Consider the following 56,289-nt stretch of genomic DNA (forward strand, 5'->3'; position numbering starts at 1 on the left):
GGGCATGCAGGCCGAACTCCTGGCGCATCTCCTCCAGCTCGGCCGGCGTGGCGTCCGCCAGCGCCACCCAGACGAAGCAGCCGGGCCGCTCTATGTAGTTGCTGATGTCGGCGACAGGAATGTCCGCCAGCTTGGCCCCGTTTTCGTAGGCAACGCAGTTGATCAGCATGGGAGTTCCCTCGGTAATTCTGGTGCTGGTGATCCTGCCATAACGGGGGAGGGGGAAAAGCCAGTGCCCAAGCTGCCATCGAAACCGCCAGCAGCCCAGGTTTGCGCACCTGGTAACAATACGTGTATAACCTGTCACAACCTGCTGGGCGCCGCCCGGCGCTTGCGAGCCAAGGACTCAGATGATCTTTCGCCAGTGGGGTATTGCGTTGGGTGCGTTGGGCCTGTGGGCCTTGAGCGGTGTCTCTGCAGCCGGTGTGCTGGACAAGATCCAGGCCGGTGGCGCGCTGGTGATTGCGCACCGGGAATCGTCGGTTCCCTTCTCCTACATCGACACCCGCAGCGGCAAGCCCGTCGGTTATGCGCTGGATCTGTGCCTTCGCCTGGCCGAGGCGGTGCGCAAGCAGACAGGCAGGAAGGACATGAAGGTGGAGTTCCTGATGGTCACGCCCGCCAATCGCATGGCCGTGATCGAGCAGGGCAAGGCCGACATGGAGTGCGGCTCGACCACGAACAACGCGCAGCGGCGCCAGACCGTGGCGTTCACGGTTCCCCATTTCATCACCGGCGCCCGGATGCTAGTGAAGGCCGACAGCACCATCAACGCGATGGAGGATCTCAAGGGCAAAAAGCTGGTTTCCACCAAGGGCACCAGCCCGATGGCCCTGGTGACGCAGGCCAACAGGCAGCGCCTGATGGGCATCACCATTGTGGAGGCCCCCGATCACGCGAGGGCCCTGGAGATGGTGGAGAAGGGCGAAGCCGACGCGTTCGTGATGGATGACGTGCTTCTCAACGGGCTGGCCGCTGCACGGCCCGATCCACGCGCCCTGAAGGTGGTGGGCAAGTTCCTGTCCACCGAACCCCTGGCGATCATGCTGCCGAAGGCCGATACCGCGTTCAAGAAACTGGTCGATGAAGAGATGAAGCGCATCATCACCAGCCGCGAAATCCACCCGATCTACGAGAAGTGGTTCCTGCAGCCGATTCCACCCAGCTCCACGAATCTGAACCTGCCGATCAGCTACCTGCTGCGCGACTTCTGGAAGTACCCCACGGCGGACATTCTGCTGTAGGCCCGTTCAGACGCGGCGCCGGATTTGTCGAGCCGCCAGCGCTTGCCCGCTTGCCCGGTTCGACGGGCGGCTGCGGCGCCGGGCAGATTCAGCCGAACACGGGGCGCATGAAGCTGCGCTCGTAGCTGAGGATGCAGCGCGTGTCCTCCGCGTAGCGGAAGGCCGCCTGGCATTCGGGGTCCTGCATGGACTTGATGCGGTACTCCTCGTACAGCGCCATGCTGGGAAAGCTGAACATGGCCAGCGCCACATTGTTGGCACCTTCGGACGGCAGGAAGTAGCCGTGGTGCTTGCCGCCGAACTTCTCGACCAGCGGAATCCAGGTCTTGCCGTAGTGCTCGAATTCCTTGGCCTTGAACGGGTCGATGATGTAGCGCAGGTAGCAGGTGATCATGGGGATGGAAGAAGGGGAGGAAAGGAAAGGGGAGGCAGGGAGGGCAGAGCCGGCTCTAGAGTTTGAACGAAGCCGTCAGGCGCGACAGCTTCTCCGATTCTTCCTGCAGCACCTGCGTGGCAGCCGAGGACTGCTCGACCAGGGCGGCGTTTTGCTGGGTCACGCGGTCCATGTCGGTCACGGCATGGCCCACCTGCTCGATGCCGCTGCTTTGCTCGCGGCTGGCCGAGGCGATTTCGGTCACGATGCCCGTGATGTTGCGCACCGTGGTGACCACCTCGCGCATGGTCTGGCCGGCCTGGTCCACCAGGGTGGCGCCGGCGTCCACGCTTTCCACCGAGGTCTGGATCAGCGTCTTGATCTCGCGCGCGGCCGAGGCGCTGCGCTGTGCCAGCGTGCGCACCTCGCCCGCCACCACGGCAAAGCCGCGCCCGTGCTCGCCCGCGCGCGCCGCTTCCACGGCCGCATTCAGCGCGAGGATATTGGTCTGGAAGGCAATGCCGTCGATCACGCCGATGATGTCCACCACGCGGCGCGAGGAGCTGTTGATCTCGCCCATGGTGGCCACCACCTGGTCCACCACGGAGCCGCCGCGCTCGGCCACGGAACAGGCGCCCGAGGCGATCTGGCTGGCGTGCTGGGCGTTCTCGGCGTTCTGGTGCACGGTGGCCGTGAGCTGCTCCATGGAGGCGGCGGTTTCTTCCAGCGAACTGGCCTGGCGCTCCGTGCGCTGCGACAGGTCCACGCTGCCCGTGGCGATCTCGCCGGCCGAGCGGTGGATGACGCCGGCCGTTTCATGGATGCGCGTCACCAGCTGGCGCAGCTGCTCGCTCATGCGCTGCACGGCGGCGATCACGCTGCCTTCGGGGGCCTGGGCTGCGCCTGCCAGCCCCGACTGCGACAGGTCGCCCGAGGCGATGCGGTTGGCAATCTCGGCCGCCACCGCCGGCTCGCCGCCAATGGCATTGAGCACGCTGCGCGTGGCCAGCCACGCAATCAGGGACAGCAGTGCGCCCAGCACGGCCAGCGCCGCCACCGACTTGGTGATGGTGGCGACAAAGGCCTGCTGGATGTCGTCCACATAGTCGCCAGCGATCAGGTCCCAGTTCCAGGCCGTGGAGCGCCTGGCATAGGCCAGCTTCTCGCTGGGCTCCTTGGCGCCGGGGCGGGGCCACCAGTACGTGAGGTAGCCGCTGCCCTGGGCCGATGCGCCCACGGCGGCAATGTTGCGGTACAGGTAGTTGCCCTTGGCATCCTGGAAGCCGCCCATGTTCTTGCCGTTGATGCCCGGGCTTGCGGGATTGTTCAGCACCACGGAATCCGTGGTGATGCTGGTGATGTAGCCTGCGCCGCCTGCATAGCGCAACTGGCCCACGCGGGCAATGGCGGTGGCCTTGGCTTCTTCCTCTGTCAGCTTGCCGGCCTTGGCCTCGGCGGCAATCGCCGCAATCAGGCTGTCGCCCGCATCGACGAAGTCGCGCAGCGCCTGCTGCCGGGCCTCGTAGGCCTTGTCGCGTGCCTGGTAGGCGTTGAAGAGGGTGAGCGCAAGCAGCGCGAGAAGGCAGAAAACCAGCGGTGCCAGCAGTTTCTGGCGAAGGGACAGGGCGGGCATGGTCGGGGAGTGCAGCAGAAGGCCAGGAACGCCACAATGCTACAGAAACTTACGGCGTGGTTGCATGTAATTACAAATAAAGCTGCGGTCCGCAGCACTGCAAAGGCGGGCGAAAATCGCGCCATGCAAGAAACCCCGCCTCCCGCCGCCCAGCCCCGCAATCCGCTGCACGGCGTCACGCTCGAAGCCATCGTCCTTGCCCTGGAGGCCCGCTACGGCTGGGCCGGGCTTGCGCGGCAGGTTCCGGTGCGCTGCTTTGCGCTGGACCCCAGCGTCAGCTCCAGCCTGAAGTTCCTGCGCAAGACGCCCTGGGCGCGCGAGAAGGTGGAGGCGCTCTATCTGGAGATGCTGCGCAAGGACAGGCCCAGGCCTGCTTCCAAAGACTGAAGGCGAAGCCGGTGGCCACCGGGCAGCCTGTCCGGTGCGCTGGCGCAGGTTCTGCCGATCATCGGCTCCCGCTGCATGCCTGCATCCCTGCCGCCGTGATTGCCGCCGCCCTGGACAAGCTCGGCATCACGCAGGCTCCGCGCCCAGCGCCTGGGCCAGGAACTCGGCCGTGACGCGCACCCGGGCCGTGCGCTGCAGGTCGGGGTGCATGACCTGCCAGACCTCGTAGTCGTCCGAGCGCTGGCGCTGCGGCCAGATGCGCAGCAGGCCTTCGCGCTCGCCCATGCTCACGGGCATTTCGCCCAGGCCTATGCCGGCCGCCACGGCCTTGCGCACCAGCAGGCTGGAGTTGGCGGCCATGGCGATCCTGGCCTGGCGTGCGGGCACGTCCACCATGGTGGGAACGGGCCGCTGCTCCAGGAAGGGACCGTAGACCACGAGGTGGTGGCCGCGCAGTTCGTCCTCGGCCACGGGCTCGCCAAAGCGCGCCACATAGGCGGCACTCGCAAACAGTCCTACCGGCCATGCCGCCACGCGGCGCACCACCAGCTCTGGCGCCTCGGGGCGGACGTTGCGAAACGCGATGTCGGCCTGGCGGCGGCCCAGGTTGAGCATCTGGGTGGACACCTCCAGGTCCACGCGGATGCCGGGCCAGCGCTGCTGCAGGCGCTCGATGGCGGGCAGCAGGAATTCGGTGGCAATCGAGTCGGTGCTGGTCACGCGCACCAAGCCGGCCGGGCTGTCGTCCAGGCCTTCGATGCGCGTGCGCAGGTCCAGCGCCGCGCCCTCCATGCGTCGCGCCGCGCCCAGTGCGGCCTCGCCGGCGGCGGTCAGCAGGTAGCCGTCCCTGGCGCGCAGGAAGAGCTTGCTGCCCAGCTCGGCCTCCAGCGCATTCAGGCGCCGGCCCACGGTGGCCTGGTCCACGCCCAGGATGCGTGCGGCCGCGCGCAGGGAAGGGGCGCGTGTCAGGGCGAGAAAGATGCGGGTGTCATCCCAGTTCATGGCGGTTGGCGTGATGCAGATTTGCAGCACTGTAGAGCGAAATCGCTGCGTTCGAGCGGCTGGCGGCAGTCGTAAGCTCGGGGCATTCGTTTCTTCAACCTGTTTTTGGACACTCTTTCGCCATGAATGACGACGCCCGCATGCAAGCCATTGTTTTCGACGATTTCGGCGGCCCCGAAGTGCTCGTGGCCCGCGACGTGGCCCGGCCCGAAGTCCGGCCCCATGACCTTCTGGTGCGCAATGCCTCCATCGGCGTGAACCGTGCCGATGTCTCGCACCGCAAGGGCGCCTATGGCCGCGCCCACTTTGGCGAATCCGACCTCATGGGCCTGGAGATCGCCGGCACGGTGGTGCAAGTGGGCGCCGAGGTGCAGGGCTTCGCCGTGGGCGACCGTGTCATGGGCATCGTGGGCGGCGGCGCCTATGCCGAGCTGTCGCGCATCGACCACCGCATGGCCATGCATGTGCCCGAGGGCCTTTCGCTGACGGATGCCGGCGCGGTGGCCGAAGTCTTCGTGACTGCGCATGAGGCGCTGTTCCACCTGGCCCAACTGCAGCCTGGCGAAGCCGTGCTCATCCACGCGGCCGGCAGCGGCGTGGGCTCGGCGGCGGTGCAGCTGGCGCATGCGGCCGGGGCGCGCGTGTTCGCCACGGCCAGCGGCGACAAGCGGGCGGCTGTCATGGGCCTTGGCGCCGACGTGTTCATCGACTACCGCAGCGAAGACTTCCAGGCCGTGGTGGCCGAGCAGACCGGCGGCCAGGGTGTGGATGTGGTGGTGGACTTCATCGGCGCCCCGTATCTGGAGCGCAACCTGCGCTCGATGGCCATGGGCGGGCGCATGGTCTGCGTGGGCCTGCTGGGCGGCGCGCTGGCGGCGGCCGTGCCCATGGATGTGCTGCTGTACAGGCACCTGAGGATCTTCGGCACGGTGATGAAGTCGCGCCCGCCCGAAGTCAAGCAGGCCATGGTCCGGCGCTTTGCCCAGCGCTGGCTGCCCGCGCTGGCGGCCGGCACCATCCGCCCCGTGATCGACAGCACCTGGCCGCTGGCCGAGGCCGCGCAGGCGCACCGGCGCATGGAGTCGGGCCAGAGCGTGGGCAAGCTGCTGCTGATTCCCGGGCAGGGCGCTCAATAGGGCGTTCAATAGGGCGGCCAGGCCCCATCCCCCGCGTCCACGGTCGCGAACATGGTGCGCACGGTGTGCGTGAAATGCGGCCGCGTGATGTCGCTCCAGGCCGTGGCGCGCACCTGCAGCCAGGCCGGGCAGCCCAGCACCTCGGGGTTTTGCAGGTCATAGCAGGCCAGGGACAGCGGGCCGCCGTCGTGGTTCAGGTAGCGGCGTGAATGGATGTTGCCCTGCACGGCGGCCAGGCCCGGCATGTGTTCTTCGTCGTACCAGCGAAAGATCTCGGGCGCCCAGCCTTCGGCCGGGTCCATCTCCACCGTGTAGTGGGCATGGCGCTGCTGCCCGTGCGAGGCGCCGGGCCGGTCGAAGGCCAGCGTCAGCCTGGACGCCGCAAGGTTTGATGCGGCCGGCAGCATGGCCTGCGCCGCCGCCTGCACGGCAAGCACTGCAGGCCGCGAGACGCCCATGCGGCCCGGCAGCTCCACATAGACGTAGATGCGCCCCGTGCTGGCCGACCAGGCGAATCGCTGGACGGTCAGGCGCACGCCCAGGCCTGCCGCCTGGGTGAGGGCGTCGCCAAACGCAGGACCGTAGGCGCTTCTTGCGAATGCCTTGGCGCTTGCCAGGCAGGGCGCTGCCATCGTCCATTGCAGCAGCAGGCAGTCGGCAGGTATGCGGGAATCAGCCATGCCTTCAGTGCCCGATATGGAATGCGGTGAGAAAGCGCGAGACCATGTTGTAGGCCGCGATGGTGGCCACCAGGTCCACCTGTTCCTGCGCGCTGAAGCGGGCCTGCACCTGGGCGAACAGCGCGTCGGCGACGGTGATGTCGCGCGTCATGGCATCGGTCAGGCGGATGGCAAGGTGCTCTTGCTCGGTCCACGGCGCATCCGCGGCGCAGGGGATGCTGCGGGTCGCCTCGATGGCCGCATCGCTCTTGCCCGCCTTGTGGGCATGGGGTACATGGGCATTGAATTCATAGGGCGCGCCGTTGAGCACGGCCACGCGCAGGATGACCAGCTCGCGCAGCCCTGCATCCAGGCTGCTGCGATTGCGCACGGCCGACAGCATCTGCTCCCATCCGTGGGCGATGGGCGGGCTGTTGAGCAGCACCTGGTACAGCTCGGAAATGCGGCCGCGTTCGGCCAGGATGCGCGATTCCACAGCCGCCAGTTCGGGGCGGGTTCCGGGGAGTACGGGTTGGATTCTCATGGGGGCTCGCTTCAGTCGGGGGTGATGCCGTTGGCGCGTACCACGCGGCTCCATTTGAGGGTGTCGGCCTGCAGCGCCCTGGCCAGCTCGGCCGGCGTGCTGCCCACGACTTCAGTGCCAGAGGCTTCCAGGCGGCTTTTGACCGAGGGCGTGTTCAGCGCCCGCTGCACGGCCTGGCTCATTTTTTCGGTCTCGGCCGCTGGCGTGCCCTTGGGGGCGAACAGGGCGTACCAGTTGTCCGAATCCACGCCGGTGATGCCGATCTCGGCAAAGGTCCTGACCTCGGGAAAGCGCGGGTGGCGCCGGCTGGCGGCAATGGCAACGGGCTTGAGCTTGCCGGCGGAGATCTGTCCGATCAGCCCGGGAATGTCGCCAAAGAAACCATCGACATGGCCCGCCACCACATCCGTGATGGCGGGCGCGGCGCCCTTGTAGGGAATGTGGGCGAGCTGGATGCCCGCATGCTCTTTGAGCAATTCCATGGCCAGGTGCGGCACGCTGCCCGTGCCGGACGAGGCCATGGTCAGCGGTGTACGGGCCTGGCGTGCGGCTGCCACGAACTGCGCGCCGTTGCCGTAGGGCGCCTTGGCGTTGACCACCAGCATCTCCACGTTGCTGACTACCAGCGACACCGGTGCGAGGTCGGTGGCCGGCTTGTAGCCGAGCTTGGGGTACAGCGCCGGGTTGATGGCCACGGCGCCCACGCTGGTCAGCCACAGCGTGCGCGTGTCCGGCTGTGCGCGCGATACGTATTCGGCCGCAATGGCGCCGTTGGCACCGGCCTTGTTCTCGACCACGACGATGCTGCCCAGCTCCTTGCCCAATTGCTCGGCCAGCGTGCGCGCCACGAAGTCCACCGGGCCGCCCGGCGGAAAGGCCACGACGATGCGCGTCATCTGCGGCTGCGCGGGCGCAAGCGCGGGCCATGCGGCGCAAACCAGGGCAGCGAGGGGCGCCAGGGCCGCCAGCGCCATGGACAGGCAGCGCCTGCGGCGGGTGGAAGGGATGCTTGTCATGGATGTCTCCTTTTATGGGTATCTGTGGGCAGGGCGACGGGCGATGAGCCACAGGCGACGGGCGCCGTCTGCGGTCCTCAGAACCGGTACAGCCGCTGCGGGTTGTCCACCAGCAGGGCCTGCCGCAGCGCTGGCGTGGGCGCGATGTCGGCCAGCGCATCGACCAGCAGGCCGTCGTCGGGCACGTGCGTGTGGTTGGGGTGGGGCCAGTCCGTGCCCCACAGGCACTGCGTGGGAAAGCGCTCCACCAGCAGGCGCGCCAGCGGCTTGCCCTGGGCATAGGGCGGCTGGCTGTCGATGCGGTCCACGCCGCTGACCTTGACGTGGAACTGCGGCTGGTCGGCCAGCAGCTGCATCAGCGCCTGGAAATCTGCATGCCCTGCGCCCAGGCGCGCATCCACGCGCCCCATGTGGTCGATCACCACGGGCACGGCACTGGCCTGCAACTGCCGGCCCACCGTATGCACCAGGCTGCTTTCGAAATGCACCTGCAGATGCAGGCCTGCCGCGGCCAGGCGCGGGGTCAGCGCCAGAACGTCTTCAATGCGGGCGCCGGCCAGGTGCCGCATGAAGTTGAAGCGCACGCCCCGGAACCCCGCATCCGCCAGCCGCGCCAGCTCGCCATCGGACACATCGGCGGCCACCAGCGCCACGCCCAGGTAGTTGCCGCCACCGGCGGCAATCGCGTCCTGCACCGCACTGTTGTCCAGGCCGTGGCAGGCGGACTGCACGATCACGCAGCGCGACACGCCCAGGTGGCGGTGCAGTGCAAACAGCGTGTGCTTGCCCGCGTCCGCCGGGGTGAAGCTGCGCCCGGCCGCATAGGGAAACTGGGTGCCGGGACCGAACACATGCACATGGGTATCGCAGGCGCCCGCAGGCAGCTGCAGCGCGGGCTTGGAGGGGGACAGGGCGTAGGTGAGTTCAGGCATGGGGCTTTGCAACAAGGCAGCGACAGCGAAGGCTTGTGGCGATTGTGGGCGGGCTTGCCGCGAATGAGGCATAGACTTGGCTGATACCTGCTATCAGCCAAAAGCATGCTGAAAGCCCTTGCCAAGGAGAACCATGGACCTGACGCGCCTGAGCTATTTCGCTGCGGTGGCCGAGGCCGGCAGCTTCAGCCGCGCCGCCGCCGCCCTGCATTTGTCGCAACCGGCCCTCAGCCGACAGGTGCTGTTGCTGGAGGGGGAGCTGGGACAGCGGCTGCTGGAGCGCACCGGGCGCGGCGTGGTGCTGACCGAGCCGGGCCAGGCGCTGCTGCAGCATGCGGCCGGCATCTTTGCGCTGGCCGCGCAGGCCGAATCGGACATGCAGGACCGGCTGCGCAGCCCGCGCGGGCGCATCAGCATCGGCCTGCCGCCCTGGGTGGCGCGCTCCATCGCCGCAGACCTGGTGCAGGGCTTTTTGCAGCAGTACCCCGACGTCACCATCTCCATCGAGGAGAACCTGAGCATCAGCCTGCGCGAATGGCTGATCGCCGGGCGCGTGGACATGGCCCTGCTGTTCGATCCCCCGCACTCGCCGCAGATCACCACGGAGACCCTGCTGCGCGAGCCGCTGGTGCTGGTCAGCAGGCATGCGCTGCCCGCCAAGGTCCGCATGGCGGCGCTGTCCCAGCGCAAGCTCGTCATGGCGCGCGGCCCCAACGCGCTGCGCAAGCTGCTGGAGAGCTACACCGTGCCGCGCGGCGTGCCGCTGCACATGCTGGCCGAGGTCGATTCCGTGCACACCGTGCTCTCGCTGGTGGCCCGGGGCATGGGCGACTCCGTGCTGCCGCTGAGCGCCATCCAGGGCACGGCCTCGCCGTCGCAGCTGTCGATCGCGCAGATCATCTCGCCCGTCGTGCGCAACCGCCTGGTGCTGGCCATTCCGCGCGCACGCCCGTCCACCCGCGTCACGCGCTTTGCAGAGCAGCTGATCAAGCGGGTGGTGAGCGAGCGGCTGGGCTTGCCGGGTTGATCCGACAGCTGTTGAACGGCCAGTGCGAAGCCCTGGCCCGCACTCAGCCCAGCTTGTGCCGCGTCCTGAGCAATCCCAGGCCCAGCGCGATGAAGGTGCCGCCCACGATGCGGTTGAACAGCCTGGCGTGCGCCAGCACGTGGCCCTTGATCATGGAGATCAGCAGCACATAGCAGGCGTGCGAGATCAGGGCGCAGACCGCGAACGTGGTGGTCAGCACCAGGTACTGCGTGAGCAGCGGCTCGCCCGGGATGACGAATTGCGGGAACAGCGCGGAGAAGAACAGGATGGCCTTGGGATTGGTCAGCGACACGCCCAGGCCCTGCGCCACCAGCTGCCAGTTCCCGCGTTCACGCCGGTGGGCAGGCGCCAGGCCGGCGTCGCTGCCCAGCAGCGCGTCCTTGCTGCGCCAGCGCTTGACGCCCAGCCAGATCAGGTACATGGCGCCTGCCACCTTCATGACCAGAAATGCGTGGGCCGACATGCTGAGAATGGTGCCCATGCCGATCATGGCCAGCCCGGAGACCACGAAGATGCCCACCGAGCTGCCCAGCGAACTCAGGGCCGTTCGCCTGGCGCCCACGTCCACCGAGTTGGAGATGGCCAGCAGCACTGCCGGGCCGGGAGTGAAGCACATCAGCAGCGAGACGCCGCAGAAAACAAGCCAGTGGGCGATGGTCATGGTCGGTGCGAGGAGGCCGTGGGAAGACAGCCGGTATTCTCGTTCAATAACGCCCCCTGCGTGGCCCCGGGGTTGCCGGCCGCCCCGGCCCGTGCAAACAGATGCATGGCCCAGCCCGCGCAGGCCGCCGCGCAGGCCCAGACCAGCCCCCAGCCCTGGGCCGACAGCAAGTGCGGAATGGCCAGCGGCACCAGGAAGCACACCGCGAACACCGAGGTATTGGCCATGCCCAGCGCCGTGCCCGCGCGGGCCGCGCCGGCCAGCCCGGCCAGCTGCGTGTAGGCAACGCCGTGCCAGGCGGACACGCAGATACCGCACACGCCCAGCATCACCATCAGCACCAGGCCCATGGCGGGCGACACTGCCGATGCGCCCGGATGGCTGCTCCAGCTCAGGGCCGCCATGCTCGCGAACAACGCCAGGGTGAGCTGGCAGCAGGCGCGCAGAAAGGCCGGGCGGTTCTGGCGCCTGTCGGTCCAGCGGCCGCTGCAGATGCGCAGGGCCATGGAGGCGAGCTGCACGACCGACATGACGGCCGCCGCCACGCCCAGCCCCAGGTGGGCATGGTCATGCAGAAACACCGTTCCGAACGAGAGCACGGCGAACTGCGGGGCGCACAGGATGCCGATGCCGGCGGCCATGCGCCAGGCTTGCCGATCGCGCAGGGGCCCTGGCGCGGATGGCCCGGCCCGGCCTGGCGCAGCGGCCTTGCCTGAGGCCGGTGCATGCGGTGGCTCCTGAATCCACAGCGCTGCAAACACCGCCGCCGCCAGGCACAGCGCCGCCAGCACGCCATAGACGGCGGCAAAGCCTGCATGCGTGGCCAGGCCGGTCAGCAAGGGGGCGCCAATGGCGCCGCCCAAGGGCACGGCGGTCTGGCGGATGCTCATGGCCAGGCCGCGCTCGCCTTCGGCAAACCAGCCCATGACGGCCCGGCCACTGGCACCGTTGACGCTGCCGCCCAGCAGGCCCACCAGCACCAGCCCGCCGGCCAGCAGGCCGAACGAAGGGATATGGTCCGGCGATGGCGAGGCCCAGAGCGCCATCGCCGCCAGGGCCAAGGCCGTGCCGCACAGGCCCAGCAGCAGCACCGGCCGGTCGCCCCAGCGGTCCGTCAGCAGGCCCCAGGGCAGTTCGCTGAGCGCAATGCCCAGGCCCATCAGCCCCAGCGCCAGGCCCAGCGTCTGCGTGTCCAGCTGGTAGCCCGAACGCATGAGGATGGCCGTCATGGGGATGCCGCTGAAAGCCACGGAAAACGCGGCGTTGGCGATGACGCCAGCGGCCAGCACCTTCCATCGGTGGCGGGGCGGGTGGGGGGAAGCCAAGGGGCTGGGATTGGCGCTGCGGCCGGCAGGAGAAGAGGTCATGGCCGGCAGTATGGTCAGCCCCAACCATCCTGAAAATCACATAATTTCGTATCTACAATCCAGTTTTTCAGCACGATGAAGGCTTGGCAATGACACGTGTGCTCTATGACCTGGATGTGCTGCGCACGTTTTGCACCGGCGTCGAACTGGGCAGTTTCGCCCGCGCCGCGGACAAGCTCGGCCGCTCCTCCTCGGCCGTCAGCGCCCAGCTCAAGAAGCTGGAATCCCAATGCGGCACGCCCTTGCTGCGCAAGTCCGGCCGGGGGCTGGTGCTGACGGAGGCCGGAGAAACCCTGCGCGGCTACGCGCTGCGCCTGCTCGAACTCAACGACCGCGCCGTGGCGGCCGTGCGCGGCAGCGAACTGCGCGGCCTGGTGCGCCTGGGCCTGCAGGAGGACCTGGGCGAAAGCGTGCTGCCCCATGTGCTGGGGCAGTTCGCGCGCGCCCATCCCCATGTGCGCATCGAAGCCAGCGTGGCCCGCAGCGATGAACTGCGCGAGCGCATCGCCCTCGGGCAATTCGACCTGGCCCTGCTATGGGATGCGGGCGTGAACCACGCGTGCGTGCATGGGGAGCACATCATGCGGCTGCCGCTCCAGTGGATTGGCCCGGCATCCATGGACGCGGCCGACGCCGGCTGGGCACGCTGGCGCAGTGGTGCAGCGCAGGAAGACGACGTGCTGCCCCTGGCCATGCTCGATGCGCCTTGCCCCTTGCGGGACATCGTGACGGCTGCGCTGGACAAGAAGGGCATGGCCTGGCGCCATGCCTTCAACAGTGCCAGCCTGTCCGCCGTCTGGGCCGCCACGGCTGCAGGCCTGGGCCTGTCCGTGCGCACGCCGTTCGGCCTGCCCGCGCACGTCAAGCCGCTGGATGCGCAGGCCCTGGGCCTGCCGGCCCTGCCGTCCATGGATCTGATCCTGGGCCGTGCCACGCTCGATGCGCCAGCGCCCGTGGACCGGCTGGCCAGCATTCTGGTCGATGCGGTGCGCGAGCATATGCGCGCGCAGAAACTCGATATATAGGGCTACTTCTTCGCAACCAGGCCACTGAAGTATTCATTGAGGTCGCGGAAATCCTTCACGGTCCAGGCATGGGGCGGCACCTTCACCCCGTTTTCCCGCAAGGTCCTGGGAATCAGGTCGCCATTGGGGCGAAGAATGACGGACGAGACGATCACGCCCGGATAGTCATGGAGCCTTTTTCTGAACGCGGCGGTCGCCAGGTCGGGGGTGGGTGGATTGCTCTTGTTGGCCAGCGGGCCCGTACCCTTGGCGTCTGCCCCGTGGCACATGGCGCATCTGGACAGGTAGAGCTGCTTTCCATTGCTGTTGTCTGCAAGGCAGGGCAATGCCTGAATGCACAGCGATATTCCCAAGGATACGGCGACGATTGTTTTCATTGACTCGCGGATATTTTTTGGTATGAATTTGATCCGCCGCGATCATATGGTCCTGCACGGCCGCCCACGAAAAAGCCCTGCAACGCAGGGCTTGTCAAAGAAGCAGGGCGCGCGCCCGGCTTACTTCTTGGCGTACTCGAATTTGGGCAGCGCCTTCAGCGCGTCCTTGGTGGCGCCGGGCAGCGTGATCTTGTTGTTTTCCACGCGGAACTGGTTCACCGGAATGGCCACGTCATGCTTGCCCATGCCCAGGAAGCCGCCGGCGCCGACGATGGCGTAGGAGACCGCCTTGTCGGGTGCGACGATCACGTCGTCGATCTTGCCCACGGCCTTGCCTTCCTCGTTGTAGACGCTCTTGCCCAGCACGGACTTCTTCAGGCTCCAGCCCGTGGCCACGGCCTGGACTTCGGTGGCCGTCACGCCCAAGGTGGTGGTGCCCGCCACGGGCTGTGCCCAGCTGGTCGAGGCCGTGGCTGCGATCAGCGCGGTTGCGATCAAACCCATCTTCAGCGTCTTGAGACCTGTCATAGAGAACTCCTGGAAAACAAAATTTGAAGCCCTCATTAGGAGTGCAGCCCGGCAGCGGCGAGATCGGAAAACCAAGCAAAGCCATGTCAGCCGATCCAGCGCCACGGTGAGGAGACTGCCTACAGTCGTCCCGCCAATTGCCTGCGTCTGCGCCCGGTATGCCATGGCCAAGGCCCTTCATTTCCCCTGTGCGTATCGATTGCGCTCTTCGACGAATTTCCTGATTTCCGATGCCTCCATGGGCCTGCTGAAATAGTAGCCCTGTATCTCATCGAACCCCAGCGAAACCAGCAGATCGAAGACTTCGGCGCTGTCAACGCCTTCTGCCACAAGGCGGTAGCCAAGGTCCGAGGCCATGGTCATGATGGATTTGAGCACGGCCAGCGCCCGTTCATTGGTATCGACGTCGCAGACCATGGAGCGGTCTATCTTCAATATCTCGGCAGGCAGATTCTTGAGTGACGCAAGATTGGAGTAGGCGGCACCAAAATCATCCAGTGCGACCTGGATTCCGAGTTTTCTGATGTGCTGAAGCGCCTGGACCGTGCCATGGCCTGTCAGCACATCGCTTTCGGTGCACTCGATCACGATATTTTCCAGGGCAACGCCATATTGACTGCACATGGCGTTGAGGTAGTCCGGAAAATCGACCTCGTCCAGATTGCGCGGCGAGACATTGATGGAGACCTGGAGGTCGAGACTTTCCGCTTTCCAGGCCGCAACCTGCGCCAGCGCCGTTTTGATCACGAACCGCGTCAGGCCATGGATCAACGGCGTGGCTTCCACCAGGGGGATGAATTCGCTGGGCGGGATTTCCCCCATTTCCGGGTGCTTCCAGCGGATGAGCGCCTCCAGCCCCTTGCAGCTGAAACTGCGGTTGTCGAATTTGGGCTGGTACACCAGCCGCAGCTGCCCCTTGTCCAGCGCATGCCCAAAGTCCCGCAATAGCCGATAGGATCTTCGCTGGCGGCTGTCCTCGTTCTCCTCATAGCGGTGAAGTGACCGATGGTTGTGGCCAGCCTGCTGCACGGACACCATGGCCTTGCGAATGACATCATCGACCTCGGCCTGGGCCAGGCGGAACCGCACCACGCCTGCCCGGGGCTGAAGTTCGAACCGGAGATCGGCACTGGTGATGGGCTTTTGCAGGTGTTTCAGCAATTGCCTGACCAGGGCCTCTTCATCTTCTTGCCTGCCCGCGCTGATGATCCAGGCAAACCTGGCCAAGCCCACGTGGTACACGGTTGCGTGCGGCCCCGTCATGTCCGTGACGGCCTTCGCAATGTCACGCAGGAGCTGCTCGACATAATTCAAGCCCAGCGCATTGCTCATTTCCAGCAGGCTGCAATGGTTGATCGCTTCCATCAATACCAGGCTGCGTGCCTCCTGCGGGGCCACAATGCAAAGGCTGTTCAGGTCGCACTGGAGCTGCGAGCGATTTTGCAAGCCCGTGACCTCGTCTACTTTTCCAATGCTGTGATGGTATTGGATCTGAGCCTGCACTATCGCAGCCATGGCGGCCAGTTGCCGGCCTTGCTCTTCAGAGAAGGTTCTGGGTCGGGTATCGATGATGCACAGGCTGCCGATGGCATGGCCGGATTTCATGATCAGGGGAACGCCGGCATAGAACCTGATGTTCGGTTGGCCGGTTACCAGCGCATTGCCTGAGAACCTGCGGTCAAGGTGCGTGTCAGGAATCACCATGATTCCTTCGTTTCTGATGGTGTGGTCGCAGAAGGCGTCCGTGCGCAGGCTGCCGTCCATGTCCACACCTACGGGCGCCTTGAACCATTGCCTGTGCTCGTCCAGAACCGTGATGATGGCAATCGGCACCATGAACATCTGGCTGGTCAGCTGGGTGATGCGCTGAAATTCCCGTCTGGCGGTCATGTCCAGGATTTCAGCGGTCTGAAGTCCGAGCAGTTGCTCTTTCTCGGATTCGGTAGTCCAACGGGTGAGCATCGATTTCCTGCCTCAGTGAACCCACATCATGAAAATCCCGCTCCGCTTTGGCCTAAGGAATTACTGAACATCCAGCAGCGGCAACAGCTCCTGCAATTTGGCCAGCGCACCAGGGCCTTCCAGCTTGGAAATCGTGCCCAGATGTTCTGCATCTTCCACAATCACATAGGCCATGGACCACTTGGCGAAACGCCTTTGATCAATGCGCGTTTGCGGGAACATCGGCGTGAAGTTGATATGTCTTTCGTCGCGCGAGATCGACTCCACCAGCAAACCCAATTGCCGTGCCGGCCCTTCGACATACTGAAAGAAACGTTCCCCGTCGAAAACCAGCATGCCCGTGATCCCGGCCGACCCGTTGAACGAGCGTGCGGTCTTGATGATGCCCGCGATGCAGGTGGTGTCGGCCCCTGGTGCCAACTGACTGTGATAGAGGAAGCACTCCAGAGAACTCTCCTGCATAACCTCGCGCCTTTCTGTGTTGTAGGCCGGCGATGGTATGGCCTGCGCGGGACGGTCCACGTAGGTGTGCAACCCGTTGTTGCATATGTAACCATCCCGGCCTCCAGCGCCTGCTGCATCTGGCGCTGGTCAGCCTTGGTCTGCTGATGGGCTGGCCCATCTGCATGGGTATCTGCATGGGTGCATGGGAGCGGCGATGACAGCCCGCTGGCTGCGGGCGCTCATGGCGAATCAGCCTTTGCGCAAATCTCCCGTACGCACCCGCGCAGCCAGCGGTGCGCAGCATCGGCATGCAGCCTGGGATGCCAGAGCAATGAAACCGTGATCTGCGGCATGGAGACCGGAAGGGGGAAGCTGTGCATTTGCGCGCGCAGGTTGCCGGTGTGCCGTTCGGGAACGCTGGCGATCAGGTCGCTGGCGCGGGCCAGGGCCAGCGCGGTGGAAAAGCCGCCGACGGTCGCAACGATCTGCCGCTGCAGGCCGAGCGCATTCAAGGCTTCATCAATGGGCCCCTTTTCCTGCCCCCGCCGGGACACCAGGATATGCCTGCCGCTCGCATAGCGCGCGGGTGTGATCTCGCCCTGGCTCAGCGGATGGCCCTGGCGCACGACGCCGATGAAACGGTCTCGGAACAGCGCCTGCGCGCGCACCTCCGGACCTATCGTGCTTGCGACAACGCCGGTTTCCAGGTCGACCGTCCCGTCGCGAAGCGGGCCGCTGTCCTTGTTGGTCTTTTGCACGAAGCAAAGCCGTACGCCGGGCGCTTGCTGGCCCACGCGGGCAATGAGGTCCGGTCCGAAATTCTCCACGAAGCCTTCGCTGGTGCGCAGCGTGAACGTGCGCACCAGTTGTCCGAGGTCGGGCTGCCCGGCAGGGCGCAGAACAGCTTCCGTGTCCTGCACCAGCTGGCTGACCCGATCGCGCAGCTCAAGCGCTCGCGGTGTGGGAACGAGACCCCGCCCGGCCCTGACCAGCAGCGGATCGCCGGTGGTCTCACGCAGCCGCGCCAGCGCCCGGCTCATTGCCGACGGGCTCAGCCGCAACCGCTGGGCCGCGCGCGCAACGTTTCCCTCCGCAAGGAGCACATCCAGGGTGACAAGCAGGTTGAGATCGGGCTTCGGCATGGATTGACCGTAGCACAGCGGGTAGCGACATGGCGTCAAACGCATGAATAAAGTGAGAGCAGTGCGCCTTCCGCCATGCCAGGCACGGCACTAGGCTCCTGAGAACTTGAATATGGGAGTCGCCAAAGATGAAGTCCACGTCGAAACCGATCGGTGCCGGAACAGGTGGGGCAGGGGCCGGCAGTGCGCAACAGGGGCCGCCGGTCCGGTGGGTGCTGGCCAGCCTTTCGCTGTCCATGCTGCTGTCCTCGCTGGGCACCAGCATCGCCAACGTGGGATTGCCCACCTTCGCGCAGGCGTTCAACGCGTCCTTCCAGCAGGTCCAGTGGATCGTCCTGGCCTATCTGCTGGCCATCACCGCCCTGACCGTCAGCGCCGGCCGGCTTGGCGATGTCCTGGGCCGCCGACGGCTGCTGCTGGCCGGCATCGTCCTGTTCACGCTGGCCTCGGTCCTTTGCGGCCTGGCTCCCAATCTCTGGCTGCTGATTGCCGCCCGGGCGGTGCAGGGCCTGGGCGCGGCCATCATGATGGCCCTCTCCATGGCGCTGGTCGCCGAGACGGTTCCGAAGGCGAGGACCGGTAGCGCGATGGGCCTGCTCGGAACGATGTCCGCGATGGGCACCACCCTCGGTCCAGCACTCGGCGGATATCTGATCGCCGGACCCGGCTGGCGGGCCATCTTCCTCATCAACCTGCCGCTGGGCGTCCTGACATTCCTTCTCGCGCATCGATACCTGCCCGTGCATCGCCAAGGGGCGCAGGCGGATCGGGCGCGCTTCGACCACCTGGGCACCTTGCTGCTCGCTCTGACGCTTGTGGCCTATGCACTCGCCATGACGCTGGGGCGCGCAAGCTTCGGTTCGCTCAACGGGGCTTTGCTGTCGGCCGCGGCCTTCGGCGTCGTGCTCTTCGCGAGGGCCCAGGCGGCAGCCGCATCGCCATTGATCCGATTGGAGCGGTTCCGCGATCCGGGCTTCAGCGCGAGCCTGGCCATGAATGCGCTCGTCTCGACGGTGATGATGGCGACGCTGGTGGTCGGGCCGTTCTATCTGTCTCGCGGGCTCGGGCTTGACGAAACCACGGTAGGGCTCGTGATGTCGGTGGGCCCGTTCATCGCCATCCTGAGCGGTGTCCCGGCCGGCCGTGTCGTCGATCGCCTGGGCGCTGCCCCCATGGTCATCGCCGGACTCATCGCCATGGCGGCGGGCGCATTCGCCCTGTCCATGCTTGCGGCGATGTTCGGTGTTGCGGGCTACGTTGCCGCCATCGCCGTCCTGACCCCTGGCTACCAGCTGTTCCAGGCCGCCAACAACACGGCCGTCATGGCCGATGTCGCTGCGGACCAGCGTGGCGTGATGTCGGGCATGCTCGGACTGTCGCGCAACCTCGGGCTCGTCACCGGGGCATCCGTGATGGGGATGGTGTTCGCGTTCGCGTCAGGGACGGCCGACATCGCCGCGGCGCATCCCGGGGCCATTGCCCACGCGATGCGGATCACGTTCGCAGTCGCGGCAGTGCTGGTCGTGGCTGCGCTCGCGATTGCGATTGCGGCTGCGATTGCGGCTGCGGCCGCAAGCCGCGCTCCCGCGACCGGCGCGGCTACACCACGGCAGCGCTGAACGACTCCGGCAGCCGTGCAAGCAGATGGGACAGCCGTTGAAGACCGGCGTGCAGGCGTCCTCGGTCCTTGATGCTGCCCAGGGAGATGCGGATGGCATTCACGGATTCGCTGCCGGTGGCGAATGCCTGCGCGGGCGTGACGGCGATGCCCTCGCTGTCGGCGGCACGTGCCAGCTGAGCGCAAGTCCAGTACCCCGGCAGCTCCAGCCATACATGCAGGCCGTCCCCGGCGCCGCTGTACCGCCCCGCCAGGATGTCCCTGGCCATCCGGTGGCGCAGGCGCGCCTCCTTGCGCACGCCGTCCATCAATTGCCCGGCCGAACCATCGAGGATCCACTGCGTGGCCAGCGCGGCCGTCACGGGGGGGGCCATCAGCGCAAAGGATCTGAGCGCCACCAGGAAGCGCTGGCGTTCATGCGGGTCGCGCATGAGCACGAAGGCCACGCGCAGGCCGGGCGTCAGGCATTTGGACAGGGTCGAGATGTAGTACACCTGCTGCGGGGCGAATGCGGCAATGGGCGGCGGCGGGGCGTCGGCCAGCAGCCAGTAGGGGTCGTCCTCGACGATGCGCACCTGGCAGCGCCTGGCCACGCTGGCCAGCTGCTTGCGCCGGCCTTCCGACATGGTGATGGCGGTCGGGTTCTGCAGTGTCGGATTGAGGTAGACCAGCGCCGGCCTGTGCTCGCGGCAGGCCTGCTCCAGCATCTCCGGCACCATCCCCTGCCTGTCCGCCTGCACCGCCAGGATGCGCCGGCCGAACTGGGCCGCTGCGGCACGCAGGCCGGGATAGCTGGCGGGCTCCGCCAGGATCACGTCGCCCGGCGCGGTCAGCGCAAGAATCAGGGCGGCGATCGCCGCCTGCGCCCCGGGGCAGACAACGATCTGCCGGTCATCCAGACTTCCAAACATCGGCTCCAGCCATTGGGCTGCGGCCTTGCGGTCGGAGTCGCTGCCCCCGCCCAGGTGGTAGGTCATCAGCAGCTGGGCATCGGCCCTCATCAATACCTGCGACAAGCCCTGTTTGAGCATGTCGTCGAAGTCCACGCCCTCGGGCGGTGGCGGGGTGTTCATGCTCAGGTCGAGCACCGAGCTCCATTCGACCTTCGGCGCCGCGACATAGGTGCCTCGCGCGCCGCGTCCCTCCAGCAGGTGGCGCCGCCGGGCCTCGTCGTAGGCGCGGGTGATGGTCGTCAGGTCCACATCCAGCTGCGCTGCCAGCAGGCGCTGCGGAGGCAGTCGGTCACCCGGTTTCAGCGATCCGTCCGCCACCGCGGCCTGCAAGGCATCCGCAATCTGCAGAAAACGGGGGCCGCGCTGCACGGCCAGGCGCGGCAGCCAGCTTGGCAAAGAGTCATCTTGCATGGTTTTCAGCAGCGATGTTTGGGTCCATGTATGGAAATTGCTTTTGGGTAGTATGCGCCACAAGGTGTGGCAGCACCGTGCTTGCATGGCCGTTGCTGACGCTCTGCCTCTCATGTCCGGGAGGGGGGCTCCCCACCGTGGACAGTGCCAAGTCATTGGCTGGAAGTTCTCAAAATGATCGATTGGATCCCCGTAGTCTTCGTCACGTTCAAGGCGCTCGTGTTCGGCACGGCCATGTTCTTCGCCATCAAGTGGCATTACGACCAAGGCAAGAAGAAGGGGGCGGACAGGCGCGAGCTGCTCATTGCGGGCGGCAAGATCGCTGCCGTCTTCACGCTGCTGCTGCTGTGCGTGCTGGCCTTCACCTTCGGCCTTGCCAGGATGCTCGGCATGGATCTGAGCCTTCCCTGAGGGCAGGCACTGGCGGGCCTCAGTGCACGGGCCGGTTCAGCCGCCTGCTCGCCCTGGATATCGCGTAGTTCACAAGGCAGTAGAGCACCGCCACCACCAGGTACACGGGCACCAGCGCGTGGTAGTTGGCAATGAGCACCTTGGCGTTCTGCATGAGCTCGCCATAGGTGACGATGTAGCCGAAGGTGGTGTCCTTGACCACGATGACCAGTTGCGCGACCAGCGCCGGCACGATGAAGCGCACCGCCTGGGGGAAGACGACGAGCCGGAAGACCTGGACCTCGGTCAGTCCCAGGCTTCGCGCGGCATCGGTCTGGCCGCGTGGCACGGCAAGCACGCCCGCGCGGTAGACCTCGGCCACCACGGCGGCGGTGCTCAGGCCTATGGGCAGGGTCAGCATCCAGTAGGTGCTCAGCTTGATGCCGGCGGCGGGCAGCACCAGAAAGCACACATAGATCAGCAGCAGCGTGGGCGTGCCGCGCAGGAATTCGATGACGGCGACGCTGGGCCAGCGCACGATGCGGGGCCGCGCCAGGCGCCCCGCCAGCAGCACCAGCCCCAGGGCCAGCGCAATCACGGCGGCCATGGCCGACGATGCCAGCGTGCCGAGCAGGCCCTTGGCCAGAAAGGCCCAGGTGGTGGGCCAGGCGAAGAATTCCCAGAACCGGGCCTCGAGCTGGCCTGCCGAATGAAAGCGCAGCGCGATGCCCGCGGCCAGCGCCAGCAGCAGGGCCGCCGCGATCAGGCTGGCCACCTGCGTGACCCGCCGGGCCTGCGGGCTGGGTGCGCCAAACAGAATGTCTTCCAGAGAACGGCTCATCGCAGTATCCGCAGCTTCTTTTCCAGGATGGAGCCCGCCCAGGCGATCAGCAATCCGGTGGCCACGTACATCGCGGCGGCCACGGCGAAGGCGGCCATGCCGGCAGCGGAGTCGTTGGCGATCTTGGACACGAGCGAGGTGAGTTCCCGGCCCGCCAGCGGCACCTGGGATGCCAGCGAGGTGGACAGCATCAGCGCAATGAGCAGCGACGTCATCGGCTGCACCACCGAGCGCAGCGCCTGCGGCAAGACCACCGAGGTGATGATTTGCATGGGCCGCATGCCCAGGCTGAGCGCCGCCTCGATCTGGCTGCCGGCGATGGTGTTGATGCCCGCGCGCAGATAGTCCGCCGTGAACGCGGAACACACCAGCGCCAGGGCCAGGACCACGCTGGGCTCATAGTCGATCACGACGTTGAGATCGGGCAGCGCGAACACGATGAAGATCAGCAGCGCCACGCTGGGGATGTTGCGGAAGATCTCGACGTAGCCCGTCAGCACGAAGCGCAGCGGCGGCAGCGGAAGCAACCTGAGCACCGTGACGACCACGCCCAGCAGGAAGCCGGGCAGGAACGAGAACGCGGTGAGCTTCCAGGTCAGCAAGAGGGCCTGCCAGAAGGCAGGCCCGTGGTCGGCGAGGAGCCGGGAGACGTCACCCATCGCTCAGGGCAGGGCGGGCGGCGTGGGAACGGCCGTGCTGCCGGTGCGCTGGCCGATGGAGATGGTCCACAGCTTGGCCCAGGTGCCGTCGGCTTCGATTTTCTTCAGGAAGGCATTGATGAAGGCCACGCCGTCCGAGCCCTTGGGCAGGCCGATGCCATAGGAATCCTGCGTGCCGAAGGGCGCGCCCGCCAGCCGCGCGTCGCCGGTGCCCAGGCTCAGGGTGTTGAGCAGCAGGGTGTAGTCGGTCACATAGGCGTCCACGCGGCCCTGGCGCAGGGAGTCCAGCGCTTCCTGGTGCGTCTGGAACTCCTGCACGACCGCCTTGGGCGCGTGCTGCGCCAGGATGGCAGGCCCCGTGGAGCCGGCCTGCGTGGCGACCTTCTTGCCGCCCAGATCGCTGTACGACTGCACGGTCTTGTTGCTTGCCTTGACCAGCACCCCGGCCTGCGAGGTGTAGTAGGGGCCGGCAAACGAGATCTTCTCGGCACGGGCGGGGGTGATGGAGTAGGTGGCAATCACCATGTCCGCCTGGTTGTTGATCAGCACCTGCTCGCGCGTGGACGAGGTGACCTGCGCGAACTGGTACTTGGAGGCATCGCCCAGGATGTAGCGCGTGAGCAGCTGGGCCAGGCCTGCGTCGAAGCCGCGTATCTTGCCGTCCTTCTCGTTGAGCAGGGAAAACAGATTGGAGGTCTGGGTGCTGCCCAGGCGCAGCGTGCCGGCCTGCTTGATCTTGCTGGCCCAGGTGCTCGATGCGATGGTCGCGGCGTCGGCGACGGGGCCTTGCGCAATCAGGGCGTCGAACGCCGCTGTGTTCAGGGGCGCGCCCTGCGCAAAGAGCGAACCGCTGCCCACGATCGCCAGTGCCACCACGGTGGATTTCAGAATGGATTGGATCGGCATGGGGTCTTCCTGCTGGGTCTGTGATGTAAATCTGGGGATGGCTGCCAGGGGCAAGGGCCGATTATGGCGACTCGCGGCCCTTGCCGCCGCACAAGGGCTCAGGCCCCGGCCACGCGCTGCCCCGGCGCAATGGTGGGGGGCGCGGCGTTGAGCGTCTCGATCGCAAAGCCGGCAGCGGCCTTGTACCGGGCCATGAAGCCCTCGCGCTCCTCGCGTGGCAGCACCTCGTCGATATGGTCGAAGACGCCGCCGCAGCGCTCGTCCACCAGCCCCAGCAGGCCGAAGGGGCCGGCCCCCCGGTTGCGCAGCACCAGCGCCGAGAGGTCCTTGCACAGCTTGTCGTCATAGGCGCGCAGCGCCTGCGGGCCCACGCCGTGGGCAAGGAACTGCGCACCCAGCACGCGCGCGTCCACGATGGCCTGGCTGGCGCCGTTGGAGCCCACCGGGTACATCACATGCGCCGCATCGCCCAGCAAGGCCACGCGGCCGTCCACCCAGGTGGGCACGGGGTCGCGGTCGATCATGGGGTACTCGAAGACATCCGTGGCGCCGCGCAGCATGGCCGGCACGTCCAGCCAGCCGTAGTCCCAGCCGTCGAAGTGGTGGATGAATTCCTCCAGCGCCACGCGCCGGTTCCAGTCGCCCTGCCGCCAGCCGCCCTGGTTGTCCACCGTGATCTCGGCGATCCAGTTGATGGTGGCCAGGCCCGTGACGGGGTCCGGCGGCGTGATGGGGTACAGCACCACGCGATGGCGCAGCGAGCCCACGCCCACGAAGGACGCGCCGGTGCGCACCGGCACCCCGGGCGTGGTGCCGCGCCACATGATGGCGCCGCCCCACTGTATGGGCGGCTGCGTGGGGTGCATCTGCGCGCGCACGGCCGAGTGCAGGCCATCGGCCGCCACCAGCAGCGAGCCCTGCACCTCCAGCCGCTGGCCATCGCGGGTGTCGATGAGGGCGGTCACGCCCTCGGCATCCTGCCGGTAGCCCACCACGCGCCGGCCCAACTGCACGGCGTCGTCGCCCAGGCGCTGCCTGACGGCGTTGAACAGCATCATCTGCAGCTGCCCGCGGTGCACCGCGTACTGCGGCCAGCGGTAGCCGGCCTGCAGCCCGCGTGGCTCGGCATACACCTCGTTGCCGTTGCGGCCCACCAGCGCCCATTCCCGCGCCTGCAGGCCGATGGTGTCCAGCACATCGTTGCCGAAGCCCAGGTCATGCAGTTCCCGCACCGCGTTCGGCTGCAGGTTGATGCCCACGCCCAGCGGCTGCAGCTGCGCCACCGACTCGAACACGATGCAGGGCACGCCGATCTGGTGCAGCGTGAGGGCAGTGGCCATGCCACCGATGCCGCCGCCGGCAATGAGCACGGGGCGGGATGGATTGTGGTGTGAAGCAGCAGCAGACATGCCGGGATTGTCCATGCAATGGCTGCGGGCGGATGTCCCATCTGCGGCGCGTGCATGGCGCAAACAATGTATGATGACCATCATGCGAAACACAAATTCCAGCGCCCGGGCTTCCGCCAAGGAGGCCACGCATGAGCGCATCGTCTCCGTGGCGGCGCGTGCCATCCGCCGCAGCGGCTATGGCGGCACCGGGGTGGCTGACATCATGAAGGAGGCGGGCCTGACGCATGGCGCCTTCTACGCCCACTTCGCCTCGCGCGATGCCATGCTGGCCGAAGCGGCGGGCAAGGCCTGCGCGGAGTCCTGCGCCGCCGTCGCCGACGTGGTGGCCAAGGCACCGCCCGGCATGGTGCTGCAGGCCATGCTGGCCGCCTATCTTTCCAAGGAACATGTCCAGCGCGCCGAGGTGGGCTGCCCCCTGGCGGCCCTGGGTTCCGAGACCTCGCGCCAGGCGCCGGAGGTGCGCCGCGTGGCCACGGGCCACATCAAGGAAATGGTCGATCTCATCGCCCGCCAATCACCGGACTGGGGACAGCCCGGTGCCCACGAGCGCGCGCTCGTCACCTTGTCCACCATGGTCGGCAGCCTGCTGCTGGCTCGGGCGGTGGACGATCCGGCCCTGTCCGACAACCTGCGCGAGGCAGCACTCAAGCACCTGGCGCCGGCCAGCCAGTGATGGCGCATGCCCTGTGCATGTGCCTGGATTTTTTTCGTCTTTACATATGATGATCATCATATAAAGGAGAGCCATGAAGGCATTCATTCTGGAAAGCTATGGAGCGAACCGCGCCTTACAGCTGGCAGACGTACCCGAGCCGCAGCTGCGTGACGACGAAGTCCTGGTCCAGGTCCATGCCGCAGGCGTGAACCAGCTGGACTCCAAGATCAGGGACGGGCAATTCAAGCTCATCCTGCCCTATCGCCTTCCCCTGATCCTGGGCCACGACGTGGCCGGCGTGGTGGTCAAGGCCGGCCCGAGCGTGCGGCAGTTCAAGCCCGGCGACGAGGTCTATGCACGCACGGACGATTTCCGGATCGGCACGTTCGCGGAGTTCGTGCCGGTCAGGGAATCATCGCTGGCGCCCAAGCCCAAGGGGCTCACGATGGAAGAGGCCGCCTCCATTCCCCTGGTGGGCCTGACGGCCTGGCAGGTCCTGGTCGAGACGGCCCGGCTGGCCAGGGGGCAGAAGGTCTTCATCCAGGCCGGCTCCGGCGGCGTGGGCACGTTCGCCATCCAGCTGGCCCGGCACCTGGGCGCCACTGTGGCCACCACGACGAGCGCGGCCAACTTCGATCTGGTCAGGGGCCTGGGCGCGGATGTCGTCATCGACTACCGCACGCAGGACTTCGAGGACGTCCTGCACGACTACGACGTGGTGCTCAACAGCCAGGACGGCAAGGCGCTTGGCAAATCCCTGCGCGTGCTCAAGGGCGGCGCCAAACTGGTCTCCATCTCCGGCCCGCCCGATCCCGCATTTGGCAGGGCAATCGCGGCGCCCGCATTCGTGCGCCTGGTGATGCGGCTGCTCAGCTCCGGCATCAGGCGCCGGGCGCGAAGCCGTGGCATCGACTACTCCTTTGTCTTCATGAAGGCCGACGGTGGCCAGCTGCGCGAGATCACCCGCCTCATCGAGGCGGGCGCCATCCGCCCGGTCGTGGACAAGGTCTTCGCATTCGAGTCCACCAACGAGGCCCTTGCCTATGCCGAAGCCGGCCACGCAAAGGGCAAGGTCGTCATCAAGATCCGTTGAATCTGTTTCCCCCCACCCCTGGAGTGCTCCATGAAAATTGAAAACGCTGTTGTTCTCGTCACCGGCGCCAATCGCGGCATCGGCCTGGCCTTCGCACGCGAGCTGCTTGCCCGTGGCGCCCGCAAGGTCTACGCCGGCGCGCGCGACCCCGCCACCGTCACCCAGCCCGGCGTGCATGCCCTGCAGCTGGACGTGAACCGCCCGCAGGACGTGGCCGCCGCCGCAGCGCAGGCGTCGGACGTCACGCTGGTGATCAACAACGCCGGCATCGCGCAGCCCGGCGGCTTTCTGGCGCCCGACAGCGAAGAGGTCGCCAGGCGCATCTTCGAGACCAACTTCTTCGCCGTGCTGCGCATGAGCCAGGCCTTTGCGCCGGTTCTCAAGGCCAACGGCGGCGGGGCCTTGCTCAATGTGCTGTCGGTGGCCTCCTGGGTCAATGGCGGCGAACTGGCCGCCTACTCGGCCAGCAAGTCGGCCGCCTGGTCGCTCACCAACGCCCTGCGCAGCGAGCTTGCAGGGCAGAAGACACAGGTGCTGGGCCTGCACATGGCCTATGTCGATACCGACCTCACGCGCGGGCTTGACGCACCGAAGTCCAGCCCCGAGGACATCGTCAGCCGCGCGCTGGACGGACTGGAGGCCGGGCTCGATGAAGTGCTGGCCGACGAGCTCACCCAGCAGGTCAAGCGCGGCATGACGGCGGCCCGGCCAAGCTATCTGCCGCAGGGCACCTGAGCCTGGATGACCGCCGCAGCCCATGGCCGGACCATCAACACAGGCCGGGCCATGAAGTGCGCGCCATGGCATATCCGCAGCCCATGGCCTGGGCCTCGGTGCCGGCGTAGTCGGCCAGCGTCTCGGCGCTGTCGCGGATGCTTTGCAGGGCGCGGGCCACCACGTCCAGGTGGCGATGGCCCTTGGGGGTCTCCAGCCATGCCAGGGCCAACTGGGCGATGGCGGAGATTTCTGCACAGCCTTGCTGCACGAGATGGTCCACCTGGGTGAGGGCGTTGGACAGCTGCCGGGTGCTGTGGCTGTCCGTGGTGGGGGAGGGCTGGGCGGGGTTCATGCCATGTCCCTCCGCAGTTGGCCGGGCACAAAGGCCTGGCATGAGGGAGGGGCTGCGCCAAAAGACGGCGCGCAGGCGAGAGAAACGGCGTTCATTGTTCCGTGCTCCATTGCGGATCGAATCCACAGGCCATCGCATCTGCGTTGACTGATGGATTCGGTGTACCAAGCCTCGCTTTCGGAGAGGCTGTGCCGCTATACGACGGATGTTTTGAAGCATCAGCCCCGGGACAGGGGGCCGGGGCGGATGATAGCGCGGGAGGGGAGGGGAACGCCCCTTTTTTTGGGGGGGTGAGGCTTGCGAAACGTCCAGTCAAGCGCGGTACGAACGCACAGTCAAGCCGCCAGGGCTGCGCGCCCGCAAGATGGCCGGCAGTGCGCATCCACCCGTGCCACACGCTTGCATCAACATGGCTTTCAGCGCTTGATACACAAGTGCTGAAAGCATTTTTCATGGCCGATCGCGGCTGGGTGGAACACCGCTCCACCCACCCACCCCATCGCCATGAAAACCCTTGCCCTTCGAATTGCCATGCTGCTGCTGACGGCGGCGGCTTCAGTGTCTGCTGGTGCAGTCACGGTATTCGACAACCTGGCAGCCGCCAATGACCCGTGGCTCATCCAGCACAACTCCAGCTACCACACCAAACTGTGGGTGGCCAACCGCATCCCGATTGGCAGCCAGTCGCTGCGCATCACGCAGGTGAAGATGAATCTCACCCAGATCGACCAGTTCGAGCTGCAAGTGTGCGCAACCGACGCCAGCGCCGCCACGCCGTTCGTGGACATGACGGCCTGTGCCCCCTTCACCGCCGACGCGGCCACGCCGGGCATGCGCGTGTTCACGGGCGACCGCATCGTGGCGGCGGGCGACTTTGCCTGGGTGGTGGTGCGCAGCATCGGCCAGACCATGATCCGCCGCCAGATCACCACGGCCACCAACGACGGGCTGACCTGGTATTCAGGCGCGAGCCACAACCCGGCCTGGCTGGCCGAGCCGCAGACCTCCATCGGCATGACGGTCGAGGCCGGCTCCGTGCAGCTCGATGGCGTGTGCGGCAGTGCCAGCAGCACCACGCCTCGCCGTTATCCGCCAGACGCCTTGCTGTGCAGCGTGGGCACGACCAGCGGCGTGATGGGTGAAACCTACTCCTTCTCCTGGGTGTGCCAGAGCAGCTACGGCGGCAACCCTTCGCCGCAATGCTCCGTGCCTCGCGCCTACCTCGTTACCTCCCAGGCCACGGGCGGCGGCAGCATCGAGGCGGGGCGCGATGTAGCGGCGGGGCAGCAGGCCAGCTTCACGCTCACCACGCCACCGGGCTATACGGTGCAGGTCAGCGGCTGCGGCGGATCGCTTGCGGGCAACACCTACACCACTGCGACCATTACCGGCAATTGCACCATCAGCGCCACCTTCGCCCCGCCGCCTACCAATGGCGCGTGTGGCAGCACTGCGCCTTCGCTCACCTTGCCAACCCTCTTGTGCAGCGCCGGTTCGGCCACCAACCAGTCTGCCGCGTCCGACGCCTTCCGCTGGAATTGCGCGGGCATCAGCGGCGGCACCACGGCCGCTTGCCTAGCACCGCGCCAGCACATGGTGACAGTCAACACGGATGCGGGCATTGCCAGCGCACAGTGCACCCCGAACCCCGTGACCCATGGCTCCAGCGCCAGCTGCACGGCCACGGTGCACGACCCTGTCGCCCGCCCCTTCAGCGGCTGGGGCGGCGCCTGCAGCGGCACGGGGGCTTGCCAGCCCGTGGTGCTCGGGGCTACCACCGTCTCTGCCAACACGACGCTCATCACCTACGCCATCACTACCACTGCCACCACGGGCGGGAGCATGTCTTGCACGCCCAACCCCGTGCCCCACGGCCAGGCCGCTGGCTGCACTGCCACGCCGCAAACGGGCTTTCAGTTCACCGGCTGGACGGGCGATTGCGCGGGCACGGGTGCATGCCAGTTCACCAACGTGACCAGCGCGCACAGCGTGGGAGCCACCTTCGCGCCGATTACCTACGCCATCGCCACCCCTGCCGTCACCGGCGGCAGCGTGAACTGCACGACCAACCCCGTGCCCCATGGGCAAGACACCATCTGCGTCGCCTCGCCCGCGATGGGCTACCACTTCACCCATTGGTCGGGCGATTGCACGGGCACTGCCAGCGCGTGCATTCTCTACAACGTGACCAGTCCGCGCAGCGTGGGGGCCACATTTGTACTCAACACCTATTCCATCGGCATCGTCCCCGCCCCAGCCAACGGCACAGTCACCTGCACGCCCAACCCCGTCACCCACGGCCAGGATGCAAGCTGCACCGCCACGCCCGATGCGGGCTACCACTTCACCAGTTGGTCGGGCGATTGCACGGGCACGGGTGCATGCCAGTTCACCAGCGTGACCGCGTCGCGCACCGTCTCGGCCACCTTCACGCCCAACACCCACTCCATCGCCACCCCCGCCGCCGTCAACGGCACGGTCACCTGCACGCCCAACCCCGTCACCCACGGCCAGGACGCAAGCTGCACCGCCACGCCCAATGCGGGCTATCACTTCACCAGTTGGTCGGGCGATTGCACGGGCACGGGGGCATGCCAGCTCACCAACGTGACCAGCCCGCGCAGCGTGAGTGCCACCTTCGCGCTCAACACCTATTCCATCGGCATCGTCCCCGCCCCGGCCAACGGCAAGGTCACCTGCACGCCCAACCCCGTCACCCACGGCCAGGGCGCAAGCTGCACCGCCACGCCTGATGTGGGTTACCACTTCACCAGTTGGTCGGGCGATTGCGCAGGGGCGGGGGCATGCCAGCTCACCAACGTGACCAGCCCGCGCAGCGTGAGTGCCACATTTGTGCTCAACACCTATTCCATCGGCATCGTCCCCGCCCCGGCCAACGGCACGGTCACCTGCACGCCCAACCCCGTCACCCACGGCCAGGGCGCGAGCTGCACCGCCACGCCCGATGCGGGCTATCACTTCACCAGTTGGTCAGGCGATTGCACGGGCACGGGAGCATGCCAGCTCACCAACGTGACCAGTCCGAGCAGCGTGAGTGCCACCTTCGCGCTGAACACCTATCCCATCAGCATCGCCCCCGCCACCACCAACGGCACGGTCACCTGCACGCCCAACCCCGTGACCCACGGCCAGGCCGCAAGCTGCACTGCCACGCCTGGTACGGGCTATCACTTCACCAGTTGGTCGGGCGATTGCGCGGGCACGGGGGCATGCCAGCTCACCAACGTGACCAGTCCGCGCAGCGTTTCGGCCACGTTCACCCACGACCCGGTCGATGCCACCTGCGGCTCAGCGGCCAACGGCGCTGTGGCCTTCAAGCCCAGCGCGAATCTGTGCGCCACGGGCACGCCAGGGACCGTGCTATCCGCTGGCGGCCAATACAAATGGCAGTGCAGCGGTGAATATGGCGGCGCAGCGCAGCAGTGCAGCGCACCGTGGCAGGGTGCGGGCGGCAACGGCAATCTGGGGGCGGTGGAGGTGGATGGCGCGAACGGCTGGGAGATCAGCAGCGCCGCCTTTGCCTCCACCTTGCCCGCGCTCTTGCCGTCCCATGTGCGTGCGGTGCACGCGCCGCTGGGCCTGGTGCTGGGGCGTGTCGCTGGCAATGCAGATGCACGGGTGACCGTGCACTTCACCACGCCAGTGCCGCAGGGGGCCGTTTATTACAAATACGGCCCCAGCCCCGACGGGCTGGGCTGCACCGGCGCTGCCTGCGCGCAGCCGCACTGGTATGCGCTGCCCGGCGCGCAGTTTGCACCCGACGGCCTGAGCGTGACCTTCACCCTGGCCGATGGCGGCGTGGGTGACAGCGATTCCGTGCCCAACCAGATCACCGACCCCGGCCTGCCCGTGCTGCTGGCCCCGCAGGCCATCCCCGCGCTCGGCCCCTGGGCGCTGGCACTGCTTTCGCTGCTGGCAGCGGGGCTGGTGGCGGTGCGTTGCCGAGCGCCGAGCAGTGGTTGCGCACCGCCGATCAGAAAGTGAAGCCTTGGCTTGCAGCGGCAGCAACCCCGCACTGTGGACTGCTGCCCCCTTGGTTGACGCTCAGATACACGGTCGGCAACCACCGTTTTGGTAGGCTTTGAATTTGATGGGTAGACAACCAGATACAGGCATGAATTTGAAATTTAAGCGGCTCACTGAAGTTGATCCGGCTCACATTGTTTCGCTGAACAACAATCCAGATGTGCTGCGACAAATGCCGCTTGGAAGTGCGAATTTCGACCTGGCGAAAGCAAATGAATGGGCTCGGCAAAAGGATGCCCAGTGGCAGCAATACGGCTATGGGCCATGGGCGTTTGAAATTGACCAGCAATTTGCCGGCTGGGGCGGTTTGCAGTACGAGGAAGGTGATGCCGACCTCGCTTTGGTGCTTCACCCCAAATTCTGGGGAAGTGGCAAAGCCATCTATCAAGAGATAGTGAAACGTGCATTCACTGGCTTGGGGCTGAGCTCCATCACGATTTTGCTGCCACCTTCAAGAACCAGAATAAAAGGGATTCTCAAGCTGGGATTTCGGCCAGATGGCGCACTGGATATCGAGGGGGCTCGCTTTTTGCGCTATCGCCTGCATGCACCCGGCAAACCCGCTTGACCAGATCTTTGGGCAGCGCGTCTTGATCCCGCGCGCTCATACCTTGGCGAGGAAGGCCGCTGCATCACCCGCTTCACACTTCCAGTCTGCGAAGACCCCAACCAGATTGCACTCCACGCAGCGGCAAGCGATGTAGTACCAGCGCACGTCGTGTGTGCCTTCGTACACGGAGACGCCTGACATCAGTTCGAACGTCTCGTTCTCGCACACGCACTCGTGTGCCTCGGGGGTGGCCTCTTCAACATGTTCCGCGCTGTCGCCCATCAGGTGTTCCTGCCCGCAGTCGGTGCAGGTGCGGATGGCCACGCCGGCTTCTTCATCCGTCTGCAGCGCAAAAGTCCGGCATCCGCAATCGCATTTGGACGAGGCAAACCGGACGGCCTCATGAAGATTCGCAATGCTGTAGCTGCGCAGCTCGGCTTGGGTGTCGCCGGACGTTGTCCCGTACCAGAACTCGCCCTTCTTCGTCAGTGCCATTGATACTGTTCCCTTCTTCAAGTTGGGCTTCCCGGCAGACCTGACGCCAAGCTTTCCCGATCGTCTGGATTTTGCCTGAAGGCACGGTGAATCTTCGTCAAGGGGCCGGGCAGCTCTCAGCCTCAAGCAGCCGCACCGAATGCCGGCTCTACAGCGATGGCAGATCCTGACCGGGCGCACCGCAATCCGTGCGGGGATGTGCGTGTCAGCGTTCCCTGCGCAGCTGTCTGGCACTGGCCAACAGGAATGCGCGCGTGCCCGGCGCGCCCAGCCCATCGAGTGCGCCACCATCTTGCGCGCCCATGGCCAGCCAGGCTTGCATTGCGGCCTGTGCCACCTCCAGATGAAACTCTTTCAGCAGCAGGCGGACAAGCGGTGCCCCCGCCGCAGGGTCTGCGATCTGCCCCAGCGCCATGGCTGCTGCCTGGCGGCGGCGCGCGTTGGGGCTGCTCAGTTGATCGATCAGTGCAGGCACAACCGTCCGGTCGCCCAGTCTGCCCAGACGGCCCAAGGCTTCCAATATCTCTTCGGTGGCGAGGTCGGCCTGCAGCGCCCGTATCAGGTCGGGAATCGCCTCGCGCGTGGCTGCCTTCGCCAGCGTTTCGGTGATCAGCCGGGCATCAGCCGGCGATTCGGCTTGCAGCAATGCCGCAGCCAGCGCCGCGCTGGCCTCGGCGCTGGGCGTGGCTGACAGCGACAGCATGGCGGCGTCCCGCAACGGGTTGCGGCGGACCATCAGAGGCGCCAGCAAACCGGCCCCCTGGGGGTCGCGGAATTCGGCAAGCGCCATCACGTAGCGGTATCGCAAGCTGTCGCCGGCTGCCTGGGCTGCAGCGATCAGCGCAGGCAATACCTCAGCCCCTTGCGCTGCCAGCGCTTTGCAGACGTGGTGGACGTATTCGTTGCGGATGCCGGGTATCAGCCCCAGGAGCAGGGCCTGCACCTGGGGGCCGCGAAGATTCTGGCAGGCGTACGCCACGGCGCTGGCATTCCAGTGGTGGGGGTCGTCCGCCAATGCCTTCGCGAAGCCTTCGAAACCCTCTGCTGAGCCCATCAAGGCCAGCGCTTCGGCCACGCCCACGGCGTCGCCGCCGCACAGCTGGGGCAGCATGGCGCGCAGATGCTGGGCCGCTTCCTGGGGCGCGGTGCGCGCCAGCTGCAGCGCGGCGGCTCGGCGTACCTGCAGCGACGCCGTGCGCAACCCTGCGCGGGGCCACTGCGACTCGCCGGGCCCTTGCAGCTGGGCCAACACCTCGGCCAGCTCGTCGGCATCGCGCGGTGTCCTTGCCTGTTCCAGCGCGGCCATCAGTTCAGGCACGGCTTCCTGCGCCTTCAGCGGGCCCAGCGCCGGTGCTGCAACGGTCACTCCGGCACGCAGCAGTGGCGCGATCGCACGCGTGTCGCCCAACTCGCCAAGCACCTTGACCAGTGCCGTCCTCAGCTCCCGCGGCATCCCGCGGCGCGGGTGTTCAAGCGTCTCGATCAGCGGGACCACGGCTGCCGTATCGCCCAGGCGCCCCAGTGCGCTGATGCAGGTCCCGCGGACTCTGGCGTCCGCATCGTGGAGTCCTTCCATCAGCAGGTCCAGGCAGGCGTGTGTGGATTTCTGGACCACCGCGCTGCACAGCGTGTTGATCACCTCGCCAAAGTCTTTCTTTTTGTCGGTCTCCTCACGCCGCAGCGTGCGGATGGCCTCCAGCAGGTCGGCGATCCAGTGTTCGTCGGCGTGGCTGTGAATGGATGTCGCCGCATACTCGCGCACCGCTGCGCTGCGGTGGCCCAAGGCCTTGAACAAAGGCGCCCGGGCCTGTGGCGAGGAGATACGGCCCAGGTACATGCAGCCCGAGCAGGCTTCGTCAACGCTCTTGGACTTGGCCATGCGCAGGTACAGGGGCAGTGCCTCATTGGAGGGACGGATCAACAAGGCCTGCCTGGCCGCGTCAGCCACCTTTGCGTCTTCGTCCAGCGTCGCGCTCACCAGGAGCGCGGGAGCGCGGTCCGCCAGCTCCAGCAGTGCATTTCGGGCCAGGGGCAGCTGATTTGCCGGCGCGGACCTCATGAATGTCGTGATGGCCTCGAAAGCCACTGCGGGGGCAGCGCAGGACAGCGCTTGCAGCGCCAAGAACACATCGACGTTTTTTGTGGAGCTCTGCAGCTGGTCTGCGAGTGCCTGGCTTGGGTTGTCGTTCATAAGTACTGGAAGGGCCGGTCCGGATTGCCCTGGTTCTGCTTGTCCGAGAAGACCACCAGCACAGGCTCGTCTGGCGCGCCCTGCATCATAGGTGCCGCCCCAGGGCCGCCACTGGACAAGTCGTCCACCGGTCGACCGGCCGGGCAGGCCTTGGCATCCGGCCGCTTTTGGCCGACCCCATCCGCCCGATCACCTTGTCCCACCATCCACCCACGCCATCCCCGCCCCCCGGTTCACATGCCGCTGCCTGCCCACGACAAACTCCGAATCCAGCGTGGCCAGTGCGACGGAGATCCATGCGCCTTCTTCGTAATGCTGGCTGTGCCATGACAGCGATGAGCCGCATTGCTGGCAAAAGCAGCGCGTGATGCCGGGCGATGAGGCAAAGGAGCGCAATTGCTCCTGGCCCCGGGTGAAGACAAGGTCCTTTGCCGGCACGCTGCCGTAGGTGGCGAATGCGGCACCGTGGGCCTTCTGGCAGATGCGGCAGTGGCAGTGCGAGACGGCCTGGGGCGTGGAGCGCAGTGCATAGGCGATGGCGCCGCACAGGCAGCTGCCGGTCAGAGGCGTGGTGGCGGGGGGCGCGGCATTGGTGTCGGTCTTGGTGCTGGTGTTGGGACTCATATCTTGCAAGGACAAAAAGGCGCATGCGATTGTGCATGCGCCGATTTGCCGTGTGCTTGCCGCAGCGTCGGACGCATCCAGCCGGGCTAGGCCGGGCTCAGGACTGGAAGTTGCCCAGCACCAGCAGGTCGCCCGGCACGGCCGCGCGGGTGAAGTTGATGTAGTTGTTGGCAGGGAACAGCAGGTTCTTGATGGCGAACAGCGAGACGGCCGAGAAGCTGACGTTCAGCTGGGTGGCGATTTGCTGCGGCACCTGTGACTTGACCTGCTGGTTGACCTTGGCTTGCAGGTCGTCCGATCCCGAAGGTCCGCCGCCGGCCACATGACCCGTGACCGTCACGGCCTGGCTGCTCATGGAGATGCTGATGTTCTGCTCCCGGCCGCTGCCGCTGACGGTCACCGGCGCTGCCGCCTGGACGTTGGAGGTGGCGTCGTTGGTGAACGAGGATTCCCAGGTGTCCGAGCAGTTGGAGAAGCAGGGCCAGTACCTGTAGGTGGTGCTGGTCTTGATGGTCATCGACTGTGTCTTGCTGCCTTGCAGCTGCATCTGACCGCTGCCCATCGGCTTGAGCGTCATGCCCGACAGGTTCCAGGAGACCTTGTTGTCGGGGAAGAAGTATTTCGTGGTGGTCGATGAGCCCCCGCCGCCCATGGGCGAGGAGGTGGTCGTGGTCTGGGTCAGGCTGCTCAGGTCGATGTTGGTCGCGGAGACCGGGGCATTGGTGAACTCCCCCCAGGAGGCCGAGTTCTGTTCCGAGGATTTGCGGCCGGCCAGGCTCCATCCGGATCGGTTCATGGCGCTGGGCAGGATGTCGGAGAAGAACAGCTCGCTGCGGATCAGCAGGGACGTTTCGTTGCCTTGTGGCAGCGGCTCGGGCACATTGTTCAGGAAGGTCAGCGTGGGGTTGAGCAGGGCCCGGTTGCCGGTCTGGATGAACAGCTGAAGGATGTCCACGTTGGCTGCCGTGCGCAGCACCTTGAAGAGAAAGCCCTTGGGCTTGAGTCCGTCGATCACGGGCACGCTGGTCAGGTCCAGGGCATTGATCAGGTAGACGACCGGGTTTTCCGAGAAGTAGGCCTTGATTGCCGCGTTGAGGTCGACCTTCTCCTCGTCGCTGATGTCGATGTTCTCGACGGTGAATGCGCCCTGGGACATGTCCAGCACGACCTTGAGGATCTGCAGTTCCTTGCCCTCCTTGGTGATCTTGCCCTCCACCTTGGTCAGGTTGACGACGGCCGTGAGCGTCTTGCCCGCGATGGAGACCGGCGCATCGCATTTTTCAGGGGTGTCGCCCATCTGGATGCAGTTGATCTGCGAGCCTTTTTCTATCTGCATTTTCAGCACGACGGTGCTGTTGTTGTTGGCCTGGAAGCTCAGCAGCGGATAGCCATACTCGAGGTCGAATTTCTTGATGGACCACACGCCGTCGATGACCTTGGTCCGGGTCTGCGCGGAGATGGAGTTCTTGTATTTGCTGTCGCGCTTGAGCTCTTCATACTGGCTGAGCAGGGCTTTGTTGATCTGCTGCAGTCCCATGTTGAACACCACGTCCCAGCCATTGGTGGTTGTCCCTGCGGCATTGAGCAGCGAGATCAGCTTGTCCGGCGTGGGCTGTGCGGGGTCTTCGGCCGCAAGGGCCATCAGCGCGCCCCGCACCGCTTCAGTGCGCACGGCGCGCTGGCGGGCGTGGGCCCTGCCGCCCGCGAGCATCGGCACGTCGACGATGCGGGCGTCCAGGACGAAGGTCAGGCGGATGTCCACCGTCAGGCCGGCAAAGGCCAGGCCCCGGTTGGTTTGCGTCTTGGGCAGCGAGATCAGCCAGGAGCCGAAGGGCGTGACGGGGCTGATGTCCGCCGACCATGAATGGCCCTGGTCGCTGAAATCAGGCTGTCCTGTGGCCACGTCGAATTGGTACACGCGCTCGCGCCAGGGTGTGTGAAAGCGCAGCATGGAGCGCTCCACGTTGCGGTCCACGAAGGGCTTGCTTTCGAAGGTCAGCCTGGTCAGCAGTTTGCCGCTGTCTGTCGATTTGACGCCCATGACCTCGGCCACCACGGCCCGCACGCGCAGGTTCACGTATTGGCTCAGTTGTGGCTGGTTGGGGTCGATGGTGATTTCAAAGGCGTTGCCGTTGCTGATGTCCGAGGCCAGCACGCCCTGGATGTCGATGGTGATGGGGCGGGTGGTCGAGGCCTGGTACTGCAGCAACTGCGACTTGGCCTCCAGTGTGGCCTCGTTCTGGGCGATGCGCGACTGCATGAAGTTCATCAGGCTGTAGCTGGCAATCGGCGTAGGGGGCTGCAGCCACGCATATTGCAGCGCCTGGTCCTGCAACAGGAAGGACTTGGCGAAGGTGGTGAGCATCTGGCGGCGCAGGTAGTCCAGGCTCCCCGTCAGGCCGACCAGGTCGATGGCCTGCCTGTCCAGGTCCTTGATCTGCAAGGGGTTGAGCTTGTCGGCCAGGGCGTTCAGGCGCTCCGCCTGACGGTCGTTGAGCACCTTCTGGCGCTGCGTGGAGTAGATGTCGCGAAGGATCTGGTGCAGGCCCGATTGGGCACCGGTCAGCGCTTTGCCCCGCATGACGAGGATCTTGAACGCGGCGACCATCTCGGCCTTGGCTTCGTTGACGCCGCTGCCGCTGGGTCCGGTCGACATCACCACGTCGAGCTGAAGCGACATCTCGTCCCATTGGAGGGTGGAGGTATCGCCATAGTCCATGCCATCGAGCCCGTCCAGCGTCTTTTGCGCGTCCTGGATGTTCTTCACGGTGCCCGAGATGGTGGTGTAGACCTTCATCGTGGCATTGAGGATGTTCAGTGCCTTCTGGATGCGCTGCACGGTCAGGCCGAGGTCCTTGACCGCATTGATCGAGCTGGCGGGCACGAAAACCGACGTGCCCAGGCTGAAGGCGGTGGTGGCCACGTCCAGACCGAACTTTACCCATTCCAGGGTCTCCCACTGCACGACGGCCGCCTTGTAGCGCTGCACCGCCTGGTTGACCTCTGCCTGCTGCTCGAACAGGGCCTTGGACAGGTCGTTGATCTTCTCCTGTTGGGCCTTCGCCTCGGCCTGGCTGGCAGCGATCACGGAGTCGTAGTGGTTCGACAGGTCCTTTGCGGACTTGGCGTTGGCATCGATCAGCCCGGACAGCAGCTTGCCGCTCTGGACGATGTTCTCGTTCAAGGCCTTGCCGACATCGACGGTCAGCTCGGCCTGCTTGCGCTGGTTGATCTGGATGGTGTCTTCGCTGATCTGGCGCTGGATCTCCTGGAGGTAGTCCAGTATCTTTTTGACCGAGGCCTCATAGTCGGAGGCCGGCAGGATGGGTACGAACGCGCCTTGTCCGGAACTGGGCGTGTAGCTGCCCAGGTCCAGGGCGCGAAAGCGCATCGCAAGCAGGTCCTCGTCGCGGGTATCGGCAGGGATGACCTGCGCCACCCATTTCAGGTAGCCGCGCGCCAGTGTGCGTACCGTCACGGCGCCCATCTGGTCGGCCTGCATGCCGAGCACGGCTTCGCCGAAGGCCAGCGAAAACTCCAGGCTGTCCTTGAGGGCCGGCAGCTCGGTGGCAGGGGGCACGCGCCGCACGTCCTCGATGACGCGGGGCCAGCCCTTGGCGTCCAATTCGTAGCGCAGGCCGTCGACCACCAGGAAGTGCCTGTCCCCGTCGTGGTTCTGAAAGCGTGCCGCGCCCAGGAACTGGCTGCAGCCGATGGACAGTCCTTCAAAGCCCGCATTGCTGAGTGCTACCACGTTGGGCAGGCCGGTCGTCCTCATGTCCAGGATGTAGCCGTACAGGCCCACCTTGTCGCCGGGCAGCTCGATGGCGGCCTGGGACCGGACGGCGACCACATAGCCGTAGGACGTGAAGTTGCGCACTTCGGACCGGGCCACCAACTGCATGCCCGCCAGATTCAGGCGGGCCTTGTAGACATTGATGCTGGGCGTGGCAATGGCGGAGACCACGCCGGGCTGGTCTTCCGGGATCAGTGCGGCGAAGTCGCTGGAGTCATGCGGCACGAATTGGGGCTGTATCGCATCGCCGAACACGCTGGACATGGCCGCCTTGAAGACGCGCCGCCACACCGCCGTGCGCTTGTATTCGGTGAAGGTGGTCAACGGCCCCAGCGTGATGGCGACGGGAGCCTGGTCGGTGAAATCCCGGTTCAATCGGGACAGCGATACTGCCGAGTCCACGGAAAAGGGCTGGAATACGCTGTTGCGCTTGGCCCAGGTTTTCTCCACCCAATCCCCGTCTGCAAGGCTTTGCTGGAACTGGGGGCTGTGGCTGAGGTTCAGGATGTTGCCGAATTGCTTGACGAAGCCGAACGCGCCTTTTTCCGCATCCGTGGTGAAGTACTGGAATTTGACGGCATTGGCGCCCGTGAAGTCGTTTTCGGAGCCATTGAATGCCTGCTGCACCCGTGCGAAGCGCTCGGCTTCGTAGGCAAATACCTGGATGATCTGGTCCCCGACCGTGATGGAGGACACGAAATGCGTGCCCCATTCGGCGAAGTTGTCCAGAAAGAGGTTGGCGTCCCTGAGCGTCAGGTCGGCGGCCGTGTCCTGCGAGCCCTCTGCCTGGAAATGGCGCAGCCGCGCCATGGAGCGCATGAATTCGCCATCGACGCCAATGCGTGGATCCGGGCGCAGCGCATGGACCGTGGTGAGGACCTGGTTCTCCTTGGTCGTGTGGCGCAATGTCTCGTCCTGGCGGACTAGTTTGACGAGCGCAAATCGCAGGCTGGTGTCGTGCAGCGAGATGCCCAGTGTCTGGACCAGGCTGTCCAGCGCGGCAGCCCCGGTGGGCGCCGACAGCAGCAAGGCGCCCGCCGGCAGGGACGGTGGCGCCGTGTCTATCGCAGGCATATCGATGCCATAGGGCAGCAGCGCGGTGACCAGGCTCTGTGCGCTCTCGTGGAGGCTGATCACCGGATATCCCCAGTCGCCCCGGCTGCCGGAGGGCTCAGGCGCTTGCGGCTCCATCGGCTGCTGCCGGGGGCGGTGCAGTATGTCCAGCATGCCCCTGGATGGGTCCCACCCCGGCGCGTAGCCTTTGATCAGGTTGGTGGCGGTACCCAGTGCCAGTCCGTTGAAAGCTTCCGTCATACATCCTCCATTGATATCCGTTGAGAGATAAATGAATGGCGCGGTCTGCCCATCGCTTGAAGGGTTGCGGTCTGTATGGCCCGCCGTGGGGGAGCTTGCCGGTCATCGCTTCAAGCCAGCGCCCGGTTTCCTGTGCATTCGACGTTCGGACTCCTGGGGCGTCCTTCGCGGGAATCTCTTTTTGATTCACTGACGGGCAGCAAGAGTGCCCTGCATCCCCGATGGGCGCAGGTGGCCATGCGGGGCAATGGATATCGCCTGGGGGCCTGCCTGCGCCTACGGGCCTTGGCTGCGCCGGCCGCGCCATTGCGGCGCGGCAAGCCGGCCACTAGTCGCCGATGACCTGCAGCCCGCTGCCGTCCCCATGCGCCTGCAGGCACATTCTTCCGAGGTCGTTGAGAAAACGCAGCACCGGCATCTCGCCCACGCAGGCGGGGATGGCGGCCATGATGTCGTTGTGCAGTTCCAGCAGCTGGTCCGAGGCCACGAACATGGCGGCGGATTCGCCGTAGTAGTGCCGCCAGAAGTCCTGCAGCAGGCCGTGGCGGGCCTTGCCGACGACCAGGGGATAGCCGTTTTCCCAGACCTGTGCGTCCATGGAAAGGCTGGCCAGGCCAGGGTCAACGGGCCGCGCGCTGGCGGGGATCAACAGTACACGTCGCATGTCCATGCTCATTTGCGGTTTCCAGGTGCGCCAGTGGACTCGGGCAACCCGGTCCGGGAGGAGGGTGAGAGGTCCTTGCCGCAGGCGGCAGGAACCGGTTCCCACTTTATTGACGTGTGCACAACAAGAAAATTACAGCTGATTACATACGGCGAGCGATGCGCCGTGTGCCTGCCGTTCTCCGTTGCAGTTCGCCGTTCAGGCGCTGCGCGCGCCGCCCTCGATCTCGAACGCAAAGTCCCCGAAGCGCAGGCTGCCGCGCCGCCGCTCCACCAGGGCCGGCAAGGCCGCGCATTCGGGCAGGGCGCTGAGGATCTGGTGCTTGGCGCGGAAGATCTGGATGTTCACGTACGACGAATCCACGCCCAGCATGCGCGAGAGCGCGTCGAGCTCTATCCAGCCCTGGCTTGCGGGGGCCAGGCCCTTGTGGGCGTCCTGCTGGCGCACGCGGGCCAGGGTGACCAGGGTGTAGTGGTGTATGCGTTCACCCAGCGCGATGGGCTTGCCGTCGCTCATAACGGTCAGGCTGGCGTGCTCCTCGTTCTGGCTGACGTGGAAGCGAAAGGACACGTCCGGCGGCTTGGGCGCATGCGGGTCGAAGCTGCTTTCCCGCGTGGATTCCAGGTCGTCGCATTGCACGAATTCCCAGCTGCCTGCGGAGGTGTGGACCATGGCGCCGTCCACCAGGGGCTCGGTGCCGTCGCCGGACTCCAGCAGCCAGCGGCCGTCTTCGAAGAAGACGTTGGCTTCGGGCTCCTGGGCGTCGGGCAGCAGGGTGCCGCGCGGGTTCAGGGCCAGGGGGGCGTCCTGGGGCAGGCCCGGGCCGGGGCTCAGGCAGGTGACGGGCGGTCCCAGGTCTTGCACGGTCCAGGCCGCTTCTGCGCCTTCGCCCATGCTGAGCCTGGCGCCCACGGTCAGTACGGTCCAGCGGCCGGCGACCAGGCGCACGCCGTTGAGCATGGTGCCGTTGCGGCTCTGGTCCACGATTTCCCAGGTCTGCCGGTTCCAGCGGAACAGGGCGTGGACCTGGGAGACGTCGGGCGCCTTCATGACGGTCTGGCAGACCGAGGGGTGGCGGCCGAAGGTATGCAGGGGCCGCAGCACGACGATGCTGCCGTCGAGTTGGTTACGAAAGAGGGCCATCGCCTCGAATTCTCCTTGGGGCTTGTGTGAACAGGGGGTGGGCTGGGGGCGCATTGGCCCGGAGCCGGCAGCCTGTTGCCAAGCCGAGAGAGTACATGCCCGCTGCGCGTTTCAGTTTGTCAAACGTACAGCGCCTGCGGATTGAACTCGGATTCCTGCAGCGGCCGGCTGCGCCAGCCCAGGGCCACGGGCACGTCGCGCAGCCGTGGATTGCCCAGTTCCGGCCAGATATGGCACAGGCCCGGAACCACGACCTTGACGGTGTACAGAGGGATGTCGGGGCGCGAGTGGTCGTAGACGATGGTTTCCAGGCCCAGGCCCCGTGCGATGTCCACGCAGTGCGCAATGGCCCGGGCAATGTCCGGCGGCGCGGTGTCCGCCTGCTGCGCAGGCTGTTGCGGCGGCGCATCGGTGCCGTCCAGCGGATGCAGAAAGGCCTGCACCTGCTGCGGCACGGCAAAGCCCTTGCCCGCCGCGATCAGCTGGCTGATTTCGGTGAGGGCGCGTTCGCAGGCCAGGGCGCGGTCCAGGCTGCAGCCAAAGCCCACGGCCCAATGGCCGGTATCCGCGTGGCGGCCCACGCAGACCACGACCGGTATGCCGAAGTCATGGGTGATGTCCAGCAGCCAGTACGACCATTGCGGGCCGCAGCTGCGCGCCAGGCGCTGGCGCGTGGCTGCGGCGATGCCGTCCAGCGCGATGGCGGGCCTGCGGATCTGGCCGTACCACCAGATGGCCGCGGCGTCGCGCTCCACCAGTTCCATGAAGCCTTGGAGGATGGCTTCTTCCCGCGTGTTGCCGGCCGCGCAGCCGTTGGAGGTCCAGCCCACGTGGTGCTGGCTTTGCGCGGGCGCATGGGCCAGGCAAAAGCCCAGCGGCAGGTAGCGGCGCGCATCGGCGGTCAGGGACCAGGCGGGCGCCCACCACAGGGGTTCGCCCTGGCCGGCGCCGGGGGCCACGGCATGCGGCGGCCTGTCGGCGGCAAAGCGGGCGGTCTGCCGGTCGCTGAAGCGGGCCAGCGCTGTGGGAGGAATGCAGGGCGCATCCAGCTGCGCGGCGGGGGCGACGACCACGGCTTCATCGCCCTGGTGGAAGGCGGCGTAGCGCTCCACGGCTTCGCACATGGCGCTGGCGCGGGCCTGCATGGCCGACAGGCCCTTGCCCAGGCACAGCTGTGTCGGGGGGGCTGCCAGGAAGCCGCTGCCAGGCGCGGGCGTTCTGAAGATTTCGCTGCGGTAGACGGTGAGCGCTTCGTCGGTCTCGGCTGTCAGCGGCGTGACCCGGGCAATCACGCCGGTCAGCGGGCTGACGTGCCGGGACAGGCGCTGCACCGTGGTCTCGGCCGGCACGCTGCGCCAGCCGCCGTCGGCGCGCGCGGCATGCGTGCCGGGAACTGGCGCAATGGGTTCGCGTTGGCGCAGTGCCATCAGCCCCGGTGTGCCGCAGTGCGGGCATTGCGGGCGGGCGGCCACGGGGTGGGCCTGGGGGGGCTCCAGCGTCCACACGGTTTGCGCCGCATCGGTGTGCGCCAGCAGGCGCTGCACCGTGGGCAGCAGGGCCTGCAGCCGCGTGGCGATGAGGTCGGCGCCGGCGCGCACGGGCGGGCAGCGGCCGCTGTCGTGCGGCGGGCCGCCTTGCGCGGCGCGTGCGGGATGGTTGCGTTGCCAGCGGTGCGCCAGGCAATGCCAGCAGGCCGATGCGGTGCCGGCATGGGGCGTGAACAAGGGCCCGGCCATGGCCTGCTCGCCCGCGGGCCGGACCGGCAGCCAGGGCCGGCCTGCGGCACGCTGGCCGGCGTCGATGGCGCCCAGGCGCGGGTCCAGGTAGTCGTCGCAGAAAACGATGGTGAGCGGGGTGGGGGCTGGTGCCTGCGTGGCCACGGCCGCAGCCCAGTGGCAGGCGGCTGTGCTGTCCAGCGCTGCAGTCAGCAGGACGATGTCGATCTGCTCCGATGCCTGCAGGCGCACGGGCGGGGCCGAGAAATCCGGTTGCAGATAACCGTGGCCGTTCAAGCCGCTGTGCAGCACCGGCTGGACCAGGCCCTGGCGCAGCAGGGCGCCCAGGGCGTGCAGCATCTGCGCAAGCGGCGCATCGGGCGCTGTGGCGCAGTGCTGCATGAGGCTGGTGCCGGCCTGCAGCGGGGCGTTGAGCGCCAGGACGGCGGCGGAGCCCAGGGCCAGGGTGTCACGTTCGCTGGTCAGCAAAAGGCGGTCGCCCTGCTGCACGGGGGACAGGAATTTCTCGTGCCAGCGGAAGGCGTCGGCAAACAGGTCCGGGGCCGCAGGCTCAGGCAAGGGACGGGGCTCCCAGTTCAAGGCGGACGACGGCATACGGGTGCTGGCCGGTGGTGGCGTGGAAGGCGGTCTCGAACAGCTGGTGCTGCTGCGAGAACCGGGCATACAGGTGCTCCTGCAGGCTGATGCGGATGGCGGGGTGGATGCGCTCCATCTGGGCGCCGTCCGCAAAGCCCGAGACGACGGGCAGCCGCATGCCGCCCACCTGCATGGGCAGCCGTGCAAGGGCCGGGTGCACATGGTCGAGCACCACGGTGCACGGCGGGCTGCCGGGCGCGGCAAAACGCTGGGCCAGCTGCTGCAGCATGGCCTCCAGCGGCGCCTGGGGAAGGTAGGGGCAGACGCCTTCGAGCAGCACCAGAACGGGCTGGCTGCCGGGCAGGGCGGCGGCGTCCAGCCAGGAGGTGTCGAGGATGGAGCAGGCAAGGCGGGTTTCGTCGCCGTCCATGTATTGATCGCGCAGCGCAATGGCGTCGGGCAGGTCCACGTTCAGCCAGCGTGCGGTGCCGGCCAGGGCCGCCAGGCGGCTGCGCCGCGTGCACAGGCCCGCGCCCAGCGCAATGCACAGGCCGGACGGATGCGCGCTCAGGAATTGCGTGGTGAGCCGGTCGAACAGCTGCGTGCGCAGCACCACGCTGCGCACAAAGGCGGGGTCGGCGGCGTGCGCCTCGCTGGCCTGGGGCAGCGCCGCCGCGATGCGGCACGCCTCGGGGTCGGCAAAGGGCGGCAGGTCGTGCAGCTCCGGGGGAGCTGCCGCACCTGCAGCGCGGGCACGTGCCGCCAGCGTCAGCAGCAAGGTAGCCGTGGCCCCTTGCAGCTGCGCCGGTGCCGTATCAGCAGGTGAAGGGATAGGCGTCACCGGTGTTGTTGTAGGAGGTGAGGGCGATGGCCCACAGGTCCTGCTCGGCGGGTGCCACCGGGTAGTTCAGCACGATGCCGTTCTTGATGGCCGTGCCGTCTGCGCGCTGCAGGTTCCACTCGCCGCGCGCGGCGTCCCAGGTGAAGGCCTGTTCGGTCTCGAAGCGGACCTGGAAGTTGAACGGGTTGTTGTAGCCCAGCCATTGGCTCAGCACGGGGGCCTTGTCCTTGCCGTCGTCACGCGTCAGCTCCGCGTGGAACTCGGGCGACTGCCAGGCCAGGGCGATGGCGCGCAACACCACGCCGCCGAAGGCCAGCAGCGAGTCGGGGCCGCCGCCGGGGATGCCCAGGCCAGTGGGCAGGGCAGCCCTGAGCATGCCGTTGTTCGGTTCCTCGAACGAGGTGCTCACGCCCATGAAGTTGGGGAACAGCTGGTAGTAGGCGGCCAGGGCCTCGGAGGCATGGGTCTGGGGCGCCTGGGGCAGGACGATGACGAATTCATCGTCGGGACCGATCCAGCCGGCCGTGAGCACGGGCTTCCATTCGGCGCGCTGGGTGGGGTCGTCGCTCAGGCGCAGCGACACATCGACCTGGGGCCACTGGGTCGGCAGGTTGAAGTCGCGGTGCAGCATGGGCTGGATGTCGCGCTGCCCCAGCAGGTCACGGCGGTAGGCGTCATCCTGCCAGGAGCGGGCGATGGCCCGCAGGTAGGCAAGGCGGAATGCGAGCAACGGTTCAGTATTCTGCAGCTGGGTGGTCATGTGACTTCATCCTCGGTTCAAGAAAAATGCGCCTGGCCGGGCAGGGGCCCGGACAGGTGCACGGACAGTTCAGGCCGCAGCGCGGCCAGCTCACTCAGGCGCGCGGCCACGTCCTGCCTGGCGGGTGCCAGGGCCTGCGACAGGGCCAGTGCCTCGGTTTCGGTGCGGTACTTGCCGGCAGTGCGCGCAGTCCCGGCCGCCTGGGCCAGGCTGTCCTGCACGGCCGCGTGGTCGGCGCCCATGGCCAGCAGGAAGCGGGCCTTCTTCAGGTGCAGCTCGCTGCTGTGCAGCCGTTCGTCCAGCACGTCGGCCAGGCGCAGGCATTCGTCGATCTTGTCCAGGGCCTCGGTCCAGCGCCCGCTGGCCGCCAGCATTTCGGCGACGAAGGAGCGGTAGTAGGTCTGGCAGTAGCGGCAGCCCATGTCCCAGAGCACCTGCGCCGTTGCGCTGGCGCGCGCTATGCCTTCGCTGTCTTCGCTTGCCGTGCCCTCGCCCAGGGCCCAGCAGCGGATGATGTCCGCATAGCCCGAGAACGCTGGCAGGCCGTAGCGGGCCGTGATGTCCAGCAGCTCGCCCGTGGTGGCCAGCGCGCTGGCCCGGTCGCCGCGCGCCTGGTGGACCAGGCCCTGGTAGAGCAGGGCCATGCTCAGCGAGGGAATGTGCGAGACCTCGTGCGCCAGGCGCACGGCGTCGGCCGCATCGGCCAGCGCGGCCTGCCCGAAGCCGGCGAACCAGCGCACCAGGGCGCGCCCGCAGGTGGCCCAGACACGGGTGTCGAAGCCGAACTCGGCCGCATGGTGGGCATGGGCCACGGGGTCGTAGCGGGTGATGGCGTCGGTCAGCGCTTCTTCGGCCTGCTCGAATCGGCCGTCGGAGTAGTGGGCCAGTCCCAGGTAGGTCTGGGCGGCCACCAGCACGCCCGTGTCCTGCTGGCGCACGGCCTGCTCCAGCAGCCGGTGGCTGAGCTGGCGCACTTCCTCGCGGTTGCTGGCCACGTGGTGGTAGGTGATCAGCATCCACAGGTGCTGCACCTGCTTGTAGTCGGCCACGGCGTTGGCGCCCGGGCCGGCCAGCAGCTCCTGCGACAGCGCGATGCGTTCCACCACCTGGGCATGGGCCCAGCCGTGCTTGTTCATCAGCGCCTGGGTCACGTAGCTGTTGACGTCCAGCCGCGCCTCGCGCTGGGCCACGCCCTGGAGCTGTTGCAGCCAGTCGTCGATATGGCGCGCGTAGGCAATGGTTTCATCGTTGAGCGAGCGCAGCTGGGTGATGCGCAACTGCCGCACGGCCAGGGCCACGGCCTGGGCGTGGTCGCCGGCGTCCGCCCAGTGCTGGGCCACGCCTGCGGGTTCCGCCGCAACGCGCTGCGGCTGGTGCTGCATCAGGGCCAGGGCCACGTCGCGGTGCAGCAGCCGGCGCTGCGATACCAGCATGCATTCGTAGGCCGTGTCGCGGATCAGCGCGTGGCGGAACATGTAGGCGCCCGGGCCCGCGCGTTCGTCGGCAATCACCAGGCCGGCCTGGCCCAGGGCGGCCAGTTCCTGCCCGACTTCGCCCTGCGGGCGTTCCAGGCAGGCGCACAGCAGGTCGAAGTCGAAGTGCCGGCCCATGGTGGCGGCCAGCTGCAGCAGGGGCTTGAGCGGGCCGATGCGGTCAAAGCGGCTGACCAGCGAGTCGCGCAGCGTGAGCGGAATGGCGGCCGGCAGTCCGGCATGGCGAAAGTCCCAGACGCCGTCTTCCTCCACCAGGTGGGCATCCAGCAGCATGCGCGCCATTTCCTGGATGAACAGCGGCACGCCGTCCGTGCGTTCCACCACGTGGCGGATCACGGCAGGGCTGAGCCGGCGCGGTGCCAGCGTCTGGCGGGCCAGTTCGGTGGCCTGGGCGTCTTCCAGGCGCCGCACGTCCACGCAGTCGGCCTGCAGGCCCTCGGGCGGTTGCCACTGCGGACGTGCCGTGAGCACCAGCAGCACGCGCCGCCCGGGCAGGCGTGATACCAGTTGCTCCAGCAGTTCGATGCTGGTGGGGTCGGCCCAGTGCACGTCCTCGACGACCAGCAGCAGGGGCTCGGCTTCGGACATGTGCAGCAGCCATTGCGCGGTGGACTGCAGCAGCAGCGCCCTTTGCATGACGGCCGAGATGCGGCTGGGCTCGCAGTCGCCCAGGGGCAGCGAGAGCCAGGCGCACAGAATGGGCAGGGCGGCCTCGGCATCGCAGCCTGCGGCGCGCAGGGCTTCGCGCATCTGTTCGCGGTGGTCCTGCGGGGGATCTGCCGCCTCCAGCCGCTGCCGTATCAGGCCCAGGAAAGGGGTCAGCGCGGTGTTGCGGTGCTCGGGCTGGCATTGCAGCACCACGGTGTTCGCGCCCTGTGTCCTGGCGTGGACGAGCAGCATGTCGGCCAGGCAGGATTTGCCGATGCCCGGCTCGCCGCGAATCCACAGCGCATTGCCCCCGGCTTCGCGGGCCCGCGCCCATGCGTCGTGCAGGCGCTGCAGTTCGGGTTCGCGGCCTATGCACTGCAAGGCTGCATCGGACACCGGTCCCTGCAGTAGCTCGGCTGGCTGCTCCAGCTCCAGGCGATAGGTCTGCATGCCCGTGGGCTGGCCGGGCAGGCGCAGGCTGCCGGCCTTCTCGAAGCGCGCATGACGCGACAGCAGGCGGTGGCTGCTTTCGCTGGCCAGCAGGGTGCCCGCATCGGCGATGGCCTCCAGCCGCATGGCCACGTTGACGGCATGGCCCGAGGGCGCTTCGCCGCCGACCACCACGGCCATGCCGGTGTGCAGGCCCATGCGGATTCCGAGGTGCAGTCCGTGGACCTGCTCGATGGCGGCTGCGCGGCTGCGGCTGAGCGTCAGCAGCTCCTGGGCCGTCATGCCGGCCTGGCGGGCATCGGTGTCGCTGGTGTGCGGGTAGCCGAAGAGCACCAGCATGCGGTCGCCCAGCGTGCCCGCCAGCATGCCTCCGCGCCGGGTGGCAACGTCGGAGAACAGCGTGAGTTCCTCGCGCTGCAGCAGTTCGATGTCTTCGATGTTCAGCCCCTGCGAGGGCTGGCTTGAGGTGCCCGTCGTGCCGTCCATGCCGTGGGTGTCGCTGCCCGGCCAGAGGGAGACGCTGCAGCACAGCACGGTGAGCTGGCGCACTTCGGAGAACACGCGTGTGGTGGCCACGGTGCGTGTCAGGTCCGCCTGCTGCACCTGGGCGGCGGCGGGCAACTGGCCCACCAGATCGTCCAGCCGCACGCGCATGAGGTCCCTGAGCAGGGCCGCCGCCGAGTCGCTGCGCTCCGCAGGCCGCTTCTTGAGCGCCTTGCGCAGCAGGGCGGCGATGGGGTGGGTGGAGATGGCCGGCGGCAGCTGCACTTCCTGCGGGCTGAGCTGGCGGTGCACGATCTCGGCCACCGAGGCGCCCTGCACGGCGGGCGTGCCCGTCAGGCATTCGAGGAACATCAGCCCCCAGGCATACAGGTCGGTGCGGGCGCTGGGCGGCTCGCCGCGCAGCTGCTCGGGCGCGCTGTAGGCCGGCGTGCCCAGGCACTCGTCGCCCATGGTGAGCTGCGAGACCTGCGGGCCGGCAAACTGCGGGATCACGGTGCCAATGCCGAAGTCCAGCACCATGGCGTGGCGCACCGCGCCCGTGGAGGTGACCATCACGTTGTCGGGCTTGAGGTCGCGGTGCACGATGCCGGCGGCATGCGCGCAGTCCAGCGCATCGAGCACCTCGGCCATGAGGCGGCCGGCCTCGGCGGCAGTCAGCACGCCCTGGCGGCGGATCAGGCTCTTGAGGGTCTCGCCGGGCACATATTCGAAGACGCCGTAGACGCAGTCGCCTTGCTCGCCCTTGTCCAGCAACTGGACGATGTGCGGATGGTGCAGGGACGCGCACAGCATGGTCTCGCGGTGGAAGCGCTCCACCTGGCGGCCGCCTTCCTGCAGCCTGACGACCTTGATGGCCACCGATGCACCCGTGCGCCGGTGGCGCGCGCGGTAGACGGTGCCGTAGCCACCCGATCCCAAGGTTTCCAGCAGTTCGTAATCGGGTATTTCCAGGGGGGCTGGCGCCACCGGGGTCACCGCAGCTTGCGTGGGGTTGGTGATGGCATCGTGCATTTCAGCCTCGGTTGGGTATCCTCCTGGAGGGTATCCAGTCGTCCATTTGTCATACGGCAGACCGTGCTTTTGATACCGTTCGTTACTATAGCGTACGTCCGAATGCAATTGCCTGTTTTTGCCTACGTGCTTGCCCATGGTTGCCGTCGCCGCCGCCATCGCTGTGGCGTCCGGTGCTCAGGCCCAGCTGGCCGCATTGCGCAGCCGTATGCCGCTGGCATGCAGCGAGCTGTCCCAGACGCCGCGCAGCGGCTGCAGGGAATCGACGATGCGCAGCTCGGTGCCGCATTCCGCTATTGCTTGCGGCAGATCGACCAGCAGGTCCCGGCGCAGGGGCTGCACGGTCTGCCGGCTCACGTACATGCCGGCATCCTCCAGGCTTTCGAACGGCTCGACTGGAAGCTCATACCGGTGTATCCGGGCTGCATGCAGGCGCGCGGCCCAGGCGGTCTCCACATAGGCCACGGCCTGTGCTGCGGCGGGCAGGTCGTTCAGCCATTGCGCCCTGTCTTCGCTGGTGCTGTGCTCGTGCGGCCATATGACGATGCGCGGGCATTCGCGCGGAAACAGGTACAGCCGCTGATGCGTCTGTGCGATGGCCCACACCAGGGGGCCGTTGAGCCACTCCTGTCCCTGGCGGCGGGGGGCCGCCTTCAGGACCGGGCGGGGTTGGAACTGCCGGATGTCCCCGTCTTCGCTGAAATGAAAAAGTCGCATGGCGCGCAGTGTAGGGCGCGGCGATTTGCAGGCGGCCCGCCATCCCCTATGATGCGCGACACCTGTGAATAATCCCAGGTACTCGCAACCCACGGAAAGGTCCACGCACCATGAACGGTCACTGTCTTTGCGGCGCTGTCAGCTTTTTCTCTCCCCAGGCCCGGGAAATCGGGGCCTGCCACTGTGGGTACTGCCGGCGCTGGGGCGGTGGCCCCATGCTGGCGGTGCATTGCGGGCCCGATGTGAAGTTCGAGGGCGGCGAGCACATAGGCACCTATGCCTCCTCCGAATGGGCCGAGCGCGCCTTCTGCAGGCAGTGCGGCACGCACCTGTACTACCGGCTGCACGCCACGGGCGAGTACTTTGTGCCGGCCGGCGCCTTCGAGTCGCAGGACTTCGAGCTGGCCACGCAGATCTACATCGACAGAAAGCCCGGCTACTACGACTTCGCCAACCAGACGCCGACCATGACCGAGGCCGAGGTCATCGCCCAGTACGCGCCCCCGCAGGAATGAGGCACAGCACCATGCCCTTGCACGATGACGCCAGCGGCCTGGCAATGGAGCCTGCCGCACGGCCCGGCGATCCGCTCGATCGCATCGACACACCCAGCCTGGCGCTGGACCTGACGGCCTTCGATGCCAACCTGCGCACCATGCAGGACTGGGCCGACCGCCATGGCGTGGCGCTGCGCCCGCATGCCAAGGCGCACAAGTGCCCCCAGATCGCGCTGCGCCAGCTGGCGCTGGGCGCACGTGGCATCTGCTGCCAGAAGGTGAGCGAAGCGCTGCCCTTTGTGGCGGCCGGCGTGCGCGACATCCTGATCAGCAACGAGGTCGTGGGGCCGGCCAAGCACGCGCTGCTGGCCCGGCTGGCGCGCAGTGCGCGCATGGCCGTGTGCGTGGACAACGCGGCCAACCTGGTGCAGCTGTCCGAGGCCATGGCGCAGGCGGGCGTGGAGATCGACGTGCTGGTCGAGGTGGACGTGGGTCAGGGCCGCTGCGGCGTCACGGGCCCCGAGGCCGTGCTGGCCCTGGCGCGGCAGGCGCGTGATCTGCCGGGCCTGAATTTCGCGGGCCTGCAGGCCTACCACGGCGCGGTGCAGCACCGGCGCAGCCGCGAAGAGCGTGCGCAGGCCTGCCAGGAGGCTGCGAGCCGGGCGGCGGCCTGCGCGCAGCTGCTGCGCGACAACGGCCTGGCGTGCCACACCATCACGGGCGGCGGCACGGGCAGCGTGGAGTTCGACGCGGCCAGCGGCGTCTACACCGAGCTGCAGCCGGGCTCCTATGCCTTCATGGATGGCGACTACGGTGCCAACGAATGGGGCGGGGCGCTGGCCTTTCGCCGCAGCCTGTTCCTGCTGTCCACGGTGATGAGCACGCCCGCGCCGGACCGCGTCATCCTCGATGCGGGCCTGAAATCCACCTCGGCCGAATGCGGCCCGCCCGCCGTCTACGGCACGCCGGGCCTGCGCTGCGTGGCCATCAATGACGAGCACAGCGTGGTATGCGTGGAGCCTGGCGCCCAGGCGCCCGCCCTGGGCAGCGTGCTGCAGCTGCTGCCCTCCCACGTGGACCCGACATTCAACCTGCACGACGAGCTGGTGGTGCTGCAGGGCGGCACGGTGCACGCGCTGTGGCCGATTGCGGCGCGCGGGCTGTCGCGCTGAAGACGGCATGAAAGAAGCCGCCGGCCTTGCGGCGCGGCGGCTTTTTTGCGTCTGCGCCTGCTGTGGCCTGTGGCTTACAGCTCGATCTTGGCGCGGCGGATCACGTCGCCAAAGCGCTTGTTCTCTTCGACGATGAAGGCCTTGAACTCTTCGGGCGTGGGAAAGTAGTTCTCGTAGCCGAAGGTCTGGAACTTGGGCTGGATGTCGGGCTCGCGCAGGACTTTCATGGTGTCCTGGCGGATCTTCTCGACCACGGCCGGCGGCGTGGACTTGGAGACGGCAAAGGCATTCCAGCCGGTGACCACGGCATCGGCCGGGCCGCCGGACTCGGCCACGGTGGGCACGTCTTCATAGCCCTTGAGGCGGTGGGGCGCCAGCACGGCCAGAAAGCGCAGCTTGCCCGAGCGCATCAGCGGGCCGGCCGTGCCCGAGGAGCCCAGCGCAAAGGCCAGCTCGCCCGTGGCCACGCTGGTGTACAGCTGGCTGGTTTCCTTGTAGATGACGTGTTCCATCTTGGTGCCCGTCAGCGACTCCAGCAGGGCCGAGCCCAGGTGCACCGGGTTGCCCACGGACCACGAGCCGTAGTTGAGCTTGCCGGGGCGCGCCTTGGCGTCGGCAATCAGGTCGGCCACGGTCTTGTAGGGGCTGTTGACCGGCACGCAGACGAAGAAGAAGGTGCGAAACAGCGGCAGGACGACCTCGAAGTCCTTGTCGATGCTGTAGGGCAGTTTCTTGAACAGGTGGGGATAGGCGGCCAGGTGGACGTTGTCCAGCTGGATGATGTCCGTGCCGTCGGTGGCGCCGCGCTTGAAGGCCTCGATGGCGATGAAGCCGTTGCCGCCAGGGCGGTTTTCCACGATGACGGGCTGGTTCCACAGGCGCGCCAGCTTGTCGGCCACCAGGCGCGAGGTGCCGTCCGGCCCGCCGCCCACGGGGAACGGATTGATGATGCGCACCTGCTTGGTGGGCCAGTTGGCGGCGGCACCCGACTGGGCACGCGCGGGTGCCAGGGCGCCCATGGCCAGGGCGCCAAGGGCGAGGCCCGCCTGGCGGCGATTGATGCGGAAGGCGCTGTCTTTCATGGTTTGTCTCCGAGTCGCTGTTGGGCTTGCTGGGGGGCTTGGTCCTATGCCGGCAAGGCACAGGCTGCTCTTGTTTTTACGCTCTCTTGCGGGAGCGGCTGGATCATCCAGTCGCCGCATTGTGTCAGTTCGTTGCAAAGCACCTAGCCGTGGCTGGCGCTAGCAGCTATAGCAAAATGGCATAAGTGAGGAGGCGAGAGAACATGAATTTGCAGCAGATAGAGACGTTCGTGCATGTGGCCGAGACCGGCAGCTTCAGCAAGGCGGCCGTGCTGCTGGAGACGGCCCAGCCCGCACTGAGCCGCCAGGTGCGGGCGCTGGAGACCGAGCTGCGCGAAACCCTGCTGATCCGCACCGGCCGCGGCGTGACCCTGACCGACGCGGGCCGCCGCCTGCTGGAGCACGGCCACGCCATCATGCAGCGCGTGGCGCTGGCCAAGGAGGATCTGGGCAGCCAGCGCGACGAGCCCGTGGGCCGCATCGTGGTGGGCCTGCCGCCCAGCCTGGCGCGGCGCCTGACGCTGCCGCTGATCGATCTGTTCAGCAAGGACATGCCCAAGGCCCGGCTGGCCGTGGTCGAGGGCTTTTCCATGAACATCGCCGAATGGCTGACCTCGGGCCGCATGGACCTGGGCCTGGTCTATACGCCCGAGCCGCATCCGCACATCGAGGTCACGCCCGTGCTGGAAGAGCGCCTGTGCCTGATCGGCCCGGCGCGCACGCTGGGCGGGCGCAGCAGCGTGCGCTTTGACGAGCTGTCGCAGTTTCCGTTGATCATGCCGCAGCACGGCCAGATCTTCCGCAAGCTGATGGAGGCCCAGGCCACGCTGTCCCAGGTCAAGCTCAACGTGGTCTGGGAAGTGTCCAGCGTGCCGGCCATCCTGGACCTGGTGCGCGGCGGCTACGGCTACGCCGCGTTGACCGACAGCGCCATGCGCAGCCACCTGACCGATGCCGAGCTGGTGGGCATTCCCATCGAATCGCCCCATGTGGTGAGCACGCTGTGCCTGGCGCAGTCGGCCAAGAAAAAGGCCACGCCGCTGATCCGCAAGACTTCTCTGGCCCTGCGCGAACTGAGCCAGCAGGTGTGCGCGCCGCTCTGAGCGGTTGCAGCGACGGCGGCAGTTCAGCCAGGCCTCAGAGCAACGGCCGCAGCTCCCGCGCCGCCTCCTGCAGCAGCGGCAGCAGCTCGGCCACCATGTCGGCCGGCGCCATGCGCTGGGGCGAGGTCACGATGTTGAGCGCGGCCACCGTGCGCCCCTCCATGTTGCGCAGCGGCACGGCCAGGGCCTGCACGGCCAGCTCATGCTCTTCCAGGGCCAGGCAGAAATCCTGGCGGCGCACTTCGTCCAGCACGCCTTCGAGCGCTGCGCTGTCCGTCACCGTGTGGGCGGTCAGGCGCCGCAGGTCGTGCGAGGCCAGCCATTGCCTGAGCTCGGCCGCAGGCAGGGCGGCCAGCAGCACGCGGCCCGTGGAGGTGGCATGGGCGGGCAGGCGGCTGCCCAGATGCAGGCCGTGGGCCATGAGGCGCTGGCCGCGCTCGTGCAGGGCGCTGCGCGCCACGATGACCACCTCGTGGCCATCGCGCACCACGCAGGAAAACGACAGCTGGGTCTGCGCCGCCAGCCGGTAGAGCACGGGCTGGACGATGCGCGGCAGCCGCGCCGAGGCCAGGTAGCTGCCCGACAGCCGCAGCACCTTGGGCGCCAGCCAGAAATGGCTGCCGTCCGTCTCCAGGTAGCCCAGGTGCGCCAGCGTCAGCAGATGGCGGCGCGCGGCCGTGCGCGTGATGCCCGAGCGCTCGGCCGCCATGGTGGCGTTCAGGCGCTGGCGCTCGGTGTCGAAGCTCTCCAGCACGGCCAGGCCCTTGGCCAGTCCGGCGATGAAGTCATCGGGGTCGATGGGAAAGGGCTGGTTCATGGGCGGGGAGGGCGGGTATGCAGGTAGTGCGCGATTGTCGCGCAGATTGCGCGATCACCGCGCAACTCATGTGCCAGCCCCTCGTCTTTGCGCTGCCTCAAAACTAGTCTTGGGACCAGGCCATGGCATGAACCGGCCATGACATCGAACAACGCAACGGAGACAGATCAATGCGTACCCAAGTCGCCATCATCGGCGCAGGCCCTGCCGGCCTGCTTCTCGGCCAGCTGCTGTACCGCGCAGGCATAGACAACGTCATCATCGAGCAGCGCAGCGCCGACTACGTGCTGGGACGCATCCGCGCCGGCGTGCTCGAACAGGTCACCGTGGACCTGCTGGAGCAGGCCGGCGCCGATGCCCGCATGCGCGCAGAAGGCCTGCCGCACGACGGCATCGAGCTGCTGTTTGGCGGCCAGCGCCACCGCATCGACCTGCATGGCCTGACCGGCGGCAAGCGCGTCATGGTCTACGGCCAGACCGAGGTCACGCGCGACCTGATGGAAGTGCGCGCCGCCGAGGGCCTGACCACGGTCTACGAAGCCAGCAACGTGCAGCCCGTGGGCTTCGATGG

50 protein-coding genes (2 of these 50 running past the window's edge) are annotated in these 56,289 nt (G+C 67.0%); 16 read left to right on the top strand and 34 right to left on the bottom strand.

From position 1 onward, the window contains the following. A protein-coding gene (corA, locus tag G4D77_RS28205; protein WP_012206223.1) for a magnesium/cobalt transporter CorA crosses the window boundary here: on the bottom strand, positions 1-169 show its start. 806 nt of this gene lie to the left of the window's left edge; 169 of the gene's 975 nt are visible here — the first part of the coding sequence; the start codon lies at positions 167-169; its stop codon lies off the left edge, out of view. A 181-nt stretch (positions 170-350) separates the two neighbouring features. Between corA and G4D77_RS28210 the strand changes: the two genes are divergently transcribed. Further along, positions 351-1,244 carry an amino acid ABC transporter substrate-binding protein gene (locus G4D77_RS28210; protein ID WP_047471526.1) on the top strand — a complete coding sequence of 298 codons (894 nt, stop codon included), beginning with the start codon at positions 351-353 and terminating at the stop codon, positions 1,242-1,244. Between the two features lie 88 nt (positions 1,245-1,332). Here G4D77_RS28210 and G4D77_RS28215 read toward each other — a convergent pair whose 3' ends face one another. Both G4D77_RS28215 and G4D77_RS28220 read right to left on the bottom strand, forming a co-directional pair. Then, the gene (locus G4D77_RS28215; protein WP_016446410.1) at positions 1,333-1,638 is read right to left on the bottom strand and encodes an NIPSNAP family protein; all 306 of its coding nucleotides are present in this window, start codon (positions 1,636-1,638) and stop codon (positions 1,333-1,335) included. A 55-nt stretch (positions 1,639-1,693) separates the two neighbouring features. After that, positions 1,694-3,250: a methyl-accepting chemotaxis protein gene (locus tag G4D77_RS28220; RefSeq protein ID WP_046987955.1), complete on the bottom strand. Its 1,557-nt coding sequence runs from the start codon at positions 3,248-3,250 to the stop codon at positions 1,694-1,696. A 123-nt stretch (positions 3,251-3,373) separates the two neighbouring features. On the opposite strand from G4D77_RS28220, the gene G4D77_RS28225 reads away from it, so the two are divergent. Next, positions 3,374-3,637 (top strand): VF530 family protein, encoded by a 264-nt coding sequence (locus G4D77_RS28225; protein WP_017404329.1) that lies wholly within the window; start codon positions 3,374-3,376, stop codon positions 3,635-3,637. Positions 3,638-3,763: 126 nt separating this feature from the next. On the opposite strand, the gene G4D77_RS28230 is transcribed toward G4D77_RS28225, so the two are convergent. Beyond that, positions 3,764-4,639: a LysR family transcriptional regulator gene (locus G4D77_RS28230; RefSeq protein WP_016446407.1), complete on the bottom strand. Its 876-nt coding sequence runs from the start codon at positions 4,637-4,639 to the stop codon at positions 3,764-3,766. A 122-nt stretch (positions 4,640-4,761) separates the two neighbouring features. Between G4D77_RS28230 and G4D77_RS28235 the strand changes: the two genes are divergently transcribed. Continuing rightward, a complete protein-coding gene (locus G4D77_RS28235; RefSeq protein ID WP_154834064.1) occupies positions 4,762-5,775 on the top strand; it encodes an NAD(P)H-quinone oxidoreductase in 1,014 nt (337 codons plus the stop codon). Between the two features lie 5 nt (positions 5,776-5,780). Here the strand turns inward: G4D77_RS28235 and G4D77_RS28240 are convergent, their stop codons facing one another. The 4 genes from G4D77_RS28240 to G4D77_RS28255 form a co-directional block, all read right to left on the bottom strand. Continuing rightward, complete coding sequence (locus G4D77_RS28240) at positions 5,781-6,455, bottom strand: hypothetical protein (RefSeq protein WP_154834065.1); 675 nt, start codon at positions 6,453-6,455, stop codon at positions 5,781-5,783. A 4-nt stretch (positions 6,456-6,459) separates the two neighbouring features. Further along, a complete protein-coding gene (locus G4D77_RS28245; RefSeq protein ID WP_016451460.1) occupies positions 6,460-6,978 on the bottom strand; it encodes a carboxymuconolactone decarboxylase family protein in 519 nt (172 codons plus the stop codon). Between the two features lie 11 nt (positions 6,979-6,989). After that, the gene (locus G4D77_RS28250) at positions 6,990-7,994 is read right to left on the bottom strand and encodes a Bug family tripartite tricarboxylate transporter substrate binding protein (RefSeq protein ID WP_046238354.1); all 1,005 of its coding nucleotides are present in this window, start codon (positions 7,992-7,994) and stop codon (positions 6,990-6,992) included. A gap of 77 nt (positions 7,995-8,071) precedes the next feature. Next, the gene (locus G4D77_RS28255; RefSeq protein ID WP_154834066.1) at positions 8,072-8,926 is read right to left on the bottom strand and encodes an amidohydrolase family protein; all 855 of its coding nucleotides are present in this window, start codon (positions 8,924-8,926) and stop codon (positions 8,072-8,074) included. Positions 8,927-9,059: 133 nt separating this feature from the next. Between G4D77_RS28255 and G4D77_RS28260 the strand changes: the two genes are divergently transcribed. Then, positions 9,060-9,953, top strand: coding sequence for a LysR family transcriptional regulator (locus tag G4D77_RS28260; protein ID WP_016446401.1), 894 nt, complete (start codon positions 9,060-9,062; stop codon positions 9,951-9,953). A gap of 43 nt (positions 9,954-9,996) precedes the next feature. Here the strand turns inward: G4D77_RS28260 and G4D77_RS28265 are convergent, their stop codons facing one another. Both G4D77_RS28265 and G4D77_RS28270 read right to left on the bottom strand, forming a co-directional pair. Further along, a complete protein-coding gene (locus G4D77_RS28265; RefSeq protein WP_016451462.1) occupies positions 9,997-10,635 on the bottom strand; it encodes a LysE family translocator in 639 nt (212 codons plus the stop codon). Then, complete coding sequence (locus G4D77_RS28270) at positions 10,632-12,002, bottom strand: MFS transporter (RefSeq protein WP_154834067.1); 1,371 nt, start codon at positions 12,000-12,002, stop codon at positions 10,632-10,634. The genes G4D77_RS28265 and G4D77_RS28270 overlap by 4 nt, the downstream gene beginning before the upstream one ends. Positions 12,003-12,091: 89 nt before the next feature. On the opposite strand from G4D77_RS28270, the gene G4D77_RS28275 reads away from it, so the two are divergent. Then, entirely contained in the window at positions 12,092-13,027 is a 936-nt protein-coding gene (locus G4D77_RS28275; RefSeq protein WP_154836352.1) for a LysR substrate-binding domain-containing protein, read from the top strand. Between the two features lie 2 nt (positions 13,028-13,029). Here the strand turns inward: G4D77_RS28275 and G4D77_RS28280 are convergent, their stop codons facing one another. From G4D77_RS28280 to G4D77_RS28300, 5 genes are all read right to left on the bottom strand, one after another. After that, positions 13,030-13,404, bottom strand: coding sequence for a c-type cytochrome (locus G4D77_RS28280; RefSeq protein ID WP_016446397.1), 375 nt, complete (start codon positions 13,402-13,404; stop codon positions 13,030-13,032). A gap of 120 nt (positions 13,405-13,524) precedes the next feature. Further along, positions 13,525-13,932 (bottom strand): PRC-barrel domain-containing protein, encoded by a 408-nt coding sequence (locus G4D77_RS28285; protein ID WP_017404321.1) that lies wholly within the window; start codon positions 13,930-13,932, stop codon positions 13,525-13,527. 177 nt (positions 13,933-14,109) lie between these two features. Further along, positions 14,110-15,894 (bottom strand): putative bifunctional diguanylate cyclase/phosphodiesterase, encoded by a 1,785-nt coding sequence (locus tag G4D77_RS28290; RefSeq protein ID WP_154834068.1) that lies wholly within the window; start codon positions 15,892-15,894, stop codon positions 14,110-14,112. A gap of 60 nt (positions 15,895-15,954) precedes the next feature. After that, the gene (locus G4D77_RS28295; RefSeq protein ID WP_227740982.1) at positions 15,955-16,416 is read right to left on the bottom strand and encodes a BLUF domain-containing protein; all 462 of its coding nucleotides are present in this window, start codon (positions 16,414-16,416) and stop codon (positions 15,955-15,957) included. Between the two features lie 161 nt (positions 16,417-16,577). Continuing rightward, positions 16,578-17,480 carry a LysR family transcriptional regulator gene (locus G4D77_RS28300; RefSeq protein WP_154834069.1) on the bottom strand — a complete coding sequence of 301 codons (903 nt, stop codon included), beginning with the start codon at positions 17,478-17,480 and terminating at the stop codon, positions 16,578-16,580. 128 nt (positions 17,481-17,608) lie between these two features. On the opposite strand from G4D77_RS28300, the gene G4D77_RS28305 reads away from it, so the two are divergent. Then, a complete protein-coding gene (locus tag G4D77_RS28305) occupies positions 17,609-19,099 on the top strand; it encodes an MFS transporter (RefSeq protein ID WP_154834070.1) in 1,491 nt (496 codons plus the stop codon). Here G4D77_RS28305 and G4D77_RS28310 read toward each other — a convergent pair. After that, a complete protein-coding gene (locus G4D77_RS28310; RefSeq protein WP_154834071.1) occupies positions 19,080-20,462 on the bottom strand; it encodes an aminotransferase-like domain-containing protein in 1,383 nt (460 codons plus the stop codon). The genes G4D77_RS28305 and G4D77_RS28310 overlap by 20 nt on opposite strands. A gap of 174 nt (positions 20,463-20,636) precedes the next feature. On the opposite strand from G4D77_RS28310, the gene G4D77_RS28315 reads away from it, so the two are divergent. Beyond that, positions 20,637-20,873, top strand: coding sequence for a hypothetical protein (locus G4D77_RS28315; RefSeq protein WP_016446390.1), 237 nt, complete (start codon positions 20,637-20,639; stop codon positions 20,871-20,873). 19 nt (positions 20,874-20,892) lie between these two features. On the opposite strand, the gene G4D77_RS28320 is transcribed toward G4D77_RS28315, so the two are convergent. From G4D77_RS28320 to G4D77_RS28335, 4 genes are all read right to left on the bottom strand, one after another. Beyond that, positions 20,893-21,693: an amino acid ABC transporter permease gene (locus G4D77_RS28320; RefSeq protein WP_016446389.1), complete on the bottom strand. Its 801-nt coding sequence runs from the start codon at positions 21,691-21,693 to the stop codon at positions 20,893-20,895. Then, on the bottom strand, positions 21,690-22,352 hold the full coding sequence (locus G4D77_RS28325; protein WP_154834072.1) for an amino acid ABC transporter permease: 663 nt from the start codon (positions 22,350-22,352) through the stop codon (positions 21,690-21,692). Before G4D77_RS28325 ends, G4D77_RS28320 begins: the two co-directional genes overlap by 4 nt. Before the next feature lie 3 nt (positions 22,353-22,355). Then, positions 22,356-23,258 carry a glutamate ABC transporter substrate-binding protein gene (locus tag G4D77_RS28330; RefSeq protein ID WP_016446387.1) on the bottom strand — a complete coding sequence of 301 codons (903 nt, stop codon included), beginning with the start codon at positions 23,256-23,258 and terminating at the stop codon, positions 22,356-22,358. Positions 23,259-23,356: 98 nt separating this feature from the next. After that, positions 23,357-24,667, bottom strand: a complete 1,311-nt coding sequence (locus tag G4D77_RS28335; RefSeq protein WP_026062110.1) for a flavin-dependent oxidoreductase — start codon at positions 24,665-24,667, stop codon at positions 23,357-23,359. Positions 24,668-24,737: 70 nt separating this feature from the next. Here G4D77_RS28335 and G4D77_RS28340 point away from each other — a divergent pair, with 70 nt between their 5' ends. The 3 genes from G4D77_RS28340 to G4D77_RS28350 all read left to right on the top strand — a co-directional run bounded on the left by G4D77_RS28340 (position 24,738) and on the right by G4D77_RS28350 (position 27,153). Beyond that, complete coding sequence (locus G4D77_RS28340) at positions 24,738-25,343, top strand: TetR/AcrR family transcriptional regulator (RefSeq protein WP_154834073.1); 606 nt, start codon at positions 24,738-24,740, stop codon at positions 25,341-25,343. 73 nt (positions 25,344-25,416) lie between these two features. Continuing rightward, on the top strand, positions 25,417-26,418 hold the full coding sequence (locus tag G4D77_RS28345; RefSeq protein ID WP_154834074.1) for an NADP-dependent oxidoreductase: 1,002 nt from the start codon (positions 25,417-25,419) through the stop codon (positions 26,416-26,418). Positions 26,419-26,448: 30 nt separating this feature from the next. Continuing rightward, entirely contained in the window at positions 26,449-27,153 is a 705-nt protein-coding gene (locus G4D77_RS28350) for an SDR family oxidoreductase (RefSeq protein ID WP_047327508.1), read from the top strand. Positions 27,154-27,187: 34 nt separating this feature from the next. Here the strand turns inward: G4D77_RS28350 and G4D77_RS28355 are convergent, their stop codons facing one another. Then, positions 27,188-27,487 (bottom strand): hypothetical protein, encoded by a 300-nt coding sequence (locus G4D77_RS28355; RefSeq protein ID WP_154834076.1) that lies wholly within the window; start codon positions 27,485-27,487, stop codon positions 27,188-27,190. Positions 27,488-27,991: 504 nt separating this feature from the next. On the opposite strand from G4D77_RS28355, the gene G4D77_RS28360 reads away from it, so the two are divergent. Next, entirely contained in the window at positions 27,992-31,492 is a 3,501-nt protein-coding gene (locus tag G4D77_RS28360) for an IPTL-CTERM sorting domain-containing protein (protein WP_227740983.1), read from the top strand. Between the two features lie 130 nt (positions 31,493-31,622). Beyond that, entirely contained in the window at positions 31,623-32,102 is a 480-nt protein-coding gene (locus tag G4D77_RS28365; RefSeq protein WP_154834077.1) for a GNAT family N-acetyltransferase, read from the top strand. Positions 32,103-32,138: 36 nt separating this feature from the next. On the opposite strand, the gene G4D77_RS28370 is transcribed toward G4D77_RS28365, so the two are convergent. The 11 genes from G4D77_RS28370 to G4D77_RS28420 all read right to left on the bottom strand — a co-directional run bounded on the left by G4D77_RS28370 (position 32,139) and on the right by G4D77_RS28420 (position 51,047). Further along, positions 32,139-32,579 carry a hypothetical protein gene (locus tag G4D77_RS28370; RefSeq protein WP_154834078.1) on the bottom strand — a complete coding sequence of 147 codons (441 nt, stop codon included), beginning with the start codon at positions 32,577-32,579 and terminating at the stop codon, positions 32,139-32,141. Positions 32,580-32,784: 205 nt separating this feature from the next. Further along, positions 32,785-34,707, bottom strand: a complete 1,923-nt coding sequence (locus tag G4D77_RS28375) for a HEAT repeat domain-containing protein (RefSeq protein ID WP_250134243.1) — start codon at positions 34,705-34,707, stop codon at positions 32,785-32,787. A 252-nt stretch (positions 34,708-34,959) separates the two neighbouring features. Continuing rightward, a complete protein-coding gene (locus tag G4D77_RS28380; RefSeq protein WP_052195876.1) occupies positions 34,960-35,394 on the bottom strand; it encodes a GFA family protein in 435 nt (144 codons plus the stop codon). Positions 35,395-35,491: 97 nt separating this feature from the next. Continuing rightward, on the bottom strand, positions 35,492-40,504 hold the full coding sequence (locus tag G4D77_RS28385; protein ID WP_154834080.1) for a hypothetical protein: 5,013 nt from the start codon (positions 40,502-40,504) through the stop codon (positions 35,492-35,494). Positions 40,505-40,832: 328 nt separating this feature from the next. Beyond that, positions 40,833-41,168, bottom strand: coding sequence for a hypothetical protein (locus G4D77_RS28390; protein WP_223275358.1), 336 nt, complete (start codon positions 41,166-41,168; stop codon positions 40,833-40,835). A 198-nt stretch (positions 41,169-41,366) separates the two neighbouring features. After that, complete coding sequence (locus G4D77_RS28395) at positions 41,367-42,311, bottom strand: FHA domain-containing protein (RefSeq protein WP_016446376.1); 945 nt, start codon at positions 42,309-42,311, stop codon at positions 41,367-41,369. A gap of 119 nt (positions 42,312-42,430) precedes the next feature. Continuing rightward, a complete protein-coding gene (locus G4D77_RS28400; RefSeq protein WP_154834081.1) occupies positions 42,431-44,641 on the bottom strand; it encodes a TOMM precursor leader peptide-binding protein in 2,211 nt (736 codons plus the stop codon). Further along, positions 44,598-45,401 carry a class I SAM-dependent methyltransferase gene (locus G4D77_RS28405; protein WP_154834082.1) on the bottom strand — a complete coding sequence of 268 codons (804 nt, stop codon included), beginning with the start codon at positions 45,399-45,401 and terminating at the stop codon, positions 44,598-44,600. The genes G4D77_RS28400 and G4D77_RS28405 overlap by 44 nt, the downstream gene beginning before the upstream one ends. A 37-nt stretch (positions 45,402-45,438) precedes the next feature. Continuing rightward, on the bottom strand, positions 45,439-46,224 hold the full coding sequence (locus G4D77_RS28410) for a BMA_0021/BMA_0022 family TOMM bacteriocin (RefSeq protein ID WP_016446373.1): 786 nt from the start codon (positions 46,222-46,224) through the stop codon (positions 45,439-45,441). Positions 46,225-46,241: 17 nt separating this feature from the next. Further along, entirely contained in the window at positions 46,242-50,330 is a 4,089-nt protein-coding gene (locus tag G4D77_RS28415) for a TOMM system kinase/cyclase fusion protein (protein WP_154834083.1), read from the bottom strand. A gap of 177 nt (positions 50,331-50,507) precedes the next feature. Continuing rightward, positions 50,508-51,047: a DUF6886 family protein gene (locus G4D77_RS28420; RefSeq protein WP_046985991.1), complete on the bottom strand. Its 540-nt coding sequence runs from the start codon at positions 51,045-51,047 to the stop codon at positions 50,508-50,510. Between the two features lie 110 nt (positions 51,048-51,157). On the opposite strand from G4D77_RS28420, the gene G4D77_RS28425 reads away from it, so the two are divergent. After that, on the top strand, positions 51,158-51,562 hold the full coding sequence (locus tag G4D77_RS28425; RefSeq protein WP_046985990.1) for a GFA family protein: 405 nt from the start codon (positions 51,158-51,160) through the stop codon (positions 51,560-51,562). Between the two features lie 11 nt (positions 51,563-51,573). Beyond that, positions 51,574-52,716 carry a DSD1 family PLP-dependent enzyme gene (locus G4D77_RS28430; protein WP_154834084.1) on the top strand — a complete coding sequence of 381 codons (1,143 nt, stop codon included), beginning with the start codon at positions 51,574-51,576 and terminating at the stop codon, positions 52,714-52,716. Positions 52,717-52,790: 74 nt separating this feature from the next. On the opposite strand, the gene G4D77_RS28435 is transcribed toward G4D77_RS28430, so the two are convergent. Then, positions 52,791-53,798 (bottom strand): Bug family tripartite tricarboxylate transporter substrate binding protein, encoded by a 1,008-nt coding sequence (locus G4D77_RS28435; RefSeq protein WP_046238589.1) that lies wholly within the window; start codon positions 53,796-53,798, stop codon positions 52,791-52,793. 203 nt (positions 53,799-54,001) lie between these two features. Between G4D77_RS28435 and G4D77_RS28440 the strand changes: the two genes are divergently transcribed. Next, positions 54,002-54,901, top strand: a complete 900-nt coding sequence (locus G4D77_RS28440) for a LysR family transcriptional regulator (RefSeq protein WP_016451484.1) — start codon at positions 54,002-54,004, stop codon at positions 54,899-54,901. A 34-nt stretch (positions 54,902-54,935) separates the two neighbouring features. Here the strand turns inward: G4D77_RS28440 and G4D77_RS28445 are convergent, their stop codons facing one another. Then, positions 54,936-55,718, bottom strand: a complete 783-nt coding sequence (locus G4D77_RS28445; RefSeq protein WP_016446366.1) for an IclR family transcriptional regulator domain-containing protein — start codon at positions 55,716-55,718, stop codon at positions 54,936-54,938. Positions 55,719-55,888: 170 nt separating this feature from the next. Between G4D77_RS28445 and pobA the strand changes: the two genes are divergently transcribed. Next, positions 55,889-56,289 carry the beginning of a 4-hydroxybenzoate 3-monooxygenase gene (gene pobA / locus G4D77_RS28450; protein WP_013801914.1) on the top strand. It continues 775 nt past the right edge of the window, so only the first 401 of its 1,176 coding nucleotides appear in the window; it begins with the start codon at positions 55,889-55,891; the stop codon falls past the right edge of the window.

Origin of the sequence: Delftia sp. WY8 (genome assembly GCF_018437695.1) — a bacterium.
Lineage (GTDB): Bacteria > Pseudomonadota > Gammaproteobacteria > Burkholderiales > Burkholderiaceae_C > Comamonas > Comamonas tsuruhatensis.

Excerpts from the sequence above, each read along its gene's own strand:
- G4D77_RS28300 (WP_154834069.1), bottom strand. The coding sequence starts at position 17,480 with ATGCCGAAGCCCGATCTCAACCTGCTTGTCACCCTGGATGTGCTCCTT.
- G4D77_RS28415 (WP_154834083.1), bottom strand. The coding sequence starts at position 50,330 with ATGCACGATGCCATCACCAACCCCACGCAAGCTGCGGTGACCCCGGTG.
- G4D77_RS28410 (WP_016446373.1), bottom strand. The coding sequence starts at position 46,224 with ATGACCACCCAGCTGCAGAATACTGAACCGTTGCTCGCATTCCGCCTT.
- G4D77_RS28255 (WP_154834066.1), bottom strand. The coding sequence starts at position 8,926 with ATGCCTGAACTCACCTACGCCCTGTCCCCCTCCAAGCCCGCGCTGCAG.
- G4D77_RS28280 (WP_016446397.1), bottom strand. The coding sequence starts at position 13,404 with ATGAAAACAATCGTCGCCGTATCCTTGGGAATATCGCTGTGCATTCAG.
- G4D77_RS28270 (WP_154834067.1), bottom strand. The coding sequence starts at position 12,002 with ATGACCTCTTCTCCTGCCGGCCGCAGCGCCAATCCCAGCCCCTTGGCT.
- G4D77_RS28390 (WP_223275358.1), bottom strand. The coding sequence starts at position 41,168 with ATGCGACGTGTACTGTTGATCCCCGCCAGCGCGCGGCCCGTTGACCCT.
- G4D77_RS28320 (WP_016446389.1), bottom strand. The coding sequence starts at position 21,693 with ATGAGCCGTTCTCTGGAAGACATTCTGTTTGGCGCACCCAGCCCGCAG.
- G4D77_RS28250 (WP_046238354.1), bottom strand. The coding sequence starts at position 7,994 with ATGACAAGCATCCCTTCCACCCGCCGCAGGCGCTGCCTGTCCATGGCG.
- G4D77_RS28395 (WP_016446376.1), bottom strand. The coding sequence starts at position 42,311 with ATGGCCCTCTTTCGTAACCAACTCGACGGCAGCATCGTCGTGCTGCGG.
- G4D77_RS28445 (WP_016446366.1), bottom strand. The coding sequence starts at position 55,718 with ATGAACCAGCCCTTTCCCATCGACCCCGATGACTTCATCGCCGGACTG.
- G4D77_RS28230 (WP_016446407.1), bottom strand. The coding sequence starts at position 4,639 with ATGAACTGGGATGACACCCGCATCTTTCTCGCCCTGACACGCGCCCCT.
- G4D77_RS28380 (WP_052195876.1), bottom strand. The coding sequence starts at position 35,394 with ATGAGTCCCAACACCAGCACCAAGACCGACACCAATGCCGCGCCCCCC.
- G4D77_RS28215 (WP_016446410.1), bottom strand. The coding sequence starts at position 1,638 with ATGATCACCTGCTACCTGCGCTACATCATCGACCCGTTCAAGGCCAAG.
- G4D77_RS28265 (WP_016451462.1), bottom strand. The coding sequence starts at position 10,635 with ATGACCATCGCCCACTGGCTTGTTTTCTGCGGCGTCTCGCTGCTGATG.
- G4D77_RS28425 (WP_046985990.1), top strand. The coding sequence starts at position 51,158 with ATGAACGGTCACTGTCTTTGCGGCGCTGTCAGCTTTTTCTCTCCCCAG.
- G4D77_RS28285 (WP_017404321.1), bottom strand. The coding sequence starts at position 13,932 with ATGACAGGTCTCAAGACGCTGAAGATGGGTTTGATCGCAACCGCGCTG.
- G4D77_RS28400 (WP_154834081.1), bottom strand. The coding sequence starts at position 44,641 with ATGCCGTCGTCCGCCTTGAACTGGGAGCCCCGTCCCTTGCCTGAGCCT.
- G4D77_RS28330 (WP_016446387.1), bottom strand. The coding sequence starts at position 23,258 with ATGCCGATCCAATCCATTCTGAAATCCACCGTGGTGGCACTGGCGATC.
- G4D77_RS28345 (WP_154834074.1), top strand. The coding sequence starts at position 25,417 with ATGAAGGCATTCATTCTGGAAAGCTATGGAGCGAACCGCGCCTTACAG.
- G4D77_RS28355 (WP_154834076.1), bottom strand. The coding sequence starts at position 27,487 with ATGAACCCCGCCCAGCCCTCCCCCACCACGGACAGCCACAGCACCCGG.
- G4D77_RS28335 (WP_026062110.1), bottom strand. The coding sequence starts at position 24,667 with ATGTCTGCTGCTGCTTCACACCACAATCCATCCCGCCCCGTGCTCATT.
- G4D77_RS28325 (WP_154834072.1), bottom strand. The coding sequence starts at position 22,352 with ATGGGTGACGTCTCCCGGCTCCTCGCCGACCACGGGCCTGCCTTCTGG.
- G4D77_RS28220 (WP_046987955.1), bottom strand. The coding sequence starts at position 3,250 with ATGCCCGCCCTGTCCCTTCGCCAGAAACTGCTGGCACCGCTGGTTTTC.
- G4D77_RS28240 (WP_154834065.1), bottom strand. The coding sequence starts at position 6,455 with ATGGCTGATTCCCGCATACCTGCCGACTGCCTGCTGCTGCAATGGACG.
- G4D77_RS28370 (WP_154834078.1), bottom strand. The coding sequence starts at position 32,579 with ATGGCACTGACGAAGAAGGGCGAGTTCTGGTACGGGACAACGTCCGGC.
- G4D77_RS28290 (WP_154834068.1), bottom strand. The coding sequence starts at position 15,894 with ATGCTCACCCGTTGGACTACCGAATCCGAGAAAGAGCAACTGCTCGGA.
- G4D77_RS28350 (WP_047327508.1), top strand. The coding sequence starts at position 26,449 with ATGAAAATTGAAAACGCTGTTGTTCTCGTCACCGGCGCCAATCGCGGC.
- G4D77_RS28365 (WP_154834077.1), top strand. The coding sequence starts at position 31,623 with ATGAATTTGAAATTTAAGCGGCTCACTGAAGTTGATCCGGCTCACATT.
- G4D77_RS28385 (WP_154834080.1), bottom strand. The coding sequence starts at position 40,504 with ATGACGGAAGCTTTCAACGGACTGGCACTGGGTACCGCCACCAACCTG.
- G4D77_RS28235 (WP_154834064.1), top strand. The coding sequence starts at position 4,762 with ATGAATGACGACGCCCGCATGCAAGCCATTGTTTTCGACGATTTCGGC.
- G4D77_RS28210 (WP_047471526.1), top strand. The coding sequence starts at position 351 with ATGATCTTTCGCCAGTGGGGTATTGCGTTGGGTGCGTTGGGCCTGTGG.
- G4D77_RS28420 (WP_046985991.1), bottom strand. The coding sequence starts at position 51,047 with ATGCGACTTTTTCATTTCAGCGAAGACGGGGACATCCGGCAGTTCCAA.
- G4D77_RS28260 (WP_016446401.1), top strand. The coding sequence starts at position 9,060 with ATGGACCTGACGCGCCTGAGCTATTTCGCTGCGGTGGCCGAGGCCGGC.
- G4D77_RS28340 (WP_154834073.1), top strand. The coding sequence starts at position 24,738 with ATGATGACCATCATGCGAAACACAAATTCCAGCGCCCGGGCTTCCGCC.
- G4D77_RS28315 (WP_016446390.1), top strand. The coding sequence starts at position 20,637 with ATGATCGATTGGATCCCCGTAGTCTTCGTCACGTTCAAGGCGCTCGTG.
- G4D77_RS28310 (WP_154834071.1), bottom strand. The coding sequence starts at position 20,462 with ATGCAAGATGACTCTTTGCCAAGCTGGCTGCCGCGCCTGGCCGTGCAG.
- G4D77_RS28225 (WP_017404329.1), top strand. The coding sequence starts at position 3,374 with ATGCAAGAAACCCCGCCTCCCGCCGCCCAGCCCCGCAATCCGCTGCAC.
- G4D77_RS28430 (WP_154834084.1), top strand. The coding sequence starts at position 51,574 with ATGCCCTTGCACGATGACGCCAGCGGCCTGGCAATGGAGCCTGCCGCA.
- G4D77_RS28245 (WP_016451460.1), bottom strand. The coding sequence starts at position 6,978 with ATGAGAATCCAACCCGTACTCCCCGGAACCCGCCCCGAACTGGCGGCT.
- G4D77_RS28305 (WP_154834070.1), top strand. The coding sequence starts at position 17,609 with ATGAAGTCCACGTCGAAACCGATCGGTGCCGGAACAGGTGGGGCAGGG.
- G4D77_RS28435 (WP_046238589.1), bottom strand. The coding sequence starts at position 53,798 with ATGAAAGACAGCGCCTTCCGCATCAATCGCCGCCAGGCGGGCCTCGCC.
- G4D77_RS28275 (WP_154836352.1), top strand. The coding sequence starts at position 12,092 with ATGACACGTGTGCTCTATGACCTGGATGTGCTGCGCACGTTTTGCACC.
- G4D77_RS28360 (WP_227740983.1), top strand. The coding sequence starts at position 27,992 with ATGAAAACCCTTGCCCTTCGAATTGCCATGCTGCTGCTGACGGCGGCG.
- G4D77_RS28440 (WP_016451484.1), top strand. The coding sequence starts at position 54,002 with ATGAATTTGCAGCAGATAGAGACGTTCGTGCATGTGGCCGAGACCGGC.